The sequence below is a fragment of the Microbacterium sp. F2 genome (assembly GCF_052274505.1).
In the GTDB taxonomy this organism is placed as follows: domain Bacteria; phylum Actinomycetota; class Actinomycetes; order Actinomycetales; family Microbacteriaceae; genus Microbacterium.
Map to the genome: position 1 here is coordinate 57,506 of NZ_JBNVBV010000008.1, position 54,637 is coordinate 112,142.

The window sequence follows — 54,637 nt, forward strand, 5'->3', positions numbered from 1 at the left end:
TCCATCGTCACCCAGAAGTGGGTGGCGATGATGTCGGAGGATGCCGCTGCCCACAGCACCGCGTAGAAGGTGACGCCGGCGGCGCCGATGGCGGTGCGGGTCGGGGCGTTGCGCGGACGCTGCGCGATGTGGTGTTCGCGCTTGTCGCCGGTGATCCACGCCTCGATGAAGGGGTAGAACGCGACCAGGGCGATGAAGAGCACCAGCACCGTGATCGGCAGGATGATGTTCCACGACCAGGTGTGATCCCAGAAGACCGTCTCGAGGTGCGGCGGCACGAGACGTAGTGCACCGTCGGCGAATCCGATGTACCAGTCAGGCTGGGTACCCGCAGACACCGGCGAGGGGTCATAGGGACCGTAGTTCCAGACCGGGTTGATCGTGAAGAGGGATGCGATCAGCACGATCACACCGAAGACGATGAAGAAGAATCCACCCATCTTCGAGGCGTACACCGGGAGCATCGGGTAGCCCACGACGTTGTCGTTCGACCGGCCGGGGCCGGCGAACTGCGTGTGCTTGTTGATGATCATGAGGATCAGGTGTGCCGCGAGCAGCGCGACCAGGATCGCCGGCAGCAGCAGGATGTGCAGTGTGTACAGGCGTCCGACGATCTGCATGCCGGGGAACTCGCCGCCGAACAGCAGGAACGAGGTCCAGGTGCCGATCAGCGGGATGCCCTTGATCATGCCGTCGATGATTCGGAGGCCATTGCCCGAGAGCAGGTCGTCGGGGAGCGAGTAGCCGGTGAAGCCCTCACCCATCGCGAGGACGAACAGCACGAAGCCGATCAGCCAGTTCAGTTCACGCGGCTTGCGGAACGCGCCGGTGAAGAACACTCGCAGCATGTGCACACCGATACCGGCGATGAACACGAGCGCTGCCCAGTGGTGGATCTGGCGCACCAGCAGACCGCCGCGGATGTCGAACGAGATCCGCAGGGTCGAGTCCAGCGCCGCCGACATCTCCACGCCACGCATCGGGATGTAGGCGCCCGTGTAGTGGGTGGGAACCATCGAGGCCTGGAAGAAGAACGTCAGGAACGTTCCCGAGAGCAGGACGACGACGAAGCTCCACAGCGCGATCTCACCGAGCATGAACGACCAGTGGTCGGGGAAGATCTTGCGACCGAGCTCTTTGACCAGTCCCGAGAGGCTGGTGCGCTCGTCGAGGTAGTTGGCGGTGGCGCCGACGAATCGGCCGCCGAGCGGCTTTTCTCTGGTGGTACCGACGGCCGTCTCGTCAGTAGCGGTGGCGGTGCTCAATGGCGCTCCCAGAAGCTCGGGCCGACGGGTTCGGTGAAGTCGCTCTGCGCGACGAGGTAACCCTCGTCATCCACCTCAATGGGCAGCTGCGGCAGCGGACGTGCTGCGGGCCCGAAGATGACCTTCGCGCCGTCCGAGACGTCGAACTGCGACTGGTGGCAGGGGCAGAGCAGGTGGTGTGTCTGCTGCTCGTAGAGAGCCACGGGGCAGCCGACGTGGGTGCAGACCTTGGAGTAAGCGACGATGCCGTCGTACGACCAGGTCGCCCGCTCAGGTGTTTCGGTGATCTGCTCGGGCAGCATGCGCACCAGCAGCACGATCGCCTTGGCCTTCTCTTCGAGGTAGCCCTCTTCGTGGCTGAGTTCGGCGAGCGGCTCGGGGATCACGTGCACCGCCGAGCCGAGAGTGACCTCGGATGCCTTGATCGGCGTGCCCTCGGGGTCCTTGGCCAGACGCATGCCGGGCTTCCACATGGTGTGGCTGAGGAGGTACACCGGGTTGCCCGCGTTGGGGCGCTCGGGAGTGTTCTCGGGGGCAAGACCACGGAAGAGGGTGATCGCCGGAAGGATCGAGGCGATCAGGGCCGCGAAGAGGCCGCCGCGGATGACGGTGCGTCGTCCGAATCCTGACTCCTCGTTGGCGGCTTCGAAGACGGCTACGGCGCCGGCACGCGTCGCGTCGGTGCCACGAGTGGGGTGGCGGGCCTCGGTGTGCTCCTTGTCGGACATCACCGCCTTGGACCAGTGGATCGCGGCGACACCAATAGCCAGCAGCGCGAGGGCGATGCCGAGGCCGATGAAGAGGTTGTTGTCGCGGATCGCCGGGATCTCGCCGCTCTCGATCGGGAAGATCATGTAGGCGGCAACTGCCCACAGCGACCCGGCTACCGAGATGTAGAAGAGCGTGTAGATCGTGCGGACGGCGCGCTTCATCGCCGCCGGGTCCTTGTCGGTCATCCGCTCACGGTGCGGCGGAAGCTCGGGGTTACGCACGGGGTCGGTGACGGCGACGGCCGTTCCCGACGAGGGCTGGTACGACGCCCTGTCGAGGCCGTGCGGGTCGTCCTCGTGTGCCATGGTGCTCCTCTAGCGTCTTGCTACGTATTCGGTATGCGGGGTCAGTTGGATTTCGCCGTGATCCACACGGTGATGCCGATCAGGGTGCTGATCCCGAAGATCCAGATGAACAGACCCTCAGCGACCGGTCCGAGCGACCCGAGCTTGAATCCACCGGGGGACTCGGTCTGCTGGATGTACAGCAGCGACGAGATGATGTCTCGCTTGTCCTCGTCGGTCAGGTACATGTTGTTGAACACCGGCATGTTCTGGGGGCCGGTGACCATCGCGGCGTAAATGTGCAGAGCGCTGACCTCGGTCAGGGCGGGAGCGTACTTGCCCTCGGTCAGGGCGCCACCGGCGCCGGCGACGTTGTGACACATCGCGCAGTTGATGCGGAACAGCTCAGCTCCGCGTGCGACGTCGCCTTCACCGTCGAGGATCTCGGGGTCCGGGAAGTCGGGACCGGGAGCGACGGACTGCACGTAGTTGGCCATCGCGAGGATCTGCTCGTCGGTGAACTGCACCGGCTTCGGGGGGGCCTGGGGACCCTGCATCTGCAGCGGCATCCGGCCCGTGCCGACCTGGAAGTCGACGGCGACGGCGCCGACACCATAGAGCGAGGGGCCGTTCTCGGTGCCCTGCAGGTCAAGGCCGTGGCAGGTGGCGCAGTTGGCCTGGAACAGCTTCTTGCCGTCCTCGATCGTCAGGCTGGTCGCCGTGGCGGTGTCGGGTTCGGTGGCTGCCATCGCAGCGGAGGCGCCCGCGTAGACGCCGCCCGTGATGAGCAGTCCGATGCCGATCAGTGCGGTCGCTGCCCAGGGGCTCCGGCGGCCGGTCGAGCGGCGCTTGGTCTGTCGTGCCATGAGGGTGATTCAGCTCCGCTCGGGTTACTTGAGGAAGTAGATGACGAAGAACAGGGCGATCCAGACCACGTCGACGAAGTGCCAGTAGTACGACACGACGATCGACGAGGTCATCTCCTTGCGGCCGAAGTTCTTGACCGCGAAGGCGCGTCCGATCACGAGGAGGAAGGCGATGAGGCCACCGGTCACGTGCAGGGCGTGGAAGCCGGTCGTCAGGTAGAACGCCGAGGCGTACGCGTTCGCCTGGATTGGCATCCCTTCGGCGACGAGCTGGGCGTACTCCCACACCTGGCCCGACACGAAGATGGCGCCGAGAGCGAAGGTCAGCCAGAACCACTCGACCATGCCCCAGCGGTCGCGGAACCGGTTGGTCTTGACCGTGTACGGCTGGAAACGCTCAGCGGCGAACACACCCATCTGACAGGTGACGGATGAGAGCACCAGGATCGTGGTGTTGACCGCAGCGAACGGGACGTTCAACAGCTGGGTCTCTTGGGCCCACAGGTCGGGGGAGGTGCTTCGCAGTGTGAAATAGATCGCGAAAAGGCCGGCGAAGAACATGACTTCGCTGCCGAGCCACACGATGGTTCCAACTGCGACCGGGTCGGGTCGCTTGACCGACCGCATGGCCTGGGAGTACGTCGCTGAGCTGGTGGTCACATTCTTCATTATGGCTGAAGATTTGCCTGAGGTTTCGCATGAGCCACCACTGATGTGAGGTGGTTTGCGACTTAGGCGCACCTCAGTTGCCCGCCCCGCTACGCTCGGAGCCATGACCCAGCAGCCGTCCTGGTCCTCGATCATCAGTGCGCTCCTCGAGGGCGAGGACCTCAGCGTGTCGGAGTCGACGTGGGCGATGCGTCAGATCATGGCGGGGGAGGCGACGCCGTCACAGTTGGCAGGATTCCTCATCGCCCTGCGCGCCAAGGGCGAGACCGTAGACGAAATCGTGGGTTTCCGCGACGCGATCCTGGAGGCCGCGTTGCCGCTTCCGGTGGATCCTCACGTTCTGGACATCGTCGGAACCGGTGGCGACCGTCACCGCACCGTGAACGTGTCCACGACGGCGTCGATCGTCGCGGCTGCCACGGGGATCCCCGTCGTCAAACACGGGAACAAGGCGGCGAGTTCGGCATCCGGGTCTTCCGATGTGCTGTCGGCTCTCGGCGTCGACCTGCGCCTGAGTCCGGATGCCGTGGCCGAGGTCCTCGACCGGGCGGGCATCACCTTCGCGTTCGCCGCCGCGTTCCACCCGGGTTTCCGACACGCCGGGCCGACTCGAGCCGAACTCGGTGTGCCGACCGTGTTCAACTTCCTCGGCCCGCTGTGCAATCCCGCCCGCGCCGAGGCCAATGCGGTGGGGGTTGCGCACCTGGACCGCGTGCCCCTCATCACCGGCGTGTTCCGGACCCGCGGCGCCACGGCACTCGTCTTCCGCGGCGACGACGGGCTGGACGAACTCACGACCACCGGTCACAGCCGCATCTGGGAGGTGTCGCGCGGCGACATCCACGAGCACGATCTCGACCCGCGTGACCTCGGCATCCCCCCGGCGACCCTCGACGATCTGCGCGGTGGTGCGCCCGACCACAACGCTGAGATCGTTCGGCGCGTGCTGGCGGGGGAGACCGGGCCGGTCCGCGATATCGTGCTGCTGAACGCCGCGGCCGGCATCGTCGCGTATCGCCTCTCGCAGGATGCCGCGCAGGCGCAGCTGCCGATCGTCGAGCGTCTGCGGGACGCCCGCGAGGATGCTGCGGCGGCCGTCGATTCGGGCGCAGCGGCAGCGAAGCTGCAGGCGTGGGCCGAGGCGACTGTGGCGCTTGCCCCCTGACCTGGGTCATTCACCGAATATCCTGCCGGAGGACCTACGTCACTTTCCGTACGGGAACGGGTTTCGTAACGTGGACGTCGACGGTGAGATACACCGCCGAATCCCCCCCCCGACGACGCACGTCCCTGAAGGAGAATCTGCCATGTCCGCCACCGACACAGCCAGCGCCACTGACACCGTTCAGGCGCCTGCCCGCAACCTCGGTCTCGTGAAGGTGGTGGGGATCCTCGGCATCGTCGGCGGCGCCCTGCTCATCATCGTGGGCATCATCGTGTGGGCCACCGTCTCGAGCCAGCTGCGCGCCGAGAACATCACGATCCCCGACGACGCGATCGCGTTCCAGGGGCAGACCGTTGCCGGCCCTTTCACCGCTTATGTGCAGGCCGACATCATTCAGCATCACGCTCTCGAGGCATCCGGGGGCGCCACCTACGCCGAGCTCGACCGCGAAGACCCGGTGCGCGCGACCATGATGAACGCGTCGTTCCTGCGGGCATCCCTGTTCACGTCAGTCGTGAGCTTCGGTGTCGCCGCGTTCGCGATGGGTATCGGTGTGCTCTCCATCCTGTTCGGCTGGGCACTGCACCGTCTCGCCAGCGCTCCTGTCGTCGTCAAGCGCGCGGGCGTCACCCCCTGACGCGCCGACGCCCCTCCTCGCGGAGGTGGGACTTCTCCCGGGCGTAGGTCGATCGCAACAGCAATCGACCTACGCCCGGGATTTTGCCTACCTGCAGAAGGCGATGCGCGCGGTCGGTGGGGCGTGTCAGGCTGGGCGGCATGAGCGAGCCGGAGCTGCATCCGTACGACGCGCTGATCGAGATCGCCCTGCTTCTCGAGCGCGAGCGGGCGATCCGCTACAAGGCGAAAGCGTTTCGTGCTGCCGCCGCAGCGATCGAGGGGCTGGATGCCGCGCAGCTAGCCGACACCACGGGGCTGCGGCGCCGGAAGGGGATCGGCGATTCGACCCTCGCGGTGATCGTCCAGGCCCGGGAGGGGCGCGTGCCGGACTATCTCGCCGAGTTGCGGGAACGGGCCGGCATCCGGCCCTCTGCGCTCAGCGCGCTGCTGCGCGGCGACCTGCACAGCCACTCCGATTGGTCGGACGGCACGACGCCGATTGCGGCGATGGTGAAGGCCGCCCGTGAGCTCGGGCGGGAGTACCTCGCGCTCACCGACCATTCGCCCCGGCTTCGGGTGGCAAACGGCCTGTCGGCGCAGCGACTGCGGGAGCAGATCCCGATTGTGGAGAGCTTCCGCGACGATCGGTTCACCCTGCTCACGGGCATCGAGGTCGACATCCTCGACGACGGCGGGCTCGATCAGCAGGATGACCTGCTGCGCTCACTGGACATCGTCGTGGCATCAGTGCACTCGAAGCTGCGGATGGAGCGCGGCCCTATGACGACACGGATGCTGCGCGCCGTGCGAAGCGGCAGGATCGATGTTCTCGGGCATGTGACCGGCAGGCTGGTCAGCGGCCAGCGGGGGACGAGGCCGCCGTCGGAGTTCGACGCGGATCGCGTCTTCGATGCGTGCGCGGAACACGGTGTCGCTGTCGAGATCAATTCGCGTCCCGAACGCGAGGATCCGCCGGACGAACTGATCGCGCTCGCCCTGGCGAAGGGATGCCTGTTCTCGATCGACTCCGACGCGCATGCGCCGGGTCATCTGTCGCTGCTGGATTACGGCGCCGAGCGGGCGGAGCGCGTCGGGGTTCCGGCTGACCGGATCGTCACGACGTGGCCACTGGCGCGCCTGCAGGAGTGGACCGCCACGCGGAGGTAAGCGGGCGCGACGTCAGTTGCAGGTGCAGAGCTGATCTTTGGGAACACCGGCGAGGGCCTGCTCGACGTGCATGCCGCAGCCGGTCCAGGTGATCTTGCCGCACGAGGAGCAACGAATCTGAGAGCACATGGGAGATGTCCTTCCGGGGTCTGTGACGGTCTATGTTCAAGGATACCCCTGGGGGTATGAATGATGCAACGTGCGTGACGCGGGAAGCCGATAACGCGACCCTAGACTCGACGGGTGGCTTCTGACCGACGCATCGCTCCCGGTGCCGCCGGAGGAGCCGCCGGGCTCGTCATCGCCGGCATCCTCGTCGCCGCGCTGAGTCTTCGCGGACCCATCGTCTCACCGACACCTGTGCTGCGGCAGATCGAAAGCGATCTCGGCATCGGTGCGGCAACGGCCGGATTGCTCACGACCGCGCCTGTGCTGATGTTCGCGCTGCTGACCCCGGTGGCAGCTCTCGTCATCCGTCGCGCCGGGGCGGAGCTCGCGCTCATGATCACCCTCACGGGGGTGCTGCTCGGCACCTTCCTGCGTGCCGTTCCGGGCTTCGGATGGATGCTCGCCGGAATGATCGTGATCGGCGCGTCCATCACGGTCGGAAATGTGGTCATCCCCGTCATCATCCGCCGTGATGTCGTGCCCGAGCGGGTAGCCCTGGTCACAGCTGCTTACGTCGCCATGCTCAACGCGGGATCGCTGCTGACGTCACTGTTGACGGTGCCGATTGCCTCCGTGATCGGATGGAACCTCGCGTTGGTCGCGTGGTCGGTGATCACGATCGCGGGGATGCTGCTGTGGGGCTTGCACCTGCGGCGCGCTGCCTCTCGCGGGGAACTGTGGGGCGAGCGGTTCTCGGGTGCGCAGCGCTCTGCCGCGGCATCCGTCGCAGACCGCGAGGCCGACACGCTTACCGGCCCCGTTCCGGTGCCGCTGGGCAGGCGGGCGACGCGGGGCGATTCCATGTTCCGGAACCCGGTTCCGTGGATGCTGCTGCTGGCCTTTGCCGGGCAGGCTGCCGTCTATTACGGGTTCGCGACCTGGCTGCCGACACTTATCGCGGACGATCTCGGGGTCAGCGCGGCAGCGGCAGGAGGCCTCACGGCGTTCTTCCACGGGGTGGCCGTGGTGGGAGCCTTCGTGGTTCCGCTGTTGGCGCGGTTCACACCGCGGATCGTTCCGGCGATCGCGATTGGCACGTCGTGGATCTTGCTGACGCTGGGCATGATCATCGCGCCCGAGTGGGCCGCGGTTTGGTTGAGCTTCGGGGCCATCGGCCACGCCGGCGGCTTCGTGGTCATCTTCAGCACGATCGTCGCGATCGCCCGCTCGGATGCCGAAGCCGCCGGGATGTCTGCGCTGGTGCAGGGCGGGGGCTATGCGGCCGCGGCGCTGGCTGCACCGGCGATGGGGGCCCTGCACGAGGTGACCGGCGGGTGGGATGCCGTGCTGCTGGCATCCCTCGTCGTCGTGCTCGCCTACGGTGTGCTGCTGGTGGCGGCCGTCATCGTGTCGTGGCGAGCGCCTCGATGACCCGCGAGACCGAAGTGCCGAGCGCCCAGGTCTCGGCGAGGGTGACCGCCGCGGCACGCTGATCGTCGTCGAGTGGTCGCAGGTGCGTGTCAGGCGCGGGAAGGTCGAGATCGCGGACGACTTCGACGACCGTGGGCGCGACCTCGAGGTAGTCGAGCCCCGCGGTGATCTTGGCGCGAACGCCGGCCGACATTCCCTCGCCGCGCTCGGCGGCGCCGATGATGCCGGCAAGGTCGCCGTGCGCAGCGAGGAGCGTAGCGGCCGTCTTCTCGCCGATGCCGGCTACACCCGGCAGCCCGTCGGAGCTGTCGCCGCGAAGCGTCGCGAAGTCGGCGTACTGGCTGGGCAGCACTCCGTACTTCGTCACGACGGTGCGGTCGGTGACCAGCTCGAGGTTGCTCATGCCGCGCGCCGTGTAGATGACACGGATGCTGCGCTCGTCGTCGACGAGCTGGAAGAGGTCGCGGTCACCGGTGACGATATCGACGGGCATCGTTGCTGTGGTGGCGAGGGTGCCGATGATGTCGTCTGCCTCGTGTTCGGCGGCGCCGATGATCGTGATCCCGAGGGCGGCGAGTGCCTCGCGGATGAGCGGCACCTGCACCTCGAGGGGATCGGGCACTTCTTCGACATCCGGGCCGCCCGCGACGATCTCGACGACGCGGTGCGTCTTGTACGACGGGATGAGATCGACCCGCCATTGGGGGCGCCAGTCGTCGTCCCAGCAGGCCACGAGGTGCGTCGGCTCGTAGGTGGTGACGAGTTTCGCGATCATGTCGAGGAATCCGCGCACCGCGTTGACCGGCATCCCGTTCGGCGCCTTGACCGTGTCGGGTACGCCGTAGAACGCCCGGAAATACAGCGACGCGGAGTCGAGCAACATCAATCGTTCTGCCACGCGCCCATCCTGGCATGCGCCGCCGACGATGCGAGCGGCCGACGGAGGGCTCAGCAGCCGGGGCCGGTGGGGTTCTCGGCGCAGGTGCGGTCGACCAGGGCCGTCCGGACCTCGAGAACCTCGAGGGTGTAGGGCGGAGCCGGGGCATTGACGTAGCCGGGGACCGGGCGCCAGCCGCTCCCGAAGTCGACGTCAGCCGAGTACTGCAGCGTGAGGGACACGGTGTACGTCCCGCGCTCGCGATAGACGTGGCTCGTTGACGTCGGACTGAACTGGGGGAGTCCGAGCGACGCCCAGGTGGCACCGCCGGTCGTTGTCCGCGCGCTCGATCCGTCGCCGTAGTCGAAGACGTAGCCGGCCGGTCGGAACCTGACTGTCACGTCCCACCCGAGCAGCGGGCCGGTGAGGGTGTGCGTGGATGCCCCGGCCACGATGTTCGTGGGCGTTCCGACGACCCCGAAACCGGCGGGCTCGCCACCGAGGCTCGGACGCGCCGGAACGAAACTCGCGAGATCGTCGATCGTTACGTCCGGATACGTGACCACTGTGTAGTTGCCTCGGCACCCGACGATGGGGCACTCCTCAGCGGCCGGGGAGCTCTCGGTGGTTCCGGAGTCGCCGCTGGAGCCGCCATTGCCACTGCCCTGCGAGCCGCCTGTGCCGCCGTTCCCGGATCCCCCGCCGGAGCCCGGCTGGTTCGCGGTGCCGCCGACGTCGACCTGGCTCCCGTTGTTGGAGACGCTGCAATTGCCCGACCATGCGGAGTTGCTCGCGCATCCGGAGCCTCCGACGGCGGTCGGCATCAGAGAGGCCGTACTCAACGCGGTGAGCACTATCAGGATGGCTAGCCGCATTGTTCGCTATTCGATCCATCAACGACCGACAGCAGTGCACCCGTCGGAGAGTCGGGGGAGACGCCTGCCACAATCATCACCGACTGAGTATCCGGACGATCCGTGCTCACGACTGAGTTGCCATCGCGATCAGTCAGCATGACATCTGCCACGCGAAGGCAGGCAATTCCGTCGATCGTGCCAGCATCCGCATCCCAGGAGTTCGGGTTGAAACCGGTGACTTCGCTCGTGCCCGACACAGTCCAGCCGTTCGCGTGCATTCCGCTAAGCGATTCGCGCTCGGCTGCATTCGCATCGCCCGTGGTCCAGCGATAGACCTCCTCGAAGGTCGAGGGGTCGCTGAGGTCGACCTGGTTCAAGGCATCCACGTACGCCCGGTAGGTGGCTTCCGCGGCAGCGAATGCTTCCTCCTCGGAAGCGAACCTGGTGGGCGTCGGGGCGGGTGACGGATCAGTCGGCCCACAGCCGGCCAGCGCACCGACACCGAGCATCGCGGCGATCACGATCGACGCGGCTCGAAACGGACGGCGGCGGTTCATGTCCACCACGGTAGCCCGCGGCATCCGTCGGAGCGGCACTATCCACAGTCCACGATTCCCGCGCCCGGTTGGGGAGGATCCCCGCGCTCCAGCAGACGGATAGGTCTGCGCGCTAGCGTTGGCTCGGGAGGCATCATGCCGTTCGACAGCGGGCCGCACGCCGACGTGCTGTACGTCGAAGACGATCAGGACGTCGCCCAGATGACGATCGAGGTGCTTTCGGAGTTCCATACTGTCGCTCACGCGGCAGACGTCGCGTCGGCTCGGTCCCGCGCCCTGCAGCAGCGATTCGACGTGATGGTTATCGACCGGCGGCTTCCCGGTGGCGACGGAATCGATCTGGTTCGCGCGATCCGCACCGCTCGCATTACGACGCCCATCCTGCTGCTGACCGCCCTCGGCGCCGTCGATGACCGGGTCGAGGGTTTGGATGCCGGCGCCAACGACTACCTCGTCAAACCGTTCGACTACGGCGAGTTGCTCGCCCGCATCCGGGCTCTCGTGCGCGGCTACCGTGCAGAGCAGCACCGCCGCACCCTCGGCGAGTGGATCTTCGTTCCCGAGTCCCAGGCGCTCTACGGGCCGTCTGGGGCGCGGGTCGCGCTCACGACGACCGAGACCGCGCTGCTGGATGTGCTCAGCGCCAGCCCCGAGCACGTGTTCAGTCGAGAAGAGATCCTGGGTGCCGTGTTCCACGAGGGCGACACCCGGGGCTCGGTCGATACCTACGTGCACTACATCCGGCGCAAGTCGGTTCCCGAGATGATCGAGACGGTTCGCGCTCGCGGCTACCGCGTGGGGCAGCCATCATGACGAGCCCGGAAGCTGCCGACCGGCACCGCGTGCAGCGAGCCGCCTTCTCCGTCGGGGTGTGGGTAGCTGCAGCGTCAGCAATCGTCATCGCACTCGGGGTGTCGGTCTTGGTCACCGTCATCCTGCTGCGCGCGCGTATCGAGAGCGACGAACACGGAACCGGCTTTCCCGGTGGCCATCGCGGGTCGGGGGATGATCTCGTGGTCGATGTCGACAGGGTGCTGCCGTGGGTGATCGGTCTCGGCATCTTGGGCGTGATCGTCCTGTCGCTGATCGCGTGGTTCGCCGCCCGCCGCGCCGTGCGCCCGCTCGGTGAAGCGCTGCGGCTGCAGCGGAACTTCGTCGCCGACGCCAGTCATGAACTGCGCACGCCGCTGACGACCCTGACCAGCCGTATCCAGATCGCGCAGCGTCGCCTGGAACGCGGGGGAGATGTCGCCGAGGCTCTCGACCAGCTGCGCTCCGATGCTGACGCGATGAATGACATGCTCACCGATCTGTTGATGGTAGCCGAAGGCAAGGCCGAGACGACGGCCCTCGCGCCCGTCGGTGAAGCGATGGATGCCGCGGTCTCCCGCCTCCAGCCGCTCGCCGATGACAGCGGCGTGACGTTGGAGGTCTTCTTGACCGACCGGGCTGTGCGGATGCCGCTTCCGACCCTCACCCGGATCCTGATGGCTGTCATCGACAATGCGATCCAGCACAGTCCCCGGGGAGCGACGGTGACGATCGCAGCTGCAACCGCCCGCGACGACGTGGAGATCCGCGTCAGCGATCACGGCAGCGGAATCGACTCGGCCGACGCGGAGCGCATCTTCGAGAGGTTCGCCCGTGGGTCTGAGACGGGCAGGCGTCGCGGGTTCGGACTCGGGCTCGCGCTGGTGCGTGACGTGCTGACTCGCTATTCGGGCCGGATCGAGGTCGAGTCGACCTCACCGAGCGGCACGACCTTTCTCATCACGCTGCCGAGTGCTCGCGCGTGACCACCGCCACCTCCGTCGTGCCCAGCCACCGGCGAACGCCTCCGTCATCGGTCACCGTCATGCCCGACCGCGAGCGCGCCGCTGAAACCCACGACAGGTCGTCGCCGCCCACAACTGCGACGGTTGCCCAGAGGTCTGCCTCGGCCAGGGAGTCGGCGACGACCGTCGCGCTGCGCACGCCGGTCGCCGGCTCGCCGGAGCGTGGGTCCAGGATGTGCACACCCCGCTCAGCTGTCCCCGAGGTCGCAACCGCGCCATCGACCACGTCGATGATCGCGAGAACCTCACCGGCGCGGTGCGGGTCGGCGATGCCGATGCGCCAGACCCAGTCGCTGCCCGCGGCGGTGCCGAGCTGCATGTCACCGCCCGCGTTGATACCGATCGCTGTCGCGCCGTTTGCGGCCAGGAGTGGCAGAAGGTGCATCCGTGCCGCCCGCTCGACCGCCCACCCTTTGACGTAGCCGGTCGGGTCGAACCAACCGCGCCAGGTAGCCGAGAACCGGCCGCCAGAGCGCTGCTCGGCGTCCAGACACGCCGCGGCGACCTCGGCAACGAGCGGATGCGCATCGTCGAGTGTGATCTCACCGCGGCGGAGACGGCTGATTTCCGAGTCCTCGCGATAGGTCGAGAAGATTCTGTCTGCCTCGCGAAGCTCGTTGAACGCACGAGCCACGGACGCTGCGGTCTCGGCATCCTTCACGAACGCGGTGGTGCCGTAGGCGTGGACCGAGACGACAGTTCCCATGATGGTCTGGACCCAGACGCGAGGCTCGTCGGAACTCATTGCTGTGCCTGATCCAGCGCGCTCTGGAGGGACTGCGTGTACCCCTGGCTGGTGTAGGTGGCGCCCGAGACCATGCGGATCGACGCACTTTGCGCGCTTGTCGTCTCGGAGATCAGCACCGGCAGTGCGCGGGCATTGATCTGCTGATCCTCGCGATTGCTGTTCGGGTACTGCGGCACCTGGACCTCGGTGATCACGCCCCCGCTGACCGTGATCTGGACCTGCACGTTGCCGTAGCGGGTGCGGACCGCATCGCCCGTGTATGTGCCGTCGGCAAGGCCGCTCGTGTTCTGTTGCGTGGTGGTCGTCGACGGGGACGGCGATGCCGAGGGGGTGGATGTTCCGGTCGAACCGGAGGCGTCAGCTGAGCTCGATGACGTCGATGCTGGCGCCGGGACGGTTGTCGTGCTGCCCGCGGTGTCGTCGGCGGCGACCGGCATGACGGCCTCAAGTGAGGTGCGGTAGCTGAACAACAGGACGACGCCGCTCAGCGTGGCGAGAAGTCCGTAAACGATGCGCTTCATCGGAGGCTCCGTGGTGTGAGGGATCAGACGGTGAATGACTCGGAATGGATGCGGCTGCGGTGAACGCCTGCGGCGCGAAGGTCATGCTCGAGGGCCTTCATCCAGGCCGCGGGTCCGCAGAGGAACACGTCGTAGTTCTCGAGGTCGGGCGCGAGATGGCGCAGGGCATCGGAGCCCGTCCACGCGGCGTGTGAGGCTGGCAGCCACGAGGAGGTGGTGCGCGCTCGGGGCCCCGGGAGGGGGATGTGTCGCAGGCCCCGGTGCGCGACGAGGGCGCCGATGGCGTCGGTGCGCAGGGCTGCTTCTTTCGAGTGGTCGCGGGTGACCAGCGTCGCCGCGCCTGGCGCGTAGGCCTCGGCTTGAAGCAGAGAAACCAACGGCGCGACCCCGGCGCCAGCGCCGATCATCAGAAGCTTCGAGCCGGTGCGGGCATCGCCGGTCATTGTGCCGTAGGGCCCCTCGAACAGGACGGGGGTACCGGGAGTGAGTCGTGCCAGGCGGGCGGTGCCATCACCGACGATGCGGGCCGAGATCGTCAGGCTGCGGCCGTCGGGAGCCGCAGCCAACGAGAACGGGTTAGCCCGCGAGGCGCCCGGACCATCCAGGAAGCGCCAGATGAAGAACTGGCCCGCGCGGGCGCCCAGGCGATCCAGTCGGCGCCCGGTCATGGTGACCGCGACGCCGCCCACGCCATCAGGACGGACGTCGGCAACCCGCACCCGGTGGCGCAGCGAGCTGGTGAGGGGCAGCAGGATGCGGAACACAACGATCGCTGCGGCGCTGACAGCCCACAGGCCCCACCAGTAGGCGGTGGCGACGGGGGAGAAGAGGAAGTCGGCGCCGGTCCACAGCTGGTGGGGCAGCGCCAGCCCGACACCCAGGTAGGCGTACAGGTGCAGCAGGTGCCATGACTCGTAGCGCAGCTTCGCTCGAGCGCGACGCATCGAGGTGATCGCGACAACGATGATGAGAATCGTGCCGGCTGTTGCCAGCAGCATCCCCGGGTAATCCCACACGAACTCCCAGAGCTGGACGACGACGTTGACATCGGCCGCTGCCGCGTACCCCAGCACCAGGAGTGCGATGTGGGCGAGCATGAGCGAGAACGACCAGAAGCCGACGAGTCGGTGCATCCGGGTGAGGCCATCACGGCCGAACCCGCGCTCGAACAGCGGGATACGCGCAAGAAGGATCACCTGGTAGAGGAGGAGGTTCGACGCGACGAGCCCGGTGAGGCGGCCCAGGCTATTCAGTGCCGCCGCGTCGAATCCCCACAGGTCCTGGATGCCGCCGCCGGCCACCCACAGAGCAAGAACGAACAGGCTCGTCAGCCAAATGACGGCTGTCGCAGCGACATTCCATGCCCGCCGGGCAGAGCGCCCCCGACGGTTGCCGCGCACGCTGGCGGTCGCCCGCGGTGAGGTCAGAGGCCGCGGGAGCCGCGAAGCGGGATGCGGTGCCGTGACGGTGGTGCGAGACGGGGTCGCTGTGGTCATGGGGCCAGCGTGGCGGCCGGTCTCTGAGACTGCTCTAAGGAAAGCCTCCGCGCTCGCGGTTCATAGACTTCTCACATGAGTTTCGGATCCGCGGCACAGTCCGGCATCCGTCGCCCGGCCGACCAGGATCCCTGTCCCTGCGGCAGTGGCAACGTCTACGGAAGGTGCTGCGGACCGCTGCACCGGGGCGAGGCGGCGCGGAGCCCGGAACGGCTGATGCGTTCGCGGTACAGCGCGTTCGCGTTCGGTGACGCTCGCTACCTCGCCGACACGTGGCACCCCCGAACGCGGCCCGAGCGGATCGACATTGACCCCGACGTGCACTGGGTCGGACTGCGCATCCTGGACGCCCCCGCGGTCGGTGCCGGGACCACCGGCGGGATCGTCGAATTCCGGGCGCGCTGGCGGCACGGCGCCGAGGCGGGGGAGCAGCACGAGCGCAGCCGGTTCCGCCTCGCTGCCGGCCGCTGGTGGTACCTGGAAGCGGAAACGGCCGGCTCCGGCATCCCGTAACGGATGCCAAGACCGGCCGATCCGGTTGTCCTCAGGACGCTGCGCCTGCTGTGATCGCTGCCGGCACCTCGATGAGGCGACCGGTGCGGACGTCGTAGACATAGCCGTAGACCGGGATGCGCGCCGGGACGAGCGGGTGGGCCTTGATGCGGGCCACATCGTCGACGACGGCCTGGGCCTGGTCGCTGATCGTGAGCCAGTCGATGTATGCGGCCTCGGCGGAGCCGGGGCCGGTGCCGACGTCCACGAAGCCGTCGGCGCGCAGCTCGGCGGTCTCGAGGGAGTTCGCGAGCAGTCCGCGGATGACCTCGTCGGTGAAGAACTCCATGCCGCAGTCGGTGTGGTGGATGACGAACCACTCCTTCGTGGCCAGCAGCTTGTACGAGATCACGAGGGATCGGATGGCGTCGTCGGACGCGCGTCCCCCGGCGTTACGGATGACGTGCGCATCGCCTTCGCTGAGCCCGGCGCACTTGGCGGGGTCCAGCCGGGCGTCCATGCAGGTGAGGATGGCGAAGCCGCGCGCGGGCGGCAGGGCGAGATCGCCCTTGTCGAACGCGGATGCGTAGGACTCGTTTGCGTCGAGCACCTCGGACAGAACTGACATGACACTCCTCGGGTGGATGGCCTGGCATCACCACGCTAGGTGTCGCAAAGCGCCGCGTGCGCTGTATGACCGTCTGTGACGGGCGGCCGTGCTGCGGCTGCTCAGCCTTCGTGAGACCAGGCGCGCAGCCGTCGCAGCAGCGGGCGCTTCTTCTCGAGGTGGCCGTGCATCCGCCGCAGGATGTCATCGAGCGCTTCGATGGCCTCCTCGATGTGCGGACCCTTGTTGAGCATGACGCACTCAGCCCGTTCCCCCGCGGCGGCATCCGTCACCTCGGCGCGGGTGGGAACACCGCTACCGGCGAGCGAGTCGAGCACCTGCGTTGCCCAGATCACCGGGACGTGCGCGGCTTCGCACAGCCACAGGATCTCTTCCTGCACTTCTGCGAGCCGTTCCCAGCCGGCCTCGACACCGAGGTCGCCTCGGGCAATCATGATGCCCACCCGGGGCCGTTGCATGAGCTCGAGGAGGATTTCGGGCAGCGCTCGGAAAGCGCGCACCGTCTCGACCTTCACGACGACGCCCAGGTGCCCGGCACCCCGCGCGTCAAGCTCGGTGAACAGGCGCGCGACGTCGCCGGGAGAGCGCGCGAACGACAGCTGCACGATGTCGGTGAATCCGGCGACGGCATCAAGTGCGCGCAGGTCCTCGTCGGCGAGCGCCGAGATGGGCAGGTCGGTGTCGGGGAGGTTGATGCCCTTCTCGGCGCGGAGCTTCGTTCCCCGCGGTGAGGCGAGGGTCACCTCGACCTCCGCGACGCGCTGGCCGTCAGCGACACCCACGGCGCGCACGAAGCCCTCGATCTTGCCGTCATCGAAGCGCACGCGATCACCGACGCGGATCACCTCGAGTGCTTCGGGCACCGTGCAGCCGACACGGTGTCGGCCCTCATGCGTGAATCCCGGTTCCTCATCCGGACGAAGCTCGATGATCTCGCCCCGGTGGACCCGCAGCGCTTGATCGACCGGTGGCAGCGGGCCGACCCGGGTCTCGCGGCCATCGACATCCAGCAGCGTCCCGGTCCCGAGATACGCCGTCCGGTCTCCTTCGATCTGTGCCCCGCCGCCGCGCAGCGCGACGACCGTCATGTAGCGCGATCGGCCACGAGTATCGGTGAACTCGACGGTGTCATCGATCCGCAGGCGAGCAAGCCACATGTCATCCGTGATGGGGATTTCCCCAGCGGGCGCAGCCGACCCGTCAGCGCGTGGTGCGACGAGCCAGACCGACGCGGGCTCGGTCACCCGCCCCAGAGCGTCGCGCGTGGGCGACACCTTCACGACCCGCGGTCCAGGTTCGAGAGGACCGGTGCGCAGCTTCGGCCCTGCGAGGTCGGTGGCGATCCGGATGCTCGCGCCGGCGTCTCGGACATGCCTGGCCATGCGCTCCCAGGCCGCGGAGTCGTCGTGTGCGCAGTTGATGCGGGCGACGTCCATTCCCGCTCGGGCGAATCGCGCGACCAGTGCGGAATCGTCGGCGGCCTCGCTCGGCAACGTGACCATGATCCGGGTCTGGCGGTCATCGGCCGTCCCGCCCAGCAATGCTGCCGCGTGCACGCTCAGGGGAGTGGGTTCAGGCTGTTGTGCCTCCGGATCCGCGGAGGCATGTTCGCCCGGTGCGACGTTCCCGAGCGCCGCATCGATCGTGCCCAGCACCGCATCGAGGTTGCGCAGCACATCGGGTTCCATCCGCCCGAGCGACGAGAGGCCCTCCGCCGTCAGGCGGTCCTGGAGGTCGCGCAGATCTTGCGATCGCAGGGCGACATAGCGAACGAGATTGGCTGCGCCGGTCGCATGCACGGGATGCACGCGGGACAGAAGAGCGGATGCCGCTTGCTCGGCATCCTGAGCTGCAGAGCGGAGGCCCATGAGCTCGGCACGAAGCGAGTCGAGCCGTTGAGAACGAGCAGTATCGAGCATCGTCCGACCTCCACCTCCGACGTTAGCTCTCCGCCGCGCGCGGCGTCAGGGGTCGGGACGTGAATATCCGGGCGCGAGGATGCTCAGGCGAGAGTCACATCGGAGACAGTCACGGTGCGACCGCCGGCGATCATCGCCCGGGCGCAGGCGACATCCAGACGCGCGATGGCCAGCCCCGGGTGGTCGAAGGTGTCTGCTTCGCTCGGTGGCTGGAGGGCCGCCTCGATGGCAGCGTGATCGATGACGACGCCATACTGCTCGGCCAAATGCGTCGCCACCGGCACGACCAGTCCCCGCACCACGTTCTCGTCCCACGGTTGCAGCTCGACGATGACCAGGCGATCCGAGAGAGCGCCATAAAACTGCGCAATCCGCTTCTCATACGGAGCGGTCACCGTGATCACCAGGCGCGCGAGCGGGAATCGCTCTGACTGCCAGATCTCGCGGAGGATGGACACGTCGGGCTCGGTGGTGCCCAGTCGCGCCAGCTCATCGACGTCTTCGACAACGACCACGGTGCGCCGAGTCAGCGCCGACAGCGTGTCGCGCAGCAGCATCGCCGGCTCGCCGTCCACGGTCGTTCCGGGGTCGAAGAAGAGCGTCGGCAGCGGATCCTCGAGGTCGAGCAGAAGGCGCGCGATCTCGGCTGCGAGGCTCGTCTTGCCGCAGCCGCGTCGGCCCACGAGGGCGGGGATCAGTGGCTGATCGCTGAGGAGGTACGCCGCGACATCCAGGGCTTCGCGTCCTCGAAGAAGACCCGCCAGAGGGTCTGTGCGTGTCGCGGGCGCGGCGCCGTCGGACGCCCCGACCTGTTCGGAGTCATCGACGCGGTGGCGACTCGGAGAGCTTTCCTCGGGCAGCAGGTCGGCGACCGCGAGATCTCCCCGGAGGGCAGCGTGCAGCCGCATTGCCAGGGCCGCGGCATCCGGCGAGGCCGTGATCATGTTTCGCACCTCGGCTTCATTGCCGATCGTCTGGCCGGCAGCGAGAAGACGGTGAAGCAGAGCCTCGCCGTCGGAGCCGAACGCCTCGCGGAACTCAGCGGTCCAGTTCTGCGCGAACGCGGATGCCGCGTGCGTGACGGTCGCGTGGTCGGAGCCCCATCGCTTGGCTTCGGCCTTGGCCAGACCGACCAGTCCGCGAATGGAGAGCGTATCGGTCGCGCGCATCGATCCCTCCCTGCGGCGACGGCCCCGGGTCGTCGCCGCGACGCTTGATAACAGTTGTAGCGCGGTTCTGGCGTTTCCCACTACTGCTCCAGTGGTGAGCCTGCCAGACTCACAGCTATGAGAACCAGAGCATTGAGTGCAGTTGTCGCCGGGGTCTTCGCTGTGTCTATCGCGCTGAGCGGTTGCTCGCAGAACAACGTCATCGCCCCGGTGACGATGGACGCCGGTGACCTGCAGGGGGAGACCGTCGAGCTGATCGTCGGTCAGGTGCTGAACATCAACACCGGTGATTTGCCGGTCGACAGCTACAGCGGCGAGGTTGCCGATCCTGCTGTCGCCGAGTTCGTCCCCGGTCACACCGACGACACCGCGACGTTCAACCCGGGGGTCACCGCGCTGAGCGTGGGGAGCACTGAAGTGGTGCTGTCCAACAGTGACGGCGGCATTCAGGACGTCACCTTCACTGTCGAGGTCACCGAGAAGAAGTGACGGATGCCCCGCGAATCATTCGCGGGGCATAGTCTCGAACCATGCGTGCAACCGTCATTCATGGTGCCCGAGACGTCCGACTGGAAACCGTTGCCGATCCGGTGCTGTCGACCGGTGGCGATGCGCTAGTTCGTGTCGTCGCGGCGTGCGTGTGCGGATCGGACCTGTGGTCGTACCGCGGGATCGCGCCCACCGAAGAGCCGCACCGAATCGGGCATGAGTTCATCGGTGTCGTCGAATCCGTCGGTAACCAGGTTGAGCTGGTGCGACCCGGCGACTTCGTGATCGCGCCCTTCTATGTGTGCGACAACACCTGCCTGAACTGCCGCAACGGCGTGAGCACGTCGTGCCTTACCGGCGGATGGTGGGGGCAGGACGACCGGCTCGGCGGCTTCGCCGACGGCGGTCAGGGCGAGAGGGTTCGCGTGCCCCTGGCCGACGGGACGCTCGTGGTCGTGCCGGGACCGGTAACCGACGACGAGATCCCGGGGTTGCTGTCGCTGGCCGATGTCATGGGTACCGGGCATCACGCCGCGGTGAGCGCCGGAGTGCGACCAGGAGACACGGTAGTCGTTGTCGGTGACGGCGCGGTGGGGCTGTGCGGCGTGATCGCAGCGAAGCGGCTGGGTGCGACCGAGATCATCGCGATGTCTCGCAATCCGCAGCGCCAGGCGCTTGCCTGGGAGTTCGGCGCAACACACGTCGTCGCCGAGCGCGGTGACGAGGGCGTTGCTGCCGTGCGGCAGCTCACTGAAGGCATCGGTGCCGATCGCGTTCTCGAATGCGTCGGAACGAAGGAGTCGATGGCACAGGCCCTGGCCTCAGCGCGGCCCGGCGGACGGGTTGGGTTTGTCGGCGTACCGGCTGGCGGCCCGGAGCTGCCTGTTCGCGACATGTTCAACCGGAACGTCGGCGTCGTCGGTGGTGTCGCGCCCGTCCGGGGATACATCGAGGAGCTGCTGCCAGACGTGCGGTCGGGGGCGATCACCCCGGGTAAGGTCTTCGATCTCGAGCTTCCGTTGAGTGAGGTTGCCGAAGCGTACGCCGCAATGGACGAGCGCCGTGCCACGAAGGTGCTGCTGCGACCGTAATCGTCGATCACGCCATCCGGGTCATGCGGGGGACCTTCGTCAGGCGTCTTTTCGGACGTTGTCTGTAACAATGTTCGGATGCAGCTCGAGGCAGCCGATTACGCGGCGATCCTCGACGTCCTCGAGTCGGTCGCCGGCTCACACGACACACGCGACTACGCCGCGCGAGTGAGCGCCGGCCTCTTCCGGCTGTTCCCGTCTCAGGGGGCTTCGTGTACCGAGATCGACGTCACGGGGCGCCGGGTCGTCTCCGAACCGGCGCCCCCGTTTCCGTCGGGGTGGATCGCGCAGTACGGACCCGCATTCGAGAACTTCGCGTGGCAGCATCCGTTGTTCGGAAAGCTGATCTCCGGTGAGCGGGTCGGGCCTACCTCGTGGAGTGTCGATGGTGCAGAGAGCGCGTTCGCGCGCACCGAGCTTTACCGCTCGTTCTACGAGCCCAACGGCGTCCGGCGCCAGATCGTCTTGATCTTCCCCACCCCGCACGGCACATCGATCGTCATCTCGATCGACTGCGCCGCCGCACACCCCTGTGGGGGGAGGGAGGCCGCGATGCTCTCGACGATCGCACCGTTGCTCGAGACCAGCTATCGCCTGGTCAGTCGGGCAGAGGGAAACCTTGTCTGGCCCTTCGCGGATGCCCGGGGCGCGGTGAAAGCAGACGTTTCTGCGCCCGCTGGCCCGGCGCCACGGACGCCGCTCGGTGAGAGCTCGGACAAACTCACGATCGATGACGCGCAGTTGCGTGCGCATCAGGCTTTGCGATCGGCAGGCTTGACCGCTCGGCAGGCCGAGATCGCGCTCATGGTCGCGAGCGGTGCAGCGACGTCGCAGATTGCCACGACGCTGCAGATTTCCACGGGAACCGTGCGAAAACACCTCGAAGCGGTGCACGCGACACTGGGCGTCTCCAGCCGCGCCGCCGTTGCCGCGACGGTCATGCGCCTCGTCCACCCCGAAGCGGCAGACATCCTCGGTCAGCCGCTGCTCTCACGCTGAGGCCGGCGGAGTCCCCTCGGACACTGCACCGGCGGATCATCGCTGGCCTGGGGTGCCGAGATCGATGGCAGAGCCGCCGGTGCAGTTCCTGAGCCTCGCTGCGAGGGACCCACGACGATCCCGGATGCGGCGAAGCTCCCCTCCGCCAACGACGCTACGAGGGTGACCCCGATCCGGCCATACGACATTTCGCGTAGCTGAAGGTTTTCCGGGTCAGCGACCGTACGCTGGCACTATGCGTCCACCGAGACCAGAACCCGTCGGCGCCGGCCAGGAATCGGTCTGGGACTACCCGCGTCCGCCGCGTCTCGAGCGCGTCGATCGCCGCATCGTCGTCGAGTTCGCTGGGGCGGTGATCGTCGACACGAGAGACGTTGTCCGCGTGCTCGAGACGACTCATCCTCCCGTCTACTACCTCCCGATCGACGCGTTTGTCCCCGGGGTTCTGTGTGAGGGTGAGGGAACGTCGTTCTGTGAGTTCAAGGGTCAGGCTTCGTACTTCGACGTCGTGGCGAACGGGCGGATCGCCCCGCGCGTGGGGTGGACCTATCCCCATCCGTCTCGAGGTTTCGAGGAACTCGCCGGTCGCGTAGCTCTCTATCCCGGCCCGATGGATCGCTGCACGGTCGACGGTGAGATCGTCACGCCGCAGCCCGGCACCTTCTACGGCGGGTGGATCACGAGCGACATCCGAGGTCCCTTCAAGGGTGTACCCGGATCGGGAGGGTGGTAGCGGCTTGGTATGTGGCGATCAGTAACCGCTGAGGTCGATGTCACCCGCATCGTCGATCTCGGGGCCGGTGGTCAGGAGCACCTCGGCATCCAGCGTCAGGTCGATCACATCGCGCAACAGGCCACCGAGTGTTGTTGCGCGCAGAAGCCGCAACTGATCCATCTGGCCCAGCGGCGCGATGGCCGCGAGTTGCCAGGCGGACTCCACGGGGTCATCAGACAGCTCGACGTTCGCATCCCAGCGCACGTCACTGAACTCGGCAGCTCGGGCGAGAACCCGACGAACGATCTGCTCGGCCTGCGCGTGCAGCGGTGCAAGCTCCTCGCTCCAATCGAGGTCCGGCATCGGGGTCACGGATGCCGCGGGGTACGGGTCATCCGCGAGCCACCGATCGACGGCCACGCGGGCGCCTCCCACGGCGATCACGTGCACGTCGTCAGCCCGCGGGTCGACCTGCAGGATCCGCGCCATCGTGCCGACGGAGAACCGCTGGTCGCCGCCGCCCGCCTCGCTGCCGCGTTCGATGAGGACCACGCCGAACGACGGTTCTTCATCGTCGGGGACACGACCGAGCATCATGAGGTAGCGCTGCTCGAAAATCCGCAGCGCGAGCGGGGTGTGGGGGAACAACACCGTCCCGAGCGGGAACATTGCGACATCCGCCATGCCCCCAGTCAACCAGCGATTACGAGCGCGGGGCCCGGCGCCGCAGGATGAGTGCGATCACGCCGCGCCACCCGACGAGGAAGACCGCCAGCACGATCGAGGCCACGATCACGAACGCGGTCTGCACACCCTGGCCGCTGATGGCGCGCAGGAGCATGCCCCCGATCACCGTGTAGAGCCACACCGCGACCCCGGCGTTCAGTATTGCGAGCGGAAAACGCCAGAGTCGCATCGTGAGCCAGCCGACAAGGAGTGCAACGAGGAAGGGCCACGTGGTCTGCGCGAGGCCGCGACCGTCGGGGCCGATGACCTCTTCGCCGTGGCTCGCACGCCCGATGGCTGCGAAGATGACCACGAGCACGACGTCGGTCGCGAGGGCGATCGCGACGGTACGAGGCGCAGGCAACACAGGGGAGGGGCGGTCGGGTTCCGGGGCTGTGCTCATGCCTCCAGTCTGCCCGGCCGCGCGCGGCTGGCGAGCTAATCTTGTGCGGTGGCACTGTCGAAGATCCTGCTCTACTACCGGTTCACGCCGATCACCGACCCGAACGCGGTGCGGCTGTGGCAGCGGGACCTGTGCGAGTTGCTCGGGCTTCGAGGACGCATCCTGATCTCAAAGGACGGGATCAATGCCACGGTCGGCGGCGAACTGGGCGCCATGAAGACGTACTGGCGCAAGACCCGCGAGTACCCCGGTTTCGGCGACATCGACTTCAAGTGGTCCGAGGGGAGCGGGCTCGACTCCGATGGACGCAGCCTCGACTTCCCGCGTCTGTCGGTGAAGGTGCGCGATGAGATCGTGAGCTTCGGTGCCCCCGACGAGTTGCGGGTCGATACAGCGGGCGTCGTCGGCGGTGGCACCCACCTCTCTCCGGGTGCCGTGCACAAGCTCGTCGAAGAACGCGGCGACGAGGTCGTCTTCTTCGACGGTCGCAACGCGTTCGAGGCAGAGATCGGGCGCTTCAAGAACGCCGTTGTCCCGGATGTCGCCACGACGCGCGATTTCGTCGCGGAACTGGACTCGGGCAGGTACGACCACCTCAAAGACAAGCCCGTCGTGACCTACTGCACGGGCGGCATCCGCTGTGAAGTGCTCTCGAGCCTCATGGTCTCGCGCGGGTTCTCAGAGGTGTACCAGATGGATGGCGGAATCGTCCGCTACGGGGAGAGCTTCGGCAACACGGGGCTCTGGGAGGGTGCGCTCTACGTCTTCGACGGGCGAGAGTCCCTCACGTTCGGGACGGATGCTGTGACGATCGGAGAGTGCGCCACGTGCGCCGCCGCCACCTCGCGCATGGTCAATTGCGCCGATGCTGACTGTCGGGTGCGCGTCGTGCAGTGCGAGGGATGCGCGGATGCGGCATCCGCGATATGCGCCCGCCATCGCGCGGTAGCGGAGCACGCTCTGGCGGGAGCCGACCGTAACTGATCGTGGAACACTTCGTCACGAGATCACAACATCCTTATGGCTTAGGCGTCCCGTGCCGTAGTGTGAGTCCCGTGCCGGTTTCCGGCGTGCGGGTCGCGCACTGCGACCCGGAGGTATAAGAAGGAAAAGACGATATGGCCACCGGCACCGTCAAATGGTTCAACTCCGAGAAGGGATTCGGTTTCATCGCTCCCGATGATGGCTCCGCCGATGTGTTCGCGCACTTCAGCGCGATCGCCGGCAACGGCTACCGCAGCCTCGAGGAAGCGCAGAAGGTCGAGTTCGACACCGAGCAGGGCCCCAAGGGTCTGCAGGCGGCGAACATCCGCGCACTCTGACACAATCCCCTCGAACGCGCCGCTCCGAAGCCGGAGTCGGCGCGTTCGTCGTTTCTGGGTGTCATCCATCTCAGCATCGACGTGCTCCAGCCTGACGATGTCCCGTGAACTCGCGAGTATTCGGATGCCGACATATCCCCCTCCGTAGTGTGGGGATAGCGAACGGCAACTGCCCTTGGCATCCATCCCGCGGCGCGCACGACGTGCGGCGCACGAGTGAAGTCAGGTGCCGTTGTGCCGTCATCCTCCGTATCTTCCCTTCCTCCCGTCGTCGCGGAATCGTCCAGGCTCGGGCCGGTTCGTCAGACCTATGCCGGAACAGCTGACTTCCCGCCGGTGGCTCGCGCGTACACGCAGGTGTCCCAGGTCGCTCGTGAACTCGGACTGCTGCAGCGCACGCCGTGGTTCTACGCGGCAGTTGGCGCCGCGATCGCTGTGGGCTTCGGTGGTGCAATCACCGGATTCATCCTGCTGGGGGACAGCTGGCTACAGCTGCTGATGGCCGCTGCGTTCGGCATCCTCTTCACCCAGGTCGCCTTCCTCGCTCACGAAGCCGCGCACCGCCAGATCCTCTCCAGCGGCCCGGCCAACGACCGGCTCGCCCGCGTCCTCGGCGGGATCGTCGGCATGAGCTACTCGTGGTGGGACTCCAAGCACTCGCGTCACCACGCGAATCCGAACCGCGTCGGCAAAGACCCCGACATCGAGGTCGACACGATCTCCTTCCTCGAAACGGATGCCGCAGCCTCGCGCGGCATCGTGCGCATGATCACCCGCAAACAGGGGTGGCTCTTCTTCCCGCTGCTGACCCTCGAGGGTTTCAACCTCTACGCACTGAGCTTCCGTCACCTGTTCTCCCGCGGACCGATCAAGGGCCGCTGGACCGAGCTCGGCATCCTGAGCTTGCGGTTCGGGATCGTGCTCGTGCCGATCTTCTTGCTTCTTCCACTGGGTATGGCCTTTGCCTTCTTCGGAGTCATGGTTGCCGTGTTCGGCGTGTACATGGGGGCGTCGTTCGCGCCGAACCACAAGGGGATGCCGATCATCGCGCCTGACGCGAAACTCGACTTCTTCTCCAAGCAAGTGCGCACCTCCCGCAACGTTGGCGGCGGCTGGTGGGCGACATGGCTCATGGGGGGCCTGAACTACCAGGTCGAGCACCACCTGTTCCCGAGCATGTCGCGCCTGCACCTTGCGCAGGCCCGTGAGATCGTGCGCGACTATTGCGCGACCCACGATGTTCCGTACACCGAGACATCGCTGTGGCGCTCGTACGCGATCGTCATCGAGTACCTCAACCGTGTCGGACTTGCCGCTCGCGATCCGTTCGATTGCCCCATGGTTTCGGAGTACCGCCGGGCCTGAGCGCTCCCGACCCGCGGCGTGTGATCGCCGTCCGAACGGAGCTCCCAGGTATCACTGGTAGGGTCTTTCACGGCGGACATCGTTCTCGATCTCTGCCGGCGTCGTCGATACGCATCCCGGCCTGACGGTCCGGCTCTCTTCTCGAACGGCGAACCGATGCGCGAACCCGCGCCGTCGCCAATCCTCCGCTCACCACAGCCCTTCGCCGCTTCGCGCGGGTTGTGCAGCTGTGTGCGGATAACCACGAAAGCAACCCCATGACTACTTTCCTTGACCTTGGCGTGCCCGCAGTGCTCGCCGAGGTGCTCAGCTCCTCAGGCAAGACCGAGGCCTTCCCGATTCAGCGCGACACGCTGCCCGACTCGCTTGCCGGGCGCGACGTGCTCGGCCGCGGCCGCACCGGCAGCGGCAAGACGATCGCGTTCGCGCTGCCGCTGGTCGCGCGCATTGCGGCATCCTCGACCCCGCTGACCTCCGGCCGCCCGCGCGGCCTGGTGCTGGCCCCCACCCGGGAGCTCGCAACACAGATCGCCGCGACCATCGAGCCGCTCGCAAACGCCGTGGGCCTGCGGGTCACCACGATCTTCGGCGGCGTCAGCCAGCGTCCGCAGGAGCAGGCGTTGCGCGCCGGCGTCGACATCGTCGTGGCGTGCCCCGGGCGCCTCGAAGACCTGATGAAGCAGCAGGTCGTGCGCCTTGACCGCGTCGAGGTGAGCGTGCTCGACGAGGCCGACCATATGGCCGACCTTGGCTTCCTTCCCGGTGTGACTCGGATCCTGGCCGCAACCCCCGCCGACGGTCAGCGCCTCCTGTTCAGTGCCACTCTCGACGGCGGCATCGATGTGCTCGCTCGCCGCTTCCTGTCCTCACCCGTGAGCCATGAGGTCGATGAATCGAGTGTTCCCGCGGGGGAGATGACCCACCGTGTGTTCTTGGTTCCCGGCACCGAGGAGAAGACTGCGCTCGTTCGCGAGCTCGCTTCGGGTCAGGGACGCCGCATCCTGTTCACGCGCACCAAGCACCAGGCCAAGAAGCTTGCCAAGCAGCTCACTGCTGCAGGCATCCCCGCTGTCGACCTGCACGGAAACCTCTCTCAGAACGCCCGGGACCGGAACCTTGCCGCGTTCTCGGCCGCACCCGAGGACGGCGGCGTGCGGGTGCTGGTCGCGACGGATGTCGCAGCCCGTGGCGTACATGTCGACCAGGTCGAGCTCGTCGTGCACGTGGATCCTCCCGTCGAGCACAAGGCTTACCTGCACCGGTCGGGGCGTACCGCACGTGCCGGTGCCGAGGGAACAGTTGTCACGGTGGGCCTCGAGGCGCAGCGCCGCGAGATCGCCCAGCTTCTCAAGAAGGCAGGCATCCAGGTCGAGGCGGAGTCTGTGAAGGCATCGTCGGCAGCCGTCGATGAGCTGGTCGGACCGCGCGCCGCGCACCGGATGCTGCCCATCACCGCGCCGGCGTCATCGCCTCGCACCGCCCGTTCAAGCGGGTCGGGTAGCGGAGGCCAGCGGTCCGGCAGCGGACAGCGCAGCGGCTCGGGTCGCGGTACCCAGCAGGGACGCGCAGCGAAGCCTGGGCACACGGCCAAGCCCGCCCACGCTCATAACCCGCGTCACGCCGCCGACCAGGGGGCCGCGCCGGAGCGCAACCCGCAGCGCGCCGAGGGTGCGCCCGCCCGACGTCGCCGCGGTTCACGCGGGCGCGGCGCGGGTCAGCGCCCTGCCGCCCAGTAAGGAACCAGGTCTCACACGAGGGGTCGCAACACGCCGCACGCGCACAGCGCGACACGGCGTGTTGCGACCCCTCGTGCTTGGCGCTGAGGCGCAGAGGCGACCTGAGACCGTTGAGAGCTCGGCTCAGATATCGGTGGGGGTCCACTCCGAGACGACGCTGAGCTCGTCGAGCTCGTCGTCGGTGAGCTGCAGCGTCGCGCTGGCGAGGAGGTCGGCTACCTGCTCGACGCGCGAGGCGCTCGCGATCGGGGCGACAACATGCGGCTGGTCGCGCAGCCACGCCAGCGACACCGCCGCCATCGTGCTCGCGTGGGCCGCGGCGATCCGCTCCAAGACGTGCAGGACCTGCAGCCCCTGTGGCGTCGCGTACTTCGCGGCTCCCTTGGCGCGAGGTGACGCGCCGTCCTCGGCATCCGGTGACCGGTACTTGCCCGTGAGGAAACCGCTGGCGAGGGCGTAGTACGGCAGGATGCCGAGCTCGAACTCCTCGGCGATCGGGGCCAGTTCGCTCTCGACCTCGAAGCGGTGCACGAGGTTGTAGTGGGGCTGCAGCGCGACGGGCTGAGCGACGCCGAGGTCGGCTGCGGTCAGCATCCATTCGCGGATGCGTTCGGGTGTGAAGTTCGACAGCCCGATCGTGCGAACGAGGCCATCGTCGACGAGCTTTCCGAAAGCCGACACAGCGTCGGCGAGCGGAACCTCCGGGTCGTCGTAGTGCGCGTAATACAGGTCGATGGTGTCGACACCGAGTCGCTCGAGCGACGCTTCTGCTGCCCCGCGGATGTTCTTCAGGCCCGGAAATTCGGGGTGGCGGCTGACCTTCGTCGCAATCTTCAGATCTGCGGACGGATGGGCGGCGAGCCAGGCGCCGATGATCCGTTCGCTGTCGCCCCCAGAGTTACCCGGAACCCACGCGCTGTATCCATCGGCGGTGTCAACGAAGTCGCCGCCGCCCTCGGTGAAGGCGTCGAGGATCGCGAAGCTCTCGTCGCGGTCGGCGGTCCAGCCAAACACGTTGCCACCGAGGCAGAGGGGGAAGACGTCCAGGTCGCTGGTTCCGATGCGGGTCATGGCTCCATCCTTGCACCGCCAGAACGTGAGGAGATTCTCATCGTGTCGTCGATGTTTGCCCCGATGCGCCGTCGATAGCGTGTGGCTCGCGGCATCCATCTCCGCATCAGCGTCCGCACCCGAGAGGACCCCATGATCGTTCGATTCGCCCGCCCGGGACTTGCGATTCTCGCCGCCGTGGGGATGGTGCTGGGGGTCTGGCTGGCACTCGTCCCGGCGACACGATCGGATGCCGTCTCCTGCGCTCCCACGTGGTCGTCGAGTGCCACGTACGTCGGGGGTGACACGGCCAGCAAGAACGGCATCCAGTACCGCGCGAACTGGTGGACGCGAGGGGATGACCCGGTCACCCACAACGGCGTCACGGGAACGGGCCAGCCGTGGACCTCCCTGGGCGCGTGCGGTGCCGTGCCACCCGCACCGACCGCAACCCCCACACCGACGGTAACCCCCGCTCCGACGACCCCATCCCCAAGCCCGACGCCGACAGCTGCCTGCACAGTTGCAACCTGGAGCGCAGGGACGATCTACGTCGCAGGAAACACGGCAACGCGCAGCGGCATCCTCTATCGGGCGAATTGGTGGACGCGCGGTGATGACCCGGCTACGCACAACGGCGTCACCGGGACGGGCCAGCCGTGGACGTCACTCGGTTCGTGCGGTGCGACGCCCACCCCCACTCCGACCGCTACGCCAACGCTGACTCCGACACCCACGCCCACGCCGACGCGCACCGCTACGCCCTCACCAACGCCGACGCCGAGCCCTTCGGGAACCCCGGGACTCCCGCCGGAGTTCGTCTTCAGCCCGTACAAGGACGTCACGGTCGGCATGAACTGGAATACCTACGCGATGGGAACCGCCGTCGGCGGCTCATCCCGGCCGCTCGTGGGTGCCGGCGGGCTGCTCGGCAGCAGCGCCACAGATCTGGATGCCGTCACCTTGGCTTTCGCGACCGGAACATGCGGGAGCGAGAACTGGGGTGGTGTCGCTGCCCAGGCTTTCGCCGACGCCAACATTCCCGCGCTTGAGGTGGCAGGCGTCGACTACATCGTTTCCACGGGAGGGGCGGCGGGAGCCTTCCACTGCTCCTCGGCTGCGGGAATGACCACGTTCATCGAGAGGTACGCGTCAGATCACTTGATCGGCATCGACTTCGATATCGAATCCGGGCAGTCTGCGGCCGACATCCGTGATCTTGTTGCGTCTGCTGTCGGCGTCCAGCAGGCCTACCCGGACCTGCGGTTCTCGTTCACCCTCGCAACTCTCGCCGCTAGCGACGGCAGTCACGGCGGCCTCAACGCGACCGGCGACACGACAGTGCGCGCGATTCTGGCATCGGGACTGCGCAACTACACCGTCAACCTCATGGTGATGGATTACGGCGCCGCGGGTTCGGGCGTGTGCGTTGTCCGCGGCGGACTATGTGACATGGGAGCCTCGGCGATCCAGGCGACAAAGAATCTCCAACACACCTATGCGATCCCGGCGAACAGGATCGAGCTGACCCCGATGATCGGGATGAATGACGTGCGCGATGAGATCTTCACCCTCGCGGATGTTCAGACCGTCGCCGCTTACGCGAAGACCTCAGGGCTCGCCGGCATCCACTTCTGGTCCCTCGATCGAGACGTGCCCTGTTCGCCGCCGACCCCGTGGGTCTCGATCACCTGCAACTCGGTGACCAGCGGCACCGCCTCGCTGTCATACACGAACGGCTTTCTCGACGCGCTCGGGTAACGGATGCGCGGCGCGAGGCTAACTCACGGCTGCCGCTCCTGACGTGGGTGCTGCGGTTCGGTAGCGTGTGACGAGTGAACGCACCCGTCGATCCGACAACCACGCCTGCCTGGTCCGCCCTCACCGACGCCGCATCCGGGTTCGCCCCGGATCTGCGTGCCTGGTTCGCCGCCGACCCCGGCCGGGTCGAGCGGATGAGTCATCCGCTTGCCGACCTGCACGTCGACCTGTCGAAGAACCTCGTGACCGACGAGATCCTTGCCTCGCTCGTGCAGCTGGCGGAAGAAACCGGCGTTGCGGAGCGATTTGCGCAGATGCTCGCCGGCGTGCACCTGAACACCTCCGAAGACCGAGCGGTGCTGCACACGGCGCTGCGTCGCCCGGCAGGGGAGAGCCCCGCGCTCGTCGTCGACGGCCAGGATGTCGACACCGATGTGCACGCGGTGCTTGATGCGATGGATGCCTTCGCCAACCGGGTGCGGTCGGGGGAGTGGCTCGGCGTGACCGGCAAGAAGGTCACGCACGTCGTCAACATCGGCATCGGCGGGTCGGACCTCGGCCCCGTCATGGTCTACGAGGCCCTGCGGCCCTATGCGAACGCCGGGATCGAGGCGCGGTTCGTCTCGAACATCGACCCGACCGACATGGCGCAGAAGACCGCGGACCTCGACCCCGAGACGACGCTGTTTATCGTCGCCTCGAAGACCTTTACGACGCTCGAGACCCTCACCAATGCCCGGCTTGCGCGAGACTGGCTGTGGGCTGGGCTCACGGCATCCGGTGCCATCGACGGGACGGAAGCCGCCAAGACTGGTGCCGTCGCTCACCACTTTGCGGCGGTCTCGACCGCGCTCGACAAGGTCGCCGCGTTCGGCATCGACACCGACAACGCATTCGGCTTCTGGGACTGGGTGGGCGGCCGCTATTCGGTCGATTCGGCGATCGGGCTCTCGCTCACCATTGCGCTCGGTCCGGATGCCTTCCGTGACCTGCTCGCCGGATTCCACGCCGTTGACGTGCATGTCGCCACGACGCCGCTCGAGCGGAACGTGCCGGTGCTCATGGGCCTGCTCAATGTCTGGTACACGAACTTCCTCGGCGCGCAGACTCACGCGGTGCTGCCGTACGCGCAGCAGCTGCATCGGTTCCCGGCATATCTGCAGCAGCTGACTATGGAGTCCAACGGCAAGCGCGTTCGCTGGGACGGTTCGCCGGTCGTGACCGACACCGGTGAGGTGTTCTGGGGCGAGCCCGGCACGAACGGACAGCACGCGTTCTATCAGCTCATCCATCAGGGCACCCGGCTCATCCCGGCGGACTTCATCGCGTTCGTGAACCCGGCCTATCCGCTCGAGGATGGCGGTCGCGATGTTCACGGGCTCTTCCTCGCGAACTTCCTCGCGCAGACCAAGGCCCTCGCGTTCGGCAAGACCGCCGAGGAGGTCGAGGCTGAAGGGTCAACCGGGGCGCTCGTGGCCGCGCGCACCTTCCCGGGCAACCGCCCCACCACGTCGATCTTCGCGCCCGCACTCACTCCGTCGGCGCTCGGTCAGCTCATCGCGCTGTACGAGCACATCGTGTTCACGCAGGGGACGATCTGGGGCATCAACTCCTTCGACCAGTGGGGAGTCGAGCTCGGCAAGCAGTTGGCTTTGCAGATCGCTCCGGCTATCGAGGGTGACGCTGCCGCTGTCGCGGCGCAGGATGCTTCCACCCAGGCTCTGCTGGAGTACTACCGCACTCACCGCCGCTAAGACGGTGCGGGGCATCCTTCCGTAGGGGAGGCTGCCCCTCAGTGGTGGGTGGGCGGGGCCTGCTCGGGGGCGAGCACGCCACCCAGCTCGCGGAAGAGGCTGTCGGCCAGGTTCGGGTAGAGACCTTCGGCGTCGAAAGCCTCGGGCAAGAACGTGACGGCCACCGAGATCGCGAGGTCCTCGTCGGCGAGGTACGCGGCCACCGCGGCATACCCGCTGAAGAGCGGGTTTTGCAGGATCCAGTCCCCAGAGGTGACCAGACCGATGCCGTAGGTGTACGGCTCGATCTGGGTGAAGCAGGACGGGCACCCGTCGACCGGTGAGCCAAATCCGCGCAGCGCCGTCGAGGTCATGGCGTCATGGGCTTCGGGGGAGAGGAGCTCACCGGTGCCGATGGCACGGATCGTGGTGTCGAGGTCGTCGATCGTCGAGGTCTGGACGGCGCCGTGGGGGAGCGTCCACGACGGGTTCCAGTAGGTGCTCTCTTCGGTGAAGACCCGACCATCGGTGATGTCGAAGAACGGGCGCCGCTCCGAGGTGAAGGCGTGCAGGGCGGGCTCGGGAATCTCGCCGGTGAGGCTCGCGTGAGTGCCGGTCAGGCCCAGCGGATCAAGGATGCGCTGCTGGATGAGCTGATCCAGGGGCGTGCCGGTGGCAGCTTCCAGTGCCTTGCCGAGGATGACGTACCCGGTGTGGGAGTACCCCCAGTTCGTGCCGGGCTCAAACCACAGGGGCTGGCCAGCGCCAAAGGCGATGAGCTCGTCGGCGGTCCACATGCGGTACGGGTCGCTGTAGCTGCCCTCGACGAAGGCGGGATTGGGGACGAAGTCCTGGATGCCGGAGGTCATCTGCGCTAGCTGCAGCAGGGTCACCTCGTCGGCATGCGGGATCTCGGGCTCCCACACCGAGAGGCGATCATCAAGATGGAGCACTCCTTCATCGGCAAGCTGGAGAAGCACCATCGCGACGTAGCTGATCGCTACGGCGCCGTTGCGGAAGTGCATCTCGGGTGTCGCGGGTACCCCGGTGATCGATTCCCCGAATGCTTCACGAAAGATCGTCTGCCCGTCGCGGCTGACTTTGACGATCGCGGCCCGGACCGGCTGCGTGGCGATGAAGTTCTGCACCGTCGTCTCGATCAGGGCGGCCTCGCTGCTCGTGGCAGTTGCTGAGGCATCCGGAGTCGCTGACGCATCCGGAGTCGGCGCGGTGCATCCGGTGAGCGCGACGACGACGAGCGCGGCACTGACTGCGGCGACGAGGGGTGAAAAGCGCATGAGCGACAGTGTGTCAGATCTGTCCCGCGTGCTCTGCTGGGCGCTGCTGGCTGGAAGACTGGAAGGCGTGCCAGATCCGATCTCCCCGCATCCGACCGACCGGTACATCGTCGCCACCGACGGTGCCTGCAAAGGAAACCCGGGGCCGACCGGATGGGCGTGGGTCGGGGAGGACGGCAATTGGGCGGCGGGGTCGCTGCCGGAGGGCACCAACAACATCGGCGAGTTGCTGGGGTTGCTCTATGCGATCACTGATCATGCCGATGTGACCGAACTCGTCATCCAGGCCGACTCGAAGTATGCGATCGACACGTACTCGTCGTGGATGGACGGCCACCGCCGTCGCGGATGGGTGACCAGTGCGAAAAAGCCGGTGGCCAATCGAGACATCCTCGAGCGTCTCATCGCTGCCCGCGAGGCGCGCCGCGCGGCGGGAATGCCGGATGTCGTGCTCGAACATGTGCGCGGGCACAGCGGTCATCGCCTCAACAGTTGGGCCGACGAGCGGGCCGTGCGCGCGTCCGAGCATGCGGCGAAAGGCGAGGCTCTCGTGTGGACGTCACTGCGGGGGCTTGACCCGCTCGACGTTTCGACCGACCCGCCTCGGTCGGCTGCCGACCGGAACCGGCGCTGAGCGCAATATCGGGGGCGTCCTAGACCATGCTCGATTCGGTGCGTGCCGTCGGAAGGATGAGCGTCACGATCACGCCCTGCCGCTCGGGAGATGAGATCTCGACCCGGCCGTTGTTCGCTTCGATCAACTCGCGGGCGATCGCGAGTCCGAGTCCGACGCCGGGCGTCTGCGCCACCTCGGCATCTGGTGTGCGATAGAACCTGTCGAACACGAAGGGAAGCTCGTCTGGCGCAATGCCGGGGCCGGTGTCGCTGACCGCGATCCGCACGGCAGCTATGTCTTGCCCATCCGAGTTTGTGAGAGCATCGTCGACTGTTTCGGCGTGTATCCGCACCGTGCTTGCCTGCGGTGCGAACTTCAGCGCATTCGAGATGAGGCTTCCCAGTGCGCGCACGAGTTCGTGATGCACACCGCAAACCGTCCCCTCGGTCCCGCCGACGACGAGCTCGGTTCGTCGTTCGGCTGCGGTGTCGCGGAACGGCGTGAGCGCCTCCTCGATGAGATCCGCCACCGGGATCGAGACGTGCAAGCTTGGTGCGCTCGCGTGATCCTTTGCTCGTGCCAGGAAGAGCAGATCGTCGGTGAGGTCCGCCAGCCGGGCGGTGTTTCGTCGTGCGACCGACACCCACTCCCGTGACGGCCCGGTCAGCTCCTCTGCATCTTCGAGCAACTCGAGGTATCCACTCACGTTCGCGATCGGTGTGCGCAGCTCGTGGCTCGCTGTCGCGATGAAGTCGACCTGCCTGCGTTCGAGTTCGAGTCGTGCCGCCAGCGTCCTTGCCCGCTCGGTCTCGGCCGCCAAGCGGTCCTGCGTCGTGCGCACGCTATCGGTGATGTCAACGAGTTGCACAGAGATCCGCGGTGTGGCGCCGCTGGTCTCGGAGGCGTCGATGTTCAGGATGCGCTCGTTGGCCTCGAGCGTGACGAGGCGCTGGAGCTCCAGGCTCTGCTGCGCGGCATCCCGGAGCGGACCGGGATGCCAGCGCCTGTGTGCGTCGAGGTCCTCGCTGAGGATGCGGCGGGCGGCCGTGTTCACGAGGAGCACCGCCCAACCATCGCCGCGGCACTCGGCGACGAGGAGTCCGACACGAGAATCGACGATCCCATTGGTGACGAGGTCAGCCACATTTCGGGCGGACAGGGTGGCTGCGCGCAGTTCGTAACTGGCCGCAGTGAGGAACAGGTTCGTGCTCGCGGCCATGAACAGGAAGAGCGTGACCAGGAGCGCCGCTGTGGTGGGAGTGAGAGCGTCGTCGTTGAACGGACCGAACCCGGCCACGGTGGTGCCGAGGATGACCGTGTTCGCGATCAGCGACTCCGTGTACGCCGCGCGAATGGGAAAGCGAAACGCTGCCCACGCGAGGATCCCGATGGGAAGGAACGTGAGGGGCATGGTGGCGCCGGCGACGATGAGGAAAGCGAGGATGCCGCCGAGGATGATGACCTGGAGGGTGATCTCGACCCACCGAATGGGTTGTCCGAGGTGGGGCGGAAGGACGGCGAACGGAGCGATCATCAGGATCGCCGCAGCGTGCGAGGCAGCGACGTGCGCGGCAGTCTGAAGAGGGCTCGCCGCAGTACCGGCGACGATGACGCCGATCAGAAGACCGAAGACGCTGGATGCGGCGATCGTCGACAGGGCGAACCGCCAGGCAGCGCTCACCGATCGAATCCGAAAGCCCCGGGGGTGGCGCCACAAGAGAATGGTCGCGAAGATGCCCACTTCCACCGCATTGGCGACGCCGAAGGCGCCCGCGATCGGGACATCCCGCCCACCCAGAATGTTCTGGTCATGGTGACGACGGCCACCATGACCAGAACCGCCCACCATCGAGATCGCGGAACCATCAGGATGAACAGCGCCGAGACTCCAGCGGCGGGCCACCAGGCGGCGACGGAGCCACCGGGCGGTGTCATGTTCACGCTGATCAGCGAGAGTGCGAAGATCGCTGCGGCGGCAAGGAGCCAGGCCCACCACGACGGTCGCGTGGATGCCGCGGCATCCGTCACGGCTCGCCGATCATCGCCCGCCGCCATGCAGAGAATCTACCGTCGCGACACGTCGTGTGGTCGGGATCTCTCGGAATTGCGGCAGTTGTCGTAGGTCTGCCCGGGGAGGGGCCTCAGCGTTCCGGCTCGCTCGTTCTCCTTCGTCTGCCCACAATGTCGCGAACAACATAGCCCTCGTCGGTTCGAGTGAGTCCCGCCCGTCGCGAACGATCGATGCCGCGAGCTCGCTCGTCTTCGAGAGTCCGGGCAATCGTCACGGCGAGTGAGCGGGTAGCGCCGCCCGAAGCGAGAAAGGCGTCGGCGCTACGTCGGGCGAATCCGGTGTAGTCGGCTGGAAGCCAGAGGGGGAGCGACCGGGGGCCGGCCCAGTAGGCGACGTCATGAGCGAGAAGCTCGTCATCCGTTGCCGCGATCACTTCTCCGCGGAAGCCGGCAGCGCGCCGCGTCTGCTCGAGGACGTCGGTGAGCGCGTGCGGCGGCCCGACGGCGTTGGCTACGCCGGTTGCACCGTCGACGCCGACGAGAACGAGCCAGGCCGCGAGGTCGTCGACGTCGATGACCTGCACGTGGCGTCCAGCGGTCGTCGGGACGAGTGCGGGACCCGGCTGCAGGAAGCGCGCCATCCAATACCCGAACCGGTCCGAGGGATCGCCCGGGCCCACGATCAATCCTGGTCGTGCGATGAACAGCCGGTCACCGACCGCCGCGGTCGTGGCGCGTTCCGCAGCGACCTTTGCATCCGGATACTGCGAGAGGTCCTGTGGCTCCACGAGATCCGCGGACTCCCCGGCATCCGGCTCGTCATTTCGTTCATAGACCGAGACGCTGGATACCAGCGTCCAATGGGCGGCGTTGTGCGAGAGCGCTCGGAGCGCGCCGGTCACGAGGTCGGGCGCATACGAGAGCTCGATCACCTCGTCCCACGGACCGGACACCTCGTCGTAGGCGGAGGGCAGGGTGCGGTCGGCGCGGATGAGTCGCACGCCTGGGGGAGCTGATCCCGCGCTCCCTCGGGCCAGGCACACGACCTCGGCACCGCGCTCGCGCCATGCTCGGGCAACGCGCCCTCCCAACCAGGCGGTTCCGCCCAGCACCAGCACCCGCGTCACGCGTTCAGCCAACCAGACGCCCGCCTATCGGCGCTTCCCGGTTCGCTGCGGGCTGACGATCAGCGCTAGGCCGTCACCGCGTCCCGGGTCGACTTCCAGCCCAGCGCGGGTGCGACGTGCTTCGCGAACGCCTCCACGATTCGCAGGTTGAAGGCCACACCCAACTGGCTGGGGATCGTGAGCATCAGCGTGTCAGCCGACTGCACGGCGGCATCCGCCAGCAGCTGCTCGACGAGGGCATCAGGGGCTCCCGCATAGGTCTTCCCGAAGGTCGAACGCATGCCGTCGATGTAGCCGACGCCGTCGCCGTCCTGGCGGCCACCGAAGTACATCTCATCTTCGGCGGTCGTGATCGGGAAGATGCTGCGACTGACCGACACTCGCGGTTCGCCCGCGTGACCGGCCGCACGCCATGCCGCGTGGAACGCGTCGATCTGCTGGGCCTGAAGCTCATCGAAGGGCAGGCCGCGATCCTCGGTCAAGAGGGTCGACGACATCAGGTTGACGCCCATCCGTCCCGCCCACTCGGCGGAGTCGCGGTTTCCGGCACCCCACCAGATGCGCGAGCGAAGCCCGGGGGAGTGCGGTTCGATGCGCTGCAGCCCAGAACCGCCGCCGAAGGGGCTCATCGCGTCGCGCTCGGCCAGGCCCTCTCCTTCGACTGCGCGAAGGAACAGGTCGAAGTGTTCGCGGGCGATGTCGGCGCCGCGCGGGTCGGTCGAGCCGGTGTAGCCGAACGCCTCATAGCCGCGAACGACGGTCTCGGGTGAACCACGGCTGACGCCGAGGGCGAGTCGTCCCTCGCTGATGAGATCGACGGATGCCGCTTCCTCAGCAAGGTACAGAGGGTTTTCGTAGCGCATGTCGATGACGCCGGTGCCGACCTCGATGCGCTGGGTCTTGGCTGCGATAGCGGCAAGTAGCGGCATGGGAGAGGACTGCTGCCTCGCGAAGTGGTGCACCCGGAAGTAGGCGCCGTTCACGCCAAGGTCATCCATGCCCTGCGCCAGATCGATCGCCTGGAGCATGGAGTCCTGCGCCGTCAGGATGTGTCCGCCGCCGAGGGGGCCGTAGTGGCCGAACGATAGGGTTCCGAATCGCTGCATATCTGATTCAACCTCCACGGGGGTCAATCTATTCCGGTGAATGGATGCTGGGGTAGTAGGCGGCGATCACACCGGCCGGGCGAGAACGAAGTCGTGCTCGAGGCGCTCGCCGACGCGGAAGCGTTTCTCGCCGACGGCGGTGAATCCGTGTTTCGCATAGAACCGCTGCGCGCGGACGTTCTGTTGATTCACGCCGAGCCACACATGACGGATGCCACTCGCACGTGCCTCGTCGATCGTGCGCTCGAGAAGGCGTGCGGCGACCCCCGATCCGTGAGAGGAAGGGAGGGCGTAGCACTTCGACAGTTCGGCAACCGGGCGCGCACGGTCATCACCGAGCGCGACGTGGACGTCGGCGTCCGTCGGTTCGCCGAGCACGAGCATCGTGTAGCCGACGAGCCTGCCCTCGATCTCATCGACGAGCACGACGCGGTCGGGGTCGACGAGGTAGCCGAGGAAGGATGCCTCGCTCAGGTGTGCATCGATGAACGCGCTCTGGTCGAGAGCCGTCGACTCCGGCGGGCACGCCAAGGGGAACGTCTCCGCGGCGAGCTCATGCAGCGCTGCGGCATCTTCCGGGGCGGCCCGACGGATCACAGCATCCATTCTGCCGTTCGCGCCGCTAGCTTTGGCATGAGAGCCGCAACGTCGCGGCCCGATCTGGGAGTGTGCCCGTGTACGCATTCATCGTCCTGCTGCAAACGCTGATCTTGCCTGTCGTCTCAGGTGGGATCCAGCTCCTGGTGTCAGGAGGACACCCCCTCCTCGTCTTCGGTCTGTGGTGGGGGTTCTGGGGTGTTGGTATCCGTCTGACACTGGCCGGCCTCAGTCAGGTGATGAAACCCGACCGCACGCGCAAGATCCTGGGAGTCGATTCGACGGATGCCAACCAGGTCGTCCAGGAGCTCGGCTATGCCAACCTCGGGATGGGGGTGACAGCGCTCGCGATTCCTTTCCTGCCGACGTGGGGTGTGCTCTTGGCGGTACCAGGAGCGATCTTCCTGCTGCTTGCCGGCCTGCGGCACGTGTCCAAACCGGGCAAGAACACCGCCGAGCAGGTGGCCACGTGGACCGACCTGCTCGTCTTCCTGGGTGTGACCGCGGGCGTGGTGGGGCTCGCGATCGTCGGGTGGTGACCGGGCGCTCCCAGAACATCGCATCGAACGGAACGGGCGATCCTGGACGGATCGCCCGCAGTGGGCCGGTCGTCCGTAGGCTGGAGGCATGAACAAAGGCACTCTCTGGACGATCCTCGGAGTCATCGCGGCGATCGTGATCGCGTGGATTCTCGTGGAACTCCTTTGGGGCGTTGCTTTGCTCATCGTGAAACTTGTGGTCGTGGCGGTCGTCGCCCTCTTCGTTTTCTTCCTGCTGCGCGCAGTCTTCTCGCGGTCCTCGTCTGAATGAACACGCGCACGGTTCGGGGCACAGCTGGCGCAGCGTTCCTCGCTGCGGCGCTGACCCTGACCGCGTGCGTGGAATCGGCATCCGAGCGCGTGCAGACCCCGAGCGCAGAGGCGACGACGCCGGCGGCAACACCCACTCCGAGCACGTCATCGATTCCCGCGATGTGGCGCTCGGCCGGTGCGCCGACCGCCGTTGCGGCGAACCTGAGGGTGCCGTGGTCGGTCGTGCCCTTCGCCGATGGGACGCGCATCGTCAGCACGCGCGGCGGCGAGATCGTCGAGATCGACGCGAGCGGTTCGGTACGTACGATCGGCGGGATATCCGGCGTGAGTGCCACCGGCGAGGGTGGCCTTCTCGGGCTCGCTCTGCTCGAGAAGGATGCCGAAGCGTGGCTTTACGCCTATCTCACGAGCTGGGACGGGAACCGCGTCATCCGGATGCCGCTTCTGGGCGCTCCTGGTGAACGTGGTCTCGGTGGTGAGCAGATCATCCTCGAGGGCATCCCGAAGGCGAACACGCACAACGGCGGACGTATCGCTTTTGGTCCGGATGGGTACCTGTACGTCGCGACAGGGGATGCTGGAAACCGGGATGCATCGCAAGATCCCGGTTCGCTCGCGGGCAAGATCCTGCGGATCGACGCTGAGGGCTCACCGGCGCCGGGTAACCCGTTCGGCACTGCCGTCTACTCCCTCGGGCACCGCAACGTGCAGGGCTTGGCGTGGACCGACGATGGCGCTCTGTGGGCCACCGAGTTCGGTCAAGACCAGGTGGATGAGATCAACCGCATCGTGCCGGGCGGTAACTACGGCTGGCCGATCCACGAGGGGGCCGCGGGGGATCCCGCATTCATCGATCCGATCGTCACCTGGCCGACCGATCAGGCAAGCCCCAGCGGTCTGGCGGCTGTCGGGAACACCCTGTTTGTCGCGGCGCTGCGCGGTGAGCGGGTGTGGATGCTCGATGTCGGCCCCGAGGGGATGATCGGTGATCCGCAACCCCTGTGGATCGGGGAGTTCGGTCGCATCCGTGACGCTGCGGTCGACGACGACGAACTGCTGTTGCTGACCAGCAACACCGACGGGCGCGGCACGCCAGCGGGTGACGATGACCGGCTGCTTTCGGTTCCGCTCGTCGAGGCGGCACCGTAGGTCGAGAAAAGCGCCTTAGCTGGCGAGGTGCTTCTCAAACCAGTGATGCGCGTAGGGCTCGTCGTTGAATGCGGGAATCTCGACATAGCCCGCTGACCGGTACAGCCGAATGGCCTCGGTGAGTGTGCGGTTGGTATCGAGCCGCACCACCGTTGAGCCGGCATCCCTCGCGGCATCCTCGATGGCGGTGAGCAGGCGCCTGCCCAGGCCCATGCCGCGTGTCTCGGGGGCTACCCAGAGGCGTTTGATCTCTCCGACGCGGTCGGGGTGAAGCTTGACGCCCACGCATCCGACGACGGTGCCCTTGAGCGTTGCGATCAGGAAGCGGCCCGCCGGGGGGCGGAGCGCGTCTGCGGGGGCGGGGCGGGTCGTGGCGGGATCGAATCCCAGCTCGAAGCGCTCCGCGAGCACGGCGTAGTACTGCGTGATCGCTTCGCGGGCTGCGGGTTCGTCGGGGTCGGTGGGTGAGATCTCAATTGCTGAAGCGGTCAGAAGTTTGCGTGTTGTTGCAGCGGCCGAGAGCAACTCTTCGCGTTGACTCGGCGTGAGCGGCTCGAGGATCGCGTCGGCAAGATCATCTGACAGGCGATCCAGGATGTCGACCTCAGCGCGTCCGGCATCCGTGATCTCTGCTCGACGCACGCGGCTGTCATCGCCGGATGCGACCGTCACGATGAGTCCCTCGTGCTCGAGAGCGCGGAGCATGCGGCTGAGATAGCCCGAGTCAAGACCCAGACCAGTTCGCAGATCCCGTACCTCCGCCCCGTCGGTGCCGATCTCCCAGAGCAGCCGGTCCAGGGCCAGTGACCGGCCCCGGTCGAGGTACTGGTCTTCGAGAACCCCGATCCGCTCGGTGACGGTTCTGTTGAAAGCCCGCAGCTCCGCGCGCGCGTGAACGGGGTCGGGCGGGCTCGAACTCATATGTCTGACTATAGTCAGACAATCCTCCGGGTTCGAGATCTGGATCGGGAGCGACCTCACACTCTGGGGAGCGACGTCGTCCTGAATGATGAGAGCGTGCGTCCTGGTCGTGACGACGCGGACGAGGAGAGATCATGCGCATTGCCGTTGCAGGCGGAACCGGGACCGTGGGACAGCACGTCGTGGAGCAGGCGACCAGAGCCGGCCACGAGGTCGTCGTGCTCTCGCGATCGAACGGTGTCGATCTGGTGGCAGGAGACGGCGTGCGAGCAGCTATCGAAGGAGCGGATGCTGTCATCGACGTCGCATCGATCCAGACGCTGTCGGCCCGAGCATCTCGCGAGTTCTTCGGGGCGGTGACTGAGAACCTGCTCGCGGCTGCCCGCGGCGCCGACGTTCACCACGTCGCGCTGTCGATCGTGGGTGCGGCGCAGGCTCCCCACGGCTACTACGCGGGCAAGTTCCTGCAGGAGCAGCGGGTGGCGGCATCCGCCGGGCACTGGTCGATTCTGCGGGCGACGCAGTTCCATGAGTTCGCCGTCCAGGTGCTCGCGCAGGCGAAGGTCCTCGGCGCGCACCTCGTGCCGCGGATGCGGTCACAACCCGTGGCCGCGGCCGAGGTTGCCGCTGCGCTGATTCAGATCGTCGAAAGCGGCGCACACGGCCACGCGCCCGACCTCGCGGGCCCGCGCGAAGAACGGATGGCAGACCTCGCCCGCAGCTACCTGCGCAAGACCGGATCGCCGGAGCGGGTGCTCGAGGTGCGGCTCCCCGGTGCGCTGGGTGCCGCGATGGCGACTGGCGGACTGTTGCCTGGGCCGGGCGCCCGCCTCGGGTCGCAGACGTTCGATGACTGGCTTGCTCAGTACGGTGGCTCCGGGAGAACCGATGACCGATGAGACTCTCGACGACGAGGCGATCGCCGAACGTCGGCACCTCGTATCGCTCGCGTTCCGGATGCTGGGCACCGTCGCCGAGGCCGAGGATGCCGTGCAAGAGACAAGTGCGCTGGTATCGCCTCAGCGACCAGGAGCGGGCGTCGATCGTGTCACCGCGCGCCTGGCTCACTCGGGCGGCGAGCAGAATCTGCCTGGACATGCTCGGGAGCGCGCGGGCGCGGCGCGAGAGCTACGTCGGGGAGTGGCTCCCGGAGCCGGTGCCGGTCTCGGCGTTCGCTGCTCCGCAGGAATCCGATGGCCTAGACCCGCTTGACCGCGTGAGTCTCGACGACTCGGTCTCCAGTGCGCTGCTGACGGTGCTGGAGTCGATGACGCCGGCGGAGCGTGTCGTGTTCGTGCTGCACGAGGTCTTCGCGGTGCCCTTCGGCGAGGTCGCTGAGGTGGTCGGGCGAACGGATGCCGCGTGTCGCCAGCTCGCGGCATCCGCTCGCCGTCGGGTACAGAGCGCCGGGGCGCGTCGCGTCTCACGGGAGGAACACGACAGGGTGGTCTGGGCTTTCGCGGTGGCCGCCCAGTCGGGTCGCCTCGATGAGCTGGTGGCCGTGCTCGACCCGGAGGTCGTGCTGCGCTCGGACGGCGGCGGTCATGTCAGCGCTGCCCGCAGGCCGGTCGTGGGCGCCGACCGCGTTGCTCGCTTCCTCCTGGGTACCGCGAGCAAGCGCCCCGAGGTTCAGCTGCGACCTCAGCAGACGCCCGACGGACTCGGCTTCGTCATGTGGTTGGATGCGCGGATCATCGGGGTCGTGACGCTCGAGGTGGGCGAGGGGAGTGTGCGCGAGGTCAGGCTGGTCTTGAACCCCGAGAAGCTCTCACTGTGGAACTGACAGCGGCGACGACTCCCGCGAACAATGCGCCGTACCAGAGCGCTGCCGTTCCGGTCACTGCATAGACGGCCGCGCCGCAGACCGCGCCCACTGCGATGGCGAGCCAGAGTGCAAGGTAGCGCAGCCATCCGGTGCGGTCGCCGCCGCGCAGTGCACCGACGATTCCTTCGCCGATCTTCACGAGCGCGCCGGTCATATAGGTGATGCCGAAAGAAGGCCCGCCGCTGCCACTGAAGACGGTGTTCACGGCTCCCATCGCGAGCGAGAGGCAGAGCGCGGTGGGCGTGACGGCCAGCAGCGCCGCGCCAGTCACCGCGTTGGCCTCGATCGGGGGAGCGGATGCCACAGCCGCACCGACCGCGACCAGCACTGCCACGCCGAGCAGAACAATCCATCCCCGGTCGCGCCGCGGTGTTCGGACCACCGTCCCGGCCATGACCCCGACGACGAAGGCGACGATCACGGCGAAACCGAAACCTGCGGCCGCAAGATCGCCCCCGGCAAGCTCGACGCCGGACTGGGTCGTGTTGCCGCTCATGAACGACACGAAATAGCCGCCCAGATAGATGAACGCGACGCCGTCGATGTAACCCGCCAGCACGGCGAGGAGTACGGCGATCGCGAGCCGAGAACGGGGGAGTGAATCGACCACGGGCGGGCGGCATCCTTTCCCGCGGCGATCCTCGCGCGGTCTCAGCGCCCACAGTAGCGCTGCGCGCCCTTCCGGCTGCGCGGTCAGTGGCTGCGCATGCCGGTCAGGTACTGGGCAGTCATCTGAACGCGACGGTCAGGATCGTGGATCAGGCGCTCGAGAATGCCGGTTGCCTCGTCGCTCTCGATCTCGCCGAGAGCCTGGGTCAGCCGAAGTCGGGCATCGGCGTCGGCGCGGGGCGTCAGCGCGGCATCCAGTCTCCGCTCGATCTCGCCCGGATGGGAGCGTGCGATGTACCCGAGCGATTCGGCTGCCTCGACATCGCTCGTGCCCCGCACAATCATCGCGATGAGTTCGTCTGCCGCCTCCGGCACGCCGCGTGGACCGAGGCTCAGCGCAGCAGCGCTGCGGACGACCGGATCGGCGTGGGCGAGAGCGTCGAGCAGGACAGAAACGACATCCGTCCGCGCTGGCGACGCGATCTTCGCGAGCGTCGTGATCGCTCGCTGTCGGACCGCGCCATCGGGTGAATCGAACGCGCTGCGCAGCGTTGCGACGACGGTCTCGTCGGCCGTTCGCGCGAGCGCCCACTGCAGCGCGCCGGCGACGTTCGGGTCATTTTCGGCGAGCACCGCGTCGGTGAGTGCCGCTGCCATCGGCTGCGTGGGGTGTGCGAGCGCTGCGCGTTGTCGGTGAGAGGCATCGTCTGATCCCAGCCGCTGCAGCAGCGCGACCGTGTGCAGGACGTCGGTCCAGTCCTCGGGTTGTTGCTCCCGCAGCCGACGGAGTCGCCCGAGCAGTTCTTGCTCCCGGGTGATCGTCTCAACGGTTCTCGCGATGACGCGATCCAGGATGTCGGACGGCGCCGCATCGGCATCGGCCAGAGCGTGCCCGACCTCACGGAGCGGCAGTCCGAGCGAGCGCAGAGCCTCGACCTGCAGCAAGCGACGCAGATCGTCATCGCCGTAGTCTCGGTACCCCGCGCTGGTGCGCTCGCTCGGTTGCACCAGGCCGATGCGGTCGTAGTGCCGCAGCATCCGTGCGCTCACCCCCGACAGCCGGGAGAGCTCGCCGATTCTCATTCGACCGTTCCCGCCGCCGAGCCGCCGGCGACCGTTGGCGCGTTGCGCAGCGAAACGACACGCTTCGCCGCGAACACGGCTGCTTCGAAGCCCTCGTCCGGGTCGGCGAGCAGCCGCTGGGTCGCGAGGGCATGCATCCGGGCTGCCTCGCTGGGCTTACCCGCAAGAATCCGATCGACCGCGGCCGATCCCGCGTCGCCCAGGGCCACGATGGCGCGGCTGAGACTGCGCTGCACCTCCATGTCGCCTCGACCGAGCTGACCGGTGAGCGCGTCGGCGAGCTCGGGCTCGAGTCCGGCCGGGACGAGGACGGCCGCCGCGCGCCAGGCTGACCGCGCGACCTCGTCATCTGGGTCGCCGAGCACCTCCGGTGTGATCGCCTGCCATCCGTCTGCCGCGCCCACCTTCGACAGGGTGTGCAGCGCCTGACTGCGAGCCTGAGGGTTCGCGCTGCGCGCCTCGACGAGAAGCCGCGGCACCGTCTGCGCACTGTCGTGACGCGTGATCGCCCAGGTCAGGGTGTCGCGCACACTGAAGTCGGGCTCGATCGCGCACCGACCGATCAGAAGTTCGACGAAGCCCGGGTCGGGATGCGTGCCAGCCGTCAGCGCCGCCTGCATCCGTGTCGGCGCCGACGTATTCCGCAGCAGCAGGTCCAGGTGGTCGATGCTCGGGGATTGCGTGCTCATAAGACACCTCCTGCACCCATCCAAAAGCTTGTCACAGTGACAAGGTCAAGCGCTGCAGCGGCTGGTTTCACAGCGATCTTGCCGCCGCGCGTGTTAGCGTCCGGGCATGTCCTCGACAGGCCCCGAGGCTGTGTCTCCCAGCTCCCACTCCGCACCGTCCGGCTCGCTCGAGCGCGAGATCCGTGCCGAGATCGCTGACGCTGAGCGCGCGGACCGCCCGATCAGGCGGATGCTGCGCCGGGCGCGCGGCTGGGTCGCGCGGCATCGGCGTATCGAGATCGCCTACCGTGTCGGCGTCGCTCTCGTCGGGGCAGTCATGACCCTCGGCGGCCTCGTCCTGGTTCCGCTGCCGGGGCCGGGATGGCTGATCGTGTTTCTTGGGCTCGCGGTGCTCGGCACCGAGTTCCATTGGGCACGCCGGCTGTCTGGCTGGGTCAAGCGGATGCTGGACCGGTTCTGGCAGTGGTGGCGTCAGCGTCGCGCGGCTCGTGCCGCTCGCGAAGCTCGCGCAGAATGAGAGCCCAGGCTAGAAGGAACGCCGGTTCGTCGAGCCGTCGTCGTCGCATCCAGCTCGTGACCTCTGCGTTGCACTTGCTTGCGTTACAGCTGCCGCAGGCCGGAACCACGTTGTCTATGGTGTAGCGGCCGCCGCGCGAAATCGGAAGCACGCAATCCTTCTGGAGGGCAAGACCCGCGCGTCCGCAGTACGCGCACCGTCCCCACGCATCGCGGATCAGTACCCATTCGCGTTCGGTGAGGTCACTACCCGATGCGGCCACACGCCTGGCGCGGCGCCGTGCAACACGGGCACGGCGGGTGCGTGGGGCGGCCATGGCATTGACCGTAGTGCCCTCCTACCGCGGCGGCGCGGCGAAACGCGCGCGTCAGCCGGCGGCGCGGTGCACGAGATCCCGCAGGGCGGCTTCCACCTCGTCGGTCACCTCGACAACGGCAAAGGCCGTCGCCCACATCGCGCCGTCATCGAGCAGAGCATCCTCGTTGAATCCGATGCTGCCGTAGCGCGTGTCGAACTTCGACGCTGGCTGGTAGAACACGACGACCTTCCCGTCGCGCGCGTACGAGGGGAATCCGTACCAGGTCTTCGGGTCGAGGTGGGGAGCCTCATCCTGAACGATCCGGTGGAGCAGCTCGGCGACGGCCTTGTCTGTCCCCGTGAGTGCGGCGATGGCATCGACGCACGCCTGTGCTTCCTTCTTCTTTTTGGCCGAGCCCGTTCCGCCCGCCGCCTGCTCGCGCAGTTCCGCTGCGCGCTGCTTCATTGCGTCGCGTTCGGCGTCGCTGAAGCCAGCCGCTGAGGTGTCACGCTTGGCGGCCATCGTGGTTCCCTTCTGGTGCCGGTGACACCGAACATACGGGGATCGGGCAGCTCCGCGCTTCTTGATTCCTGCTTGATACGCGGACACCCAGGGGACGTGGTCACAGAAAGCACAGAGGATTTCGTGACCGAATCTCGATCCGACTGGCGCCCGCGTCGAACGTCGGGCGCTGCTAATCTGCCCCGTGGAACCGACCCGATGACGGGATCCAGACACCTGACGGAGTGAACTCGATGCGGAACGTTGTGCGCCAAAACCAGCCCCACCCGATTGGGTCCGACGACAGAGTGCGCACCAACACCCCGGGAAGACGTCTCCTCGGCGCCGTCGCGGTCGTGACGGCATCCGTGTTCGCCCTGGCTGGGTGCTGGGCGACCGCTGACGGTGACGCTGAGGACTCCGCGGTGAGCGGTTCGGTTGTTCCGGTCGTCGACGGCGCACCCGTGTCCGGGTGGGATGTGTCGGTCTGGTCAGCCGGTACGGAGGGCGAGCCGGCGGCGCAGATCGGTTCCACGTCATCCGACCGTGACGGGGACTTCGTCGTCGACCTCGGTTCTGTCTCGCGGGACGACGATCTCGTCTACCTGCTCGCGACCGCCCCTGGCGGTGACGACACGACGATGACCGCAACCTTCGCAGCCATCATCCCCACGGATGCCACGGCGGTCGTCCTCAACGAGCGAACGACTGTCGCAGCGGGCTACGCCCTTGCCCAGTTCACCGGGCCGGAGGGGGTCGAAGGCTCTTCTCCGGGTCTGCCGAATGCCGCGTCGATGTACGCAAACCTCGTGGATGCGCAGACTGGCGACTATGGCGCCGTGCTCACATCGGCACCCAACGGCACGCAGACCGAGGCACTGCCGACGTTCACCTCGCTCACCAACATCCTCAGTGCGTGCGTGCTCGATACCGACGCGTGCCGGGTTCTCGTGGATGCCGCGAGCGCGCGGTCCGACGATCGGCCCGTTGACACGTTCCGCGCGTTCGCGCAGATCGCCCGGGACCCGAGCGCTGCACCCTCTGAGCTGTACGACCTGTCGCTGACCGTGGCCGGCGACCGGCCGGGCCTGATGGCAGCCCCAGCGGCCTGGACTCTCGCGCTGCGCTTCGACGGCGACGGGCAGACCCTCGACGGCCCGGGCAACTTCGCCATCGACCCCGACGGCAACATCTGGGTCAACAACAACTACGAGTACGGCGCCGACCCGCAGGATCCGACCTGTGGCAGTGATCTGCTGATGAAGTTCGCACCCAACGGCGAGATGGTCGGCAAGTACACGGGAGGCGGCCTGAGCGGTTCGGGATTCGGCATCGCGTTCGACCCGTCCGGGCAGCTGTGGGTGAGCAACTTCGGGTTCGCCGGTGAAGGATGCACCGAGCAGCCGACACACAACAGCGTGTCGCTCTTCTCGATCGAGGGGGAGCCCCTCTCGCCGGCTGGCACCGGATTCACCGCGGGCGACCTCGCGTGGCCGCAGGGCATGGACATCACGGCCGCCGGCGATGTCTGGAACGCGAACTGCCAGACGGGCACTGTCACCGTGTATCCCGGTGGCGACCCCGAGAAGGCGATGACGCTCGATGCCGGCCTTGACCAGGCGTTCGGTGTGGTCGACACGGGTACGCACGTTGTCGTGAGCGGTATCGCGAGCAGCTCGGTGGCGGTCTTCAACTATGACGGGACCCTTGTGGGGGGTGCTGCGCTCTCGGGCGACGAGTTCGTGTTGCCGATGGGTGTGGCTGCCGACCCGGAGGGCAACGTGTGGGTCGCCAACTCCGGTTCCACAACCCTCCCGTGCCCGACCCGCCCGATCTCGTCGGGACCGGCGGGGTCGATCGCGCTGATCGACGCCGACGGGCAGACGGTCTCCGGCCCGTTCACCGGCGGCGGGATCACCCGGCCGTGGGGCATCGCAACCGACGGCAACGGCAACGTCTTTGTCGGGAACTTCTCCGATCAGCGGGTATCAGCGTTCTGCGGCACCTCTCCCGAGACATGCCCCGGTGACCTGTCGACGGGTGACCCGATCTCACCGGACGCCGGCTACGCTTTCGACGGACTCGTCCGCAACACGGGCCTGATCGTGGACCCGTCGGGCAACCTCTGGATCGCCAACAACTGGGAGACCGTCCCTCTGCAGACGAACCCTGGTGGGCACCAGATCGTCGCCTTCATCGGTCTCGCCGCCCCTGTCGAGGTCCCGCCGTTCAGCTGAGTTGTCCTTCGCGTACCGGGCGTCATGCAGGGGCGTGAACCCGTGATCACGGATGCTTGCGTGGGGCATCCGGCGGGTGTTATGTTTCTCGACCCACAACGACGTGCCCAGGGGTAACCGTCAGGTCCCCGGATCGTACGGCACGGCCCGAAACCGCTGTATCTCGGTAGGTCGGAACAGGTGCCCATCGATCGCCGGGCGCGCGTTGTCGGGGTGCGTCCGCTGTGCCAGGCTCGGATCGTGAGCACCAGCACCGATCTTCGCGTGACACCACCCACCCGCCGCGAATGGCTGGCCCTCGCGGTCCTGTCGACGGGGCTCGGCCTGATCGTGCTCGATGGCACGATCGTCGGCGTCGCGCTTCCGGTCATCATCGCCGACATCGGCCTGGACCTCACCGACGCGCAGTGGGTCAACAGCCTCTATGCGGTTCTGCTGGCAGCGCTCCTGCTCTCGACGGGCAAGCTCGCCGACAGGTGGGGACGCAAGCTCCTGTTCCAGGTGGGTCTCGTCGTCTTCGTCGGCGGCAGCATCCTGGCGGCGATGGCGGATGCTGCGGGCCCGTTGATCGCGGCGCGCGCTGTGCAAGCGATCGGCGCGGCGCTGATCATGCCCTCGACGCTGTCGACCGTGAACGCGGTGTTCCGCGGTAAGTACCGCGGCGCGGCCTTCGGCGTGTGGGGTGCAGTGATCTCGGGAGCTGCAGCCATCGGCCCGCTGGCCGGTGGCGCTCTCACCCAGTGGGCCTCGTGGCACTGGATCTTCCTCGTGAACATCCCCCTCGGTGCGGCAGTCTTCATTGCGGGGCTGCTGACGGTCCCCGAGACCAAGGGCGCGAAGGGTCGACCGGGAGCCGATGTCGACGGTGCGCTTCTGAGCGCCATCGGCTTCGGCGCACTGGTCTTCGCCGTGATCGAAGGGCCCCAGCTGGGCTGGTGGGCACCGACGGGCGAGTTCTCGATCTTCGGGTGGCAGTGGCCGGCGGACGCTCCGGTGTCGGTGGTCCCCATCGCGTTCGCCGTGGCGGTCGTGGCTCTCGTGCTGTTCGTGCTGTGGGAGCGTCACCGCGAGAAGGTACGACGGTCGGCGATCCTGGATCTGAACCTCTTCCGCCTGCCGACCTTCACCTGGGGCAACGTCACGGCAGCCATGGTCGCGGTGGGGGAGTTCGCGATCATCTTCGTCCTGCCTCTCTACCTCGTGAACGCGCTCGGGTTGGATGTCATGGGTGCGGGCCTGGTCCTTGCCGCCATGGCGCTCGGCGCCTTCTTCTCGGGCGCCTCGGCGCGTCACCTCGCGGCGCGTTTCGGCTCGCCCGGGACGGTGCTGATCGGACTCGCGCTCGAGGTAGCCGGCGTCGCTGTGCTGGCGCTGCTGATCACCGGTGACAGCTCGGGGTGGATTGTCGCGATCCCGCTGGTCGTTTACGGCCTGGGCCTGGGGCTGGCATCCGCACAATTGACCGGCACGGTGTTGCAGGATGTGCCGGTTGACGTCTCAGGTCAGGGATCTGCCACCCAGAGCACCGTGCGGCAGGTGGGGTCGGCCCTCGGAACCGCGTTCGCGGGAGCGGCGCTGGCGGTTGCCCTCGCGCTCACGCTGCCGGCCGCGTTGACGGATGCTGGCATTACCGGGCCGACCGCCACCCAGCTCGCCGACACCACACGGCAGTCCGCGGGGACGACGATCAGTCAGTTGCGCGTCGAGGGCGCGAGCAGCCCGCTCGGTGACCAGACCGCGGCGGCAGTGACGGCACTGTCGAACGGCTTCGCGGATGCCACCCGCTGGTCGCTGCTGGTGGCGACGGTGTTCCTCCTGCTCGGGTTCGTTGGGGCACTCGTGGTCCGCCGTGCTGCCGCGCGGTCGACCGCGGCCGTGGGGGAGAGCGCGTGAAGTACGACCTCAAGAAGGATCGGAAAGACCTCTACGCGCCCGGGAGGCAGGACTTCACGCGCGTGACGGTTCCGCCGATGACCTACCTCGCGATCGACGGTCACGGCGACCCCAACACGTCACCCGCGTACACGGATGCCGTGAGCGCCCTCTACGCGTCGGGTTATGCCGTCAAGTTCGCCTTCCGGGGCCGCACGGGTGACGATGTCGTCGTCGGCCCGCTTGAGGGGCTGTGGTCAAGCGATGACCCGTCGAGCTTTGAGGACCGCCGCAAGGACGCGTGGGACTGGACGATGCTGATCCCGTTGCCGCCGGCGGTGGCGGATGCCGACATCCGTGCCGCACTCGAGACGGCGGCACGCAGGAAGCCGGAGCTTCCGATCGGCCGGGTGAGTGCGGTCACGATCGAGGAGGGTCTGTCGCTCCAGATTCTTCACGTGGGGTCGTACGACGCGGAAACCCCGACGCTGCATCGACTGCACGCCGAGCTCATGCCGTCGCAGGGTCTGACATTCAACGGGCCGCACCACGAGATCTACCTCAGCGATCCGCGCCGCGTCTCTCCCGAGAAGCTGAAGACGATTCTTCGTCAGCCGGTGCGAGAGATCGCGTGACGACGCGGGTCCGGCAGGAAAGTGCCGGACCCGCGTCGCCTCACGCGGCCGGCTGCGCCTCGGCGAGCGCCGTGCGAAGGCCCTCGATGAGCGGCGTCGTCGGCCGCCCGATGAGGCGCGCGAGCGTTCCATCGGTATCGGCGAGAACCCCGTCGGCGATCGCGAGGTCGATTCCCACGACGAACTGGGCGACCTCGGTGGGAAGACCGAACTGCTCGAGCTGTGCCTGCTTGTCGGCAGCTGACTGCGAGACGTACGTCACGTCCCGGCCCAGAAGCTCACCGGCCGTCACAGCGAGCTCGTCGTAGGTCCATGCCACGTCGCCCGCGAGCTCGTAGACCCGACCGACGTGCCCGTCCTCAGTGAGAACGACAGCGGCAGCCTCCGCGTAGTCGCGGCGGCTCGCGCTGGCAACGCGCCCCTCGCCAGCCGCTGCGGCAATGACGCCGGACGCGGCCGCTCCGAGGACGTCCTGCGTGTAGTTCTCGTGGTACCAGTTGTTGCGCAGGATGACGGCGGGAAGGCCCGCGGCAGCGATCGCCTCCTCCGTCGCGCGGTGTTCGGCGCCGAGCGCGTAGTCCGCGGATGTCGCCTTCGGCGCACTCGTGTACACGAACTTCTCGACGCCGGCCTTCTTCGCCGCTTCGATGACGTTGAGGTGACCTGCGAGCCGGGTTCCAACCTCGGAACCCGAGATCAGCAGGATGCGATCAACGCCCTGGAGGGCGGCATCGATCGTGGCTGGTTCGGCGTAGTTCAGCTGCGCGATGCGCACGCCGAGGTCGACCAGAGGAGCTGCCTTGTCGGGCGTGCGCACGCCGGCGACGATGTCGGATGCCGCAACGCCGCGCTCGAGGAGTGCGGTGACGACGTGGCCGCCGAGGTGGCCGGAGGCGCCCGTAACGAGAATGGCCATGGTGAATCCTTTCGGTCGTGACGCCGCTTCGGCGCTCGTGAGCAGAAACCTGGATTCGAAATCGCGCATTCCTTGCGTACGGTACCCACCTTTTCGTAAGGTACCCACGTGTCAGTAAGTCTTGCGGAAATACGCGACGTTCGGGAACGAGCTTTCTCTGCGGCCTGTCCCACACGGGTCGTGCTCGACCACGTGATGTCGAAATGGGGCATCCTCGTGTTGCTGACGCTTGGCAACGGCACAGCGCGGTGGGGTGAGCTGCGCCGCAGCATCGACGGCATCAGCGAGAAGATGCTTGCGGCAACGCTCAAGACCCTCGAGGGAGATGGCCTTGTCCAGCGCACCTCGTACCCTGAGGTGCCTCCGCGGGTCGAGTACTCGCTCACGGAGCTCGGCCGTGACCTGATGCTTCGTCTCGGCCCGCTCATGGACTGGGTTGCCGAGCACGCTGATGACATGGTCGACCGGGATCTGTCTTCCTAGCCCAACGGTTCACGCTCGACGCTCGGACGGAATCCGACGAACAGCAGATAGCCGGCGAACCACAGCTCGAAGGCGAAGATCGGTGCCGCAGCAAGGCCAGCGAGCACGTTCGTCTGGTCGATGATCCCGAACAGCTGTGCAACGTCGGATGCCAAGACGAGGGTCGCGCCGACGGCGCCGAGTATCGGGATTCCGCGCACGACGGCGCGTGAGCGCCATAGGAGCCACGACAGCACGAGGGTGTTGACCCCGATCACGAGGCCCTGCCCGATGAGGAACGACGCGGCGTGTATCCCCACCAGGCTGGCGGCGATCGTCGTGTCGGGAGAGGGAGCGATCGCAATGTCGGCCCCCGGGACCGAGCCGGAGAGGATGAAGACGAGCGTGAGCATCGGGAGGATGCCGGCGCCGATGATCGCGCCTTCGAGCGTGCGCAGGCCGGCGAAGGTGTAGGCAGCGGCCGGGCCGGAAGGACGCAGGGCGGCCAGCAGCACGGTGCCATT

58 protein-coding genes (2 of these 58 cut by a window edge) are annotated in these 54,637 nt (G+C 67.3%); 28 read left to right on the forward strand and 30 right to left on the reverse strand.

All coding sequences use genetic code 11. The features are described from left to right. The 4 genes in view from qcrB to ctaE are tightly spaced (at most 41 nt apart) and all read right to left on the reverse strand, a layout consistent with a single transcriptional unit that may run on beyond the window. Positions 1–1,265 carry the 5' portion of a cytochrome bc1 complex cytochrome b subunit gene (qcrB, locus tag ACQVDU_RS13260; protein ID WP_443477366.1) on the reverse strand. The gene continues 610 nt to the left of window position 1, outside the view, so only the first 1,265 of its 1,875 coding nucleotides appear in the window; it begins with the start codon at positions 1,263–1,265; the stop codon falls past the left edge of the window. Beyond that, entirely contained in the window at positions 1,262–2,341 is a 1,080-nt protein-coding gene (qcrA, locus tag ACQVDU_RS13265; RefSeq protein WP_228178620.1) for a cytochrome bc1 complex Rieske iron-sulfur subunit, read from the reverse strand. The genes qcrB and qcrA overlap by 4 nt, the downstream gene beginning before the upstream one ends. 41 nt (positions 2,342–2,382) lie before the next feature. Continuing rightward, entirely contained in the window at positions 2,383–3,186 is an 804-nt protein-coding gene (gene qcrC, locus ACQVDU_RS13270; RefSeq protein ID WP_443477367.1) for a cytochrome bc1 complex diheme cytochrome c subunit, read from the reverse strand. Positions 3,187–3,210: 24 nt separating this feature from the next. After that, positions 3,211–3,855, reverse strand: a complete 645-nt coding sequence (gene ctaE / locus ACQVDU_RS13275) for an aa3-type cytochrome oxidase subunit III (RefSeq protein WP_228178622.1) — start codon at positions 3,853–3,855, stop codon at positions 3,211–3,213. Positions 3,856–3,958: 103 nt separating this feature from the next. Here ctaE and trpD point away from each other — a divergent pair, with 103 nt between their 5' ends. The 4 genes from trpD (at position 3,959) to ACQVDU_RS13295 (ending at position 8,344) form a co-directional block, all read left to right on the forward strand. Further along, positions 3,959–5,020: an anthranilate phosphoribosyltransferase gene (gene trpD / locus ACQVDU_RS13280; protein ID WP_443477368.1), complete on the forward strand. Its 1,062-nt coding sequence runs from the start codon at positions 3,959–3,961 to the stop codon at positions 5,018–5,020. Between the two features lie 142 nt (positions 5,021–5,162). Next, positions 5,163–5,657, forward strand: a complete 495-nt coding sequence (locus ACQVDU_RS13285; protein ID WP_443477369.1) for an aromatic ring-opening dioxygenase LigA — start codon at positions 5,163–5,165, stop codon at positions 5,655–5,657. Between the two features lie 155 nt (positions 5,658–5,812). Beyond that, a complete protein-coding gene (locus tag ACQVDU_RS13290) occupies positions 5,813–6,805 on the forward strand; it encodes a PHP domain-containing protein (protein ID WP_443477410.1) in 993 nt (330 codons plus the stop codon). A gap of 243 nt (positions 6,806–7,048) precedes the next feature. Then, positions 7,049–8,344 carry an MFS transporter gene (locus ACQVDU_RS13295; protein WP_443477370.1) on the forward strand — a complete coding sequence of 432 codons (1,296 nt, stop codon included), beginning with the start codon at positions 7,049–7,051 and terminating at the stop codon, positions 8,342–8,344. Here the strand turns inward: ACQVDU_RS13295 and ACQVDU_RS13300 are convergent. From ACQVDU_RS13300 to ACQVDU_RS13310, 3 genes are read right to left on the reverse strand one after another with little or no spacing between them, the layout of a single operon-like run. Then, positions 8,316–9,242, reverse strand: coding sequence for a 5'-3' exonuclease (locus ACQVDU_RS13300; protein ID WP_443477371.1), 927 nt, complete (start codon positions 9,240–9,242; stop codon positions 8,316–8,318). The two genes, ACQVDU_RS13295 and ACQVDU_RS13300, sit on opposite strands and share 29 nt — an antisense overlap. Positions 9,243–9,292: 50 nt before the next feature. Next, complete coding sequence (locus ACQVDU_RS13305) at positions 9,293–10,045, reverse strand: hypothetical protein (protein ID WP_443477372.1); 753 nt, start codon at positions 10,043–10,045, stop codon at positions 9,293–9,295. Between the two features lie 41 nt (positions 10,046–10,086). After that, positions 10,087–10,635 carry a hypothetical protein gene (locus ACQVDU_RS13310; RefSeq protein ID WP_443477373.1) on the reverse strand — a complete coding sequence of 183 codons (549 nt, stop codon included), beginning with the start codon at positions 10,633–10,635 and terminating at the stop codon, positions 10,087–10,089. 135 nt (positions 10,636–10,770) lie between these two features. On the opposite strand from ACQVDU_RS13310, the gene ACQVDU_RS13315 reads away from it, so the two are divergent. After that, complete coding sequence (locus ACQVDU_RS13315; protein ID WP_443477374.1) at positions 10,771–11,448, forward strand: response regulator transcription factor; 678 nt, start codon at positions 10,771–10,773, stop codon at positions 11,446–11,448. Next, a complete protein-coding gene (locus tag ACQVDU_RS13320) occupies positions 11,445–12,431 on the forward strand; it encodes a sensor histidine kinase (protein WP_443477375.1) in 987 nt (328 codons plus the stop codon). Before ACQVDU_RS13315 ends, ACQVDU_RS13320 begins: the two co-directional genes overlap by 4 nt. Here ACQVDU_RS13320 and ACQVDU_RS13325 read toward each other — a convergent pair. Genes ACQVDU_RS13325 through ACQVDU_RS13335 form a run of 3 tightly spaced genes read right to left on the reverse strand, consistent with a single transcriptional unit; the run spans position 12,406 to position 15,235 of the window. Further along, on the reverse strand, positions 12,406–13,215 hold the full coding sequence (locus tag ACQVDU_RS13325; protein WP_292734104.1) for an FAD:protein FMN transferase: 810 nt from the start codon (positions 13,213–13,215) through the stop codon (positions 12,406–12,408). The two genes, ACQVDU_RS13320 and ACQVDU_RS13325, sit on opposite strands and share 26 nt — an antisense overlap. Then, entirely contained in the window at positions 13,212–13,739 is a 528-nt protein-coding gene (locus ACQVDU_RS13330) for an FMN-binding protein (RefSeq protein WP_228178632.1), read from the reverse strand. Before ACQVDU_RS13330 ends, ACQVDU_RS13325 begins: the two co-directional genes overlap by 4 nt. Before the next feature lie 23 nt (positions 13,740–13,762). Beyond that, positions 13,763–15,235, reverse strand: coding sequence for a ferredoxin reductase family protein (locus tag ACQVDU_RS13335; protein WP_443477376.1), 1,473 nt, complete (start codon positions 15,233–15,235; stop codon positions 13,763–13,765). A 75-nt stretch (positions 15,236–15,310) separates the two neighbouring features. On the opposite strand from ACQVDU_RS13335, the gene ACQVDU_RS13340 reads away from it, so the two are divergent. Further along, positions 15,311–15,748 (forward strand): YchJ family protein, encoded by a 438-nt coding sequence (locus tag ACQVDU_RS13340; RefSeq protein ID WP_443477377.1) that lies wholly within the window; start codon positions 15,311–15,313, stop codon positions 15,746–15,748. 31 nt (positions 15,749–15,779) lie between these two features. On the opposite strand, the gene ACQVDU_RS13345 is transcribed toward ACQVDU_RS13340, so the two are convergent. From ACQVDU_RS13345 to ACQVDU_RS13355, 3 genes are all read right to left on the reverse strand, one after another. Further along, positions 15,780–16,355 carry a beta-class carbonic anhydrase gene (locus ACQVDU_RS13345; RefSeq protein ID WP_443477378.1) on the reverse strand — a complete coding sequence of 192 codons (576 nt, stop codon included), beginning with the start codon at positions 16,353–16,355 and terminating at the stop codon, positions 15,780–15,782. A gap of 101 nt (positions 16,356–16,456) precedes the next feature. Beyond that, positions 16,457–18,274, reverse strand: coding sequence for a pyruvate kinase (locus tag ACQVDU_RS13350; RefSeq protein ID WP_443477379.1), 1,818 nt, complete (start codon positions 18,272–18,274; stop codon positions 16,457–16,459). An 83-nt stretch (positions 18,275–18,357) separates the two neighbouring features. After that, positions 18,358–19,443, reverse strand: a complete 1,086-nt coding sequence (locus tag ACQVDU_RS13355; RefSeq protein WP_443477380.1) for an AAA family ATPase — start codon at positions 19,441–19,443, stop codon at positions 18,358–18,360. A gap of 117 nt (positions 19,444–19,560) precedes the next feature. Between ACQVDU_RS13355 and ACQVDU_RS13360 the strand changes: the two genes are divergently transcribed. The 4 genes from ACQVDU_RS13360 to ACQVDU_RS13375 all read left to right on the forward strand — a co-directional run bounded on the left by ACQVDU_RS13360 (position 19,561) and on the right by ACQVDU_RS13375 (position 22,755). Further along, entirely contained in the window at positions 19,561–19,932 is a 372-nt protein-coding gene (locus ACQVDU_RS13360; protein WP_292708193.1) for a hypothetical protein, read from the forward strand. A 41-nt stretch (positions 19,933–19,973) separates the two neighbouring features. Beyond that, positions 19,974–21,023 carry a zinc-dependent alcohol dehydrogenase family protein gene (locus ACQVDU_RS13365; protein WP_443477381.1) on the forward strand — a complete coding sequence of 350 codons (1,050 nt, stop codon included), beginning with the start codon at positions 19,974–19,976 and terminating at the stop codon, positions 21,021–21,023. Positions 21,024–21,101: 78 nt separating this feature from the next. Then, the gene (locus ACQVDU_RS13370; RefSeq protein ID WP_443477382.1) at positions 21,102–22,022 is read left to right on the forward strand and encodes a response regulator transcription factor; all 921 of its coding nucleotides are present in this window, start codon (positions 21,102–21,104) and stop codon (positions 22,020–22,022) included. Between the two features lie 235 nt (positions 22,023–22,257). Further along, positions 22,258–22,755 carry a DUF427 domain-containing protein gene (locus ACQVDU_RS13375; protein WP_443477383.1) on the forward strand — a complete coding sequence of 166 codons (498 nt, stop codon included), beginning with the start codon at positions 22,258–22,260 and terminating at the stop codon, positions 22,753–22,755. Positions 22,756–22,773: 18 nt separating this feature from the next. Here the strand turns inward: ACQVDU_RS13375 and ACQVDU_RS13380 are convergent, their stop codons facing one another. Together ACQVDU_RS13380 and ACQVDU_RS13385 are read right to left on the reverse strand one after the other, a co-directional pair. After that, positions 22,774–23,421: an LON peptidase substrate-binding domain-containing protein gene (locus ACQVDU_RS13380; protein ID WP_443477384.1), complete on the reverse strand. Its 648-nt coding sequence runs from the start codon at positions 23,419–23,421 to the stop codon at positions 22,774–22,776. Between the two features lie 19 nt (positions 23,422–23,440). Further along, positions 23,441–23,866, reverse strand: a complete 426-nt coding sequence (locus ACQVDU_RS13385; protein ID WP_443477385.1) for a DUF3054 domain-containing protein — start codon at positions 23,864–23,866, stop codon at positions 23,441–23,443. Positions 23,867–23,914: 48 nt separating this feature from the next. On the opposite strand from ACQVDU_RS13385, the gene trhO reads away from it, so the two are divergent. The 4 genes from trhO (at position 23,915) to ACQVDU_RS13405 (ending at position 28,289) form a co-directional block, all read left to right on the forward strand. Further along, on the forward strand, positions 23,915–24,850 hold the full coding sequence (gene trhO, locus ACQVDU_RS13390) for an oxygen-dependent tRNA uridine(34) hydroxylase TrhO (RefSeq protein ID WP_443477386.1): 936 nt from the start codon (positions 23,915–23,917) through the stop codon (positions 24,848–24,850). 134 nt (positions 24,851–24,984) lie between these two features. Beyond that, positions 24,985–25,188 carry a cold-shock protein gene (locus tag ACQVDU_RS13395; protein WP_292708214.1) on the forward strand — a complete coding sequence of 68 codons (204 nt, stop codon included), beginning with the start codon at positions 24,985–24,987 and terminating at the stop codon, positions 25,186–25,188. A 336-nt stretch (positions 25,189–25,524) separates the two neighbouring features. Continuing rightward, positions 25,525–26,553, forward strand: a complete 1,029-nt coding sequence (locus ACQVDU_RS13400) for a fatty acid desaturase family protein (RefSeq protein ID WP_443477387.1) — start codon at positions 25,525–25,527, stop codon at positions 26,551–26,553. Between the two features lie 257 nt (positions 26,554–26,810). Then, positions 26,811–28,289 carry a DEAD/DEAH box helicase gene (locus tag ACQVDU_RS13405; protein WP_443477388.1) on the forward strand — a complete coding sequence of 493 codons (1,479 nt, stop codon included), beginning with the start codon at positions 26,811–26,813 and terminating at the stop codon, positions 28,287–28,289. A gap of 123 nt (positions 28,290–28,412) precedes the next feature. Here ACQVDU_RS13405 and ACQVDU_RS13410 read toward each other — a convergent pair whose 3' ends face one another. Further along, positions 28,413–29,360: an aldo/keto reductase gene (locus tag ACQVDU_RS13410; RefSeq protein ID WP_443477389.1), complete on the reverse strand. Its 948-nt coding sequence runs from the start codon at positions 29,358–29,360 to the stop codon at positions 28,413–28,415. A gap of 132 nt (positions 29,361–29,492) precedes the next feature. Here ACQVDU_RS13410 and ACQVDU_RS13415 point away from each other — a divergent pair, with 132 nt between their 5' ends. Continuing rightward, positions 29,493–31,100 carry a carbohydrate-binding protein gene (locus ACQVDU_RS13415; protein WP_443477390.1) on the forward strand — a complete coding sequence of 536 codons (1,608 nt, stop codon included), beginning with the start codon at positions 29,493–29,495 and terminating at the stop codon, positions 31,098–31,100. 74 nt (positions 31,101–31,174) lie between these two features. Further along, positions 31,175–32,854 carry a glucose-6-phosphate isomerase gene (gene pgi, locus ACQVDU_RS13420; RefSeq protein ID WP_443477391.1) on the forward strand — a complete coding sequence of 560 codons (1,680 nt, stop codon included), beginning with the start codon at positions 31,175–31,177 and terminating at the stop codon, positions 32,852–32,854. A 38-nt stretch (positions 32,855–32,892) separates the two neighbouring features. Here the strand turns inward: pgi and ACQVDU_RS13425 are convergent, their stop codons facing one another. After that, positions 32,893–34,131, reverse strand: a complete 1,239-nt coding sequence (locus tag ACQVDU_RS13425; RefSeq protein ID WP_443477392.1) for a serine hydrolase domain-containing protein — start codon at positions 34,129–34,131, stop codon at positions 32,893–32,895. Between the two features lie 67 nt (positions 34,132–34,198). Between ACQVDU_RS13425 and ACQVDU_RS13430 the strand changes: the two genes are divergently transcribed. After that, positions 34,199–34,765 (forward strand): ribonuclease H family protein, encoded by a 567-nt coding sequence (locus ACQVDU_RS13430; RefSeq protein WP_443477393.1) that lies wholly within the window; start codon positions 34,199–34,201, stop codon positions 34,763–34,765. A 19-nt stretch (positions 34,766–34,784) separates the two neighbouring features. Here ACQVDU_RS13430 and ACQVDU_RS13435 read toward each other — a convergent pair whose 3' ends face one another. The 5 genes from ACQVDU_RS13435 to ACQVDU_RS13455 form a co-directional block, all read right to left on the reverse strand. Beyond that, complete coding sequence (locus tag ACQVDU_RS13435; protein ID WP_443477411.1) at positions 34,785–36,494, reverse strand: ATP-binding protein; 1,710 nt, start codon at positions 36,492–36,494, stop codon at positions 34,785–34,787. Next, a complete protein-coding gene (locus tag ACQVDU_RS13440) occupies positions 36,425–36,802 on the reverse strand; it encodes a hypothetical protein (RefSeq protein WP_443477414.1) in 378 nt (125 codons plus the stop codon). Before ACQVDU_RS13440 ends, ACQVDU_RS13435 begins: the two co-directional genes overlap by 70 nt. An 86-nt stretch (positions 36,803–36,888) precedes the next feature. Continuing rightward, a complete protein-coding gene (locus ACQVDU_RS13445; protein ID WP_443477394.1) occupies positions 36,889–37,884 on the reverse strand; it encodes an NAD-dependent epimerase/dehydratase family protein in 996 nt (331 codons plus the stop codon). Positions 37,885–37,949: 65 nt separating this feature from the next. Further along, on the reverse strand, positions 37,950–38,990 hold the full coding sequence (locus ACQVDU_RS13450; protein ID WP_443477412.1) for an LLM class flavin-dependent oxidoreductase: 1,041 nt from the start codon (positions 38,988–38,990) through the stop codon (positions 37,950–37,952). A gap of 66 nt (positions 38,991–39,056) precedes the next feature. Further along, the gene (locus ACQVDU_RS13455) at positions 39,057–39,596 is read right to left on the reverse strand and encodes a GNAT family N-acetyltransferase (protein WP_331791156.1); all 540 of its coding nucleotides are present in this window, start codon (positions 39,594–39,596) and stop codon (positions 39,057–39,059) included. A gap of 68 nt (positions 39,597–39,664) precedes the next feature. Between ACQVDU_RS13455 and ACQVDU_RS13460 the strand changes: the two genes are divergently transcribed. The 3 genes from ACQVDU_RS13460 to ACQVDU_RS13470 all read left to right on the forward strand — a co-directional run bounded on the left by ACQVDU_RS13460 (position 39,665) and on the right by ACQVDU_RS13470 (position 41,548). After that, positions 39,665–40,126, forward strand: coding sequence for a DUF6790 family protein (locus tag ACQVDU_RS13460; protein ID WP_331791157.1), 462 nt, complete (start codon positions 39,665–39,667; stop codon positions 40,124–40,126). 88 nt (positions 40,127–40,214) lie between these two features. Beyond that, complete coding sequence (locus tag ACQVDU_RS13465) at positions 40,215–40,397, forward strand: hypothetical protein (protein ID WP_292708237.1); 183 nt, start codon at positions 40,215–40,217, stop codon at positions 40,395–40,397. Further along, the gene (locus ACQVDU_RS13470; protein ID WP_331791158.1) at positions 40,394–41,548 is read left to right on the forward strand and encodes a PQQ-dependent sugar dehydrogenase; all 1,155 of its coding nucleotides are present in this window, start codon (positions 40,394–40,396) and stop codon (positions 41,546–41,548) included. Before ACQVDU_RS13465 ends, ACQVDU_RS13470 begins: the two co-directional genes overlap by 4 nt. A gap of 15 nt (positions 41,549–41,563) precedes the next feature. Here ACQVDU_RS13470 and ACQVDU_RS13475 read toward each other — a convergent pair whose 3' ends face one another. Beyond that, positions 41,564–42,469 (reverse strand): bifunctional helix-turn-helix transcriptional regulator/GNAT family N-acetyltransferase, encoded by a 906-nt coding sequence (locus tag ACQVDU_RS13475; RefSeq protein WP_443477395.1) that lies wholly within the window; start codon positions 42,467–42,469, stop codon positions 41,564–41,566. A gap of 134 nt (positions 42,470–42,603) precedes the next feature. On the opposite strand from ACQVDU_RS13475, the gene ACQVDU_RS13480 reads away from it, so the two are divergent. Both ACQVDU_RS13480 and ACQVDU_RS13485 read left to right on the forward strand, forming a co-directional pair. Then, positions 42,604–43,368 carry an SDR family oxidoreductase gene (locus ACQVDU_RS13480; RefSeq protein ID WP_443477396.1) on the forward strand — a complete coding sequence of 255 codons (765 nt, stop codon included), beginning with the start codon at positions 42,604–42,606 and terminating at the stop codon, positions 43,366–43,368. A gap of 197 nt (positions 43,369–43,565) precedes the next feature. Next, entirely contained in the window at positions 43,566–44,252 is a 687-nt protein-coding gene (locus ACQVDU_RS13485) for a sigma factor-like helix-turn-helix DNA-binding protein (protein ID WP_443477397.1), read from the forward strand. Here ACQVDU_RS13485 and ACQVDU_RS13490 read toward each other — a convergent pair. The 3 genes from ACQVDU_RS13490 to ACQVDU_RS13500 form a co-directional block, all read right to left on the reverse strand. After that, entirely contained in the window at positions 44,209–44,904 is a 696-nt protein-coding gene (locus ACQVDU_RS13490; protein ID WP_443477398.1) for a YoaK family protein, read from the reverse strand. The genes ACQVDU_RS13485 and ACQVDU_RS13490 overlap by 44 nt on opposite strands. Positions 44,905–44,987: 83 nt before the next feature. Continuing rightward, positions 44,988–45,986, reverse strand: a complete 999-nt coding sequence (locus tag ACQVDU_RS13495) for a HEAT repeat domain-containing protein (protein ID WP_443477399.1) — start codon at positions 45,984–45,986, stop codon at positions 44,988–44,990. Further along, positions 45,983–46,675 carry a HEAT repeat domain-containing protein gene (locus ACQVDU_RS13500; RefSeq protein ID WP_443477400.1) on the reverse strand — a complete coding sequence of 231 codons (693 nt, stop codon included), beginning with the start codon at positions 46,673–46,675 and terminating at the stop codon, positions 45,983–45,985. Before ACQVDU_RS13500 ends, ACQVDU_RS13495 begins: the two co-directional genes overlap by 4 nt. A 106-nt stretch (positions 46,676–46,781) precedes the next feature. On the opposite strand from ACQVDU_RS13500, the gene ACQVDU_RS13505 reads away from it, so the two are divergent. After that, on the forward strand, positions 46,782–47,192 hold the full coding sequence (locus ACQVDU_RS13505) for a TIGR02611 family protein (protein ID WP_443477401.1): 411 nt from the start codon (positions 46,782–46,784) through the stop codon (positions 47,190–47,192). Here ACQVDU_RS13505 and ACQVDU_RS13510 read toward each other — a convergent pair. Both ACQVDU_RS13510 and ACQVDU_RS13515 read right to left on the reverse strand, forming a co-directional pair. Continuing rightward, a complete protein-coding gene (locus ACQVDU_RS13510; RefSeq protein ID WP_443477402.1) occupies positions 47,110–47,508 on the reverse strand; it encodes an HNH endonuclease in 399 nt (132 codons plus the stop codon). The two genes, ACQVDU_RS13505 and ACQVDU_RS13510, sit on opposite strands and share 83 nt — an antisense overlap. Before the next feature lie 51 nt (positions 47,509–47,559). After that, positions 47,560–48,012: a hypothetical protein gene (locus ACQVDU_RS13515; protein WP_443477403.1), complete on the reverse strand. Its 453-nt coding sequence runs from the start codon at positions 48,010–48,012 to the stop codon at positions 47,560–47,562. Between the two features lie 287 nt (positions 48,013–48,299). Here ACQVDU_RS13515 and ACQVDU_RS13520 point away from each other — a divergent pair, with 287 nt between their 5' ends. The 3 genes from ACQVDU_RS13520 to ACQVDU_RS13530 all read left to right on the forward strand — a co-directional run bounded on the left by ACQVDU_RS13520 (position 48,300) and on the right by ACQVDU_RS13530 (position 52,735). Next, entirely contained in the window at positions 48,300–50,228 is a 1,929-nt protein-coding gene (locus tag ACQVDU_RS13520) for an NHL repeat-containing protein (protein WP_443477404.1), read from the forward strand. 240 nt (positions 50,229–50,468) lie between these two features. Beyond that, on the forward strand, positions 50,469–52,121 hold the full coding sequence (locus ACQVDU_RS13525; protein WP_363493433.1) for an MFS transporter: 1,653 nt from the start codon (positions 50,469–50,471) through the stop codon (positions 52,119–52,121). Beyond that, the gene (locus tag ACQVDU_RS13530) at positions 52,118–52,735 is read left to right on the forward strand and encodes a GyrI-like domain-containing protein (protein WP_443477405.1); all 618 of its coding nucleotides are present in this window, start codon (positions 52,118–52,120) and stop codon (positions 52,733–52,735) included. The genes ACQVDU_RS13525 and ACQVDU_RS13530 overlap by 4 nt, the downstream gene beginning before the upstream one ends. A gap of 40 nt (positions 52,736–52,775) precedes the next feature. On the opposite strand, the gene ACQVDU_RS13535 is transcribed toward ACQVDU_RS13530, so the two are convergent. Further along, the gene (locus tag ACQVDU_RS13535) at positions 52,776–53,651 is read right to left on the reverse strand and encodes an SDR family oxidoreductase (RefSeq protein WP_443477406.1); all 876 of its coding nucleotides are present in this window, start codon (positions 53,649–53,651) and stop codon (positions 52,776–52,778) included. Positions 53,652–53,759: 108 nt separating this feature from the next. Between ACQVDU_RS13535 and ACQVDU_RS13540 the strand changes: the two genes are divergently transcribed. Further along, positions 53,760–54,134, forward strand: a complete 375-nt coding sequence (locus tag ACQVDU_RS13540) for a winged helix-turn-helix transcriptional regulator (RefSeq protein WP_300590928.1) — start codon at positions 53,760–53,762, stop codon at positions 54,132–54,134. On the opposite strand, the gene ACQVDU_RS13545 is transcribed toward ACQVDU_RS13540, so the two are convergent. Further along, positions 54,131–54,637, reverse strand: partial view of a DUF4386 domain-containing protein gene (locus ACQVDU_RS13545; protein ID WP_300590929.1) — the 3' portion only. It continues 171 nt past the right edge of the window; 507 of the gene's 678 nt are visible here — the last part of the coding sequence; its start codon lies off the right edge, out of view; its stop codon occupies positions 54,131–54,133. The two genes, ACQVDU_RS13540 and ACQVDU_RS13545, sit on opposite strands and share 4 nt — an antisense overlap.

Excerpts from the sequence above, each read along its gene's own strand:
- qcrA (WP_228178620.1), bottom strand. The coding sequence starts at position 2,341 with ATGGCACACGAGGACGACCCGCACGGCCTCGACAGGGCGTCGTACCAG.
- qcrC (WP_443477367.1), bottom strand. The coding sequence starts at position 3,186 with ATGGCACGACAGACCAAGCGCCGCTCGACCGGCCGCCGGAGCCCCTGG.
- ctaE (WP_228178622.1), bottom strand. The coding sequence starts at position 3,855 with ATGAAGAATGTGACCACCAGCTCAGCGACGTACTCCCAGGCCATGCGG.
- trpD (WP_443477368.1), top strand. The coding sequence starts at position 3,959 with ATGACCCAGCAGCCGTCCTGGTCCTCGATCATCAGTGCGCTCCTCGAG.
- ACQVDU_RS13285 (WP_443477369.1), top strand. The coding sequence starts at position 5,163 with ATGTCCGCCACCGACACAGCCAGCGCCACTGACACCGTTCAGGCGCCT.
- ACQVDU_RS13305 (WP_443477372.1), bottom strand. The coding sequence starts at position 10,045 with ATGCCGACCGCCGTCGGAGGCTCCGGATGCGCGAGCAACTCCGCATGG.
- ACQVDU_RS13310 (WP_443477373.1), bottom strand. The coding sequence starts at position 10,635 with ATGAACCGCCGCCGTCCGTTTCGAGCCGCGTCGATCGTGATCGCCGCG.
- ACQVDU_RS13315 (WP_443477374.1), top strand. The coding sequence starts at position 10,771 with ATGCCGTTCGACAGCGGGCCGCACGCCGACGTGCTGTACGTCGAAGAC.
- ACQVDU_RS13320 (WP_443477375.1), top strand. The coding sequence starts at position 11,445 with ATGACGAGCCCGGAAGCTGCCGACCGGCACCGCGTGCAGCGAGCCGCC.
- ACQVDU_RS13325 (WP_292734104.1), bottom strand. The coding sequence starts at position 13,215 with ATGAGTTCCGACGAGCCTCGCGTCTGGGTCCAGACCATCATGGGAACT.
- ACQVDU_RS13330 (WP_228178632.1), bottom strand. The coding sequence starts at position 13,739 with ATGAAGCGCATCGTTTACGGACTTCTCGCCACGCTGAGCGGCGTCGTC.
- ACQVDU_RS13335 (WP_443477376.1), bottom strand. The coding sequence starts at position 15,235 with ATGACCACAGCGACCCCGTCTCGCACCACCGTCACGGCACCGCATCCC.
- ACQVDU_RS13340 (WP_443477377.1), top strand. The coding sequence starts at position 15,311 with ATGAGTTTCGGATCCGCGGCACAGTCCGGCATCCGTCGCCCGGCCGAC.
- ACQVDU_RS13345 (WP_443477378.1), bottom strand. The coding sequence starts at position 16,355 with ATGTCAGTTCTGTCCGAGGTGCTCGACGCAAACGAGTCCTACGCATCC.
- ACQVDU_RS13350 (WP_443477379.1), bottom strand. The coding sequence starts at position 18,274 with ATGCTCGATACTGCTCGTTCTCAACGGCTCGACTCGCTTCGTGCCGAG.
- ACQVDU_RS13355 (WP_443477380.1), bottom strand. The coding sequence starts at position 19,443 with ATGCGCGCGACCGATACGCTCTCCATTCGCGGACTGGTCGGTCTGGCC.
- ACQVDU_RS13360 (WP_292708193.1), top strand. The coding sequence starts at position 19,561 with ATGAGAACCAGAGCATTGAGTGCAGTTGTCGCCGGGGTCTTCGCTGTG.
- ACQVDU_RS13365 (WP_443477381.1), top strand. The coding sequence starts at position 19,974 with ATGCGTGCAACCGTCATTCATGGTGCCCGAGACGTCCGACTGGAAACC.
- ACQVDU_RS13370 (WP_443477382.1), top strand. The coding sequence starts at position 21,102 with ATGCAGCTCGAGGCAGCCGATTACGCGGCGATCCTCGACGTCCTCGAG.
- ACQVDU_RS13375 (WP_443477383.1), top strand. The coding sequence starts at position 22,258 with ATGCGTCCACCGAGACCAGAACCCGTCGGCGCCGGCCAGGAATCGGTC.
- ACQVDU_RS13380 (WP_443477384.1), bottom strand. The coding sequence starts at position 23,421 with ATGGCGGATGTCGCAATGTTCCCGCTCGGGACGGTGTTGTTCCCCCAC.
- ACQVDU_RS13385 (WP_443477385.1), bottom strand. The coding sequence starts at position 23,866 with ATGAGCACAGCCCCGGAACCCGACCGCCCCTCCCCTGTGTTGCCTGCG.
- ACQVDU_RS13395 (WP_292708214.1), top strand. The coding sequence starts at position 24,985 with ATGGCCACCGGCACCGTCAAATGGTTCAACTCCGAGAAGGGATTCGGT.
- ACQVDU_RS13405 (WP_443477388.1), top strand. The coding sequence starts at position 26,811 with ATGACTACTTTCCTTGACCTTGGCGTGCCCGCAGTGCTCGCCGAGGTG.
- ACQVDU_RS13410 (WP_443477389.1), bottom strand. The coding sequence starts at position 29,360 with ATGACCCGCATCGGAACCAGCGACCTGGACGTCTTCCCCCTCTGCCTC.
- ACQVDU_RS13415 (WP_443477390.1), top strand. The coding sequence starts at position 29,493 with ATGATCGTTCGATTCGCCCGCCCGGGACTTGCGATTCTCGCCGCCGTG.
- ACQVDU_RS13425 (WP_443477392.1), bottom strand. The coding sequence starts at position 34,131 with ATGCGCTTTTCACCCCTCGTCGCCGCAGTCAGTGCCGCGCTCGTCGTC.
- ACQVDU_RS13440 (WP_443477414.1), bottom strand. The coding sequence starts at position 36,802 with ATGGCGGCGGGCGATGATCGGCGAGCCGTGACGGATGCCGCGGCATCC.
- ACQVDU_RS13450 (WP_443477412.1), bottom strand. The coding sequence starts at position 38,990 with ATGCAGCGATTCGGAACCCTATCGTTCGGCCACTACGGCCCCCTCGGC.
- ACQVDU_RS13455 (WP_331791156.1), bottom strand. The coding sequence starts at position 39,596 with ATGGATGCTGTGATCCGTCGGGCCGCCCCGGAAGATGCCGCAGCGCTG.
- ACQVDU_RS13465 (WP_292708237.1), top strand. The coding sequence starts at position 40,215 with ATGAACAAAGGCACTCTCTGGACGATCCTCGGAGTCATCGCGGCGATC.
- ACQVDU_RS13470 (WP_331791158.1), top strand. The coding sequence starts at position 40,394 with ATGAACACGCGCACGGTTCGGGGCACAGCTGGCGCAGCGTTCCTCGCT.
- ACQVDU_RS13475 (WP_443477395.1), bottom strand. The coding sequence starts at position 42,469 with ATGAGTTCGAGCCCGCCCGACCCCGTTCACGCGCGCGCGGAGCTGCGG.
- ACQVDU_RS13480 (WP_443477396.1), top strand. The coding sequence starts at position 42,604 with ATGCGCATTGCCGTTGCAGGCGGAACCGGGACCGTGGGACAGCACGTC.
- ACQVDU_RS13485 (WP_443477397.1), top strand. The coding sequence starts at position 43,566 with ATGCTCGGGAGCGCGCGGGCGCGGCGCGAGAGCTACGTCGGGGAGTGG.
- ACQVDU_RS13495 (WP_443477399.1), bottom strand. The coding sequence starts at position 45,986 with ATGAGAATCGGCGAGCTCTCCCGGCTGTCGGGGGTGAGCGCACGGATG.
- ACQVDU_RS13500 (WP_443477400.1), bottom strand. The coding sequence starts at position 46,675 with ATGAGCACGCAATCCCCGAGCATCGACCACCTGGACCTGCTGCTGCGG.
- ACQVDU_RS13505 (WP_443477401.1), top strand. The coding sequence starts at position 46,782 with ATGTCCTCGACAGGCCCCGAGGCTGTGTCTCCCAGCTCCCACTCCGCA.
- ACQVDU_RS13510 (WP_443477402.1), bottom strand. The coding sequence starts at position 47,508 with ATGGCCGCCCCACGCACCCGCCGTGCCCGTGTTGCACGGCGCCGCGCC.
- ACQVDU_RS13515 (WP_443477403.1), bottom strand. The coding sequence starts at position 48,012 with ATGGCCGCCAAGCGTGACACCTCAGCGGCTGGCTTCAGCGACGCCGAA.
- ACQVDU_RS13535 (WP_443477406.1), bottom strand. The coding sequence starts at position 53,651 with ATGGCCATTCTCGTTACGGGCGCCTCCGGCCACCTCGGCGGCCACGTC.